Origin of the sequence: Nostoc sp. FACHB-888, assembly GCF_014696655.1 — a bacterium.
Taxonomy (GTDB): Bacteria; Cyanobacteriota; Cyanobacteriia; order Cyanobacteriales; family Nostocaceae; genus Nostoc.
On the sequence record NZ_JACJQM010000002.1, the window covers coordinates 1 to 57,671 of the forward strand.

General features: G+C 40.5%; 55 protein-coding genes and 1 rRNA gene (1 of these 56 running past the window's edge). 20 read left to right on the forward strand and 36 right to left on the reverse strand.

The window, feature by feature from the left end; all coding sequences use genetic code 11:
- Positions 1-100 (reverse strand): 16S ribosomal RNA (locus H6G26_RS01345); the annotation flags it as partial.
- A 308-nt stretch (positions 101-408) separates the two neighbouring features.
- On the opposite strand from H6G26_RS01345, the gene nadC reads away from it, so the two are divergent.
- Positions 409-1,278, forward strand: coding sequence for a carboxylating nicotinate-nucleotide diphosphorylase (nadC, locus tag H6G26_RS01350; RefSeq protein WP_190727559.1), 870 nt, complete (start codon positions 409-411; stop codon positions 1,276-1,278).
- 114 nt (positions 1,279-1,392) lie between these two features.
- Here the strand turns inward: nadC and H6G26_RS01355 are convergent, their stop codons facing one another.
- A complete protein-coding gene (locus tag H6G26_RS01355) occupies positions 1,393-4,086 on the reverse strand; it encodes a PAS domain S-box protein (protein ID WP_190727560.1) in 2,694 nt (897 codons plus the stop codon).
- A gap of 507 nt (positions 4,087-4,593) precedes the next feature.
- Entirely contained in the window at positions 4,594-5,769 is a 1,176-nt protein-coding gene (locus H6G26_RS01360) for a DNA double-strand break repair nuclease NurA (protein WP_190727561.1), read from the reverse strand.
- Positions 5,770-6,502: 733 nt separating this feature from the next.
- Here H6G26_RS01360 and H6G26_RS01365 point away from each other — a divergent pair.
- On the forward strand, positions 6,503-6,760 hold the full coding sequence (locus H6G26_RS01365; protein WP_190727562.1) for a hypothetical protein: 258 nt from the start codon (positions 6,503-6,505) through the stop codon (positions 6,758-6,760).
- 210 nt (positions 6,761-6,970) lie between these two features.
- Here the strand turns inward: H6G26_RS01365 and H6G26_RS01370 are convergent, their stop codons facing one another.
- Entirely contained in the window at positions 6,971-7,756 is a 786-nt protein-coding gene (locus H6G26_RS01370) for an HAD family hydrolase (protein WP_190727563.1), read from the reverse strand.
- Positions 7,757-8,159: 403 nt separating this feature from the next.
- Between H6G26_RS01370 and H6G26_RS01375 the strand changes: the two genes are divergently transcribed.
- Complete coding sequence (locus tag H6G26_RS01375; protein ID WP_190727564.1) at positions 8,160-9,854, forward strand: heme peroxidase family protein; 1,695 nt, start codon at positions 8,160-8,162, stop codon at positions 9,852-9,854.
- Between the two features lie 224 nt (positions 9,855-10,078).
- Here H6G26_RS01375 and H6G26_RS01380 read toward each other — a convergent pair whose 3' ends face one another.
- Together H6G26_RS01380 and H6G26_RS01385 are read right to left on the reverse strand one after the other, a co-directional pair.
- Positions 10,079-10,930: a metal ABC transporter permease gene (locus H6G26_RS01380; protein ID WP_190727565.1), complete on the reverse strand. Its 852-nt coding sequence runs from the start codon at positions 10,928-10,930 to the stop codon at positions 10,079-10,081.
- A gap of 25 nt (positions 10,931-10,955) precedes the next feature.
- Positions 10,956-11,783 carry a metal ABC transporter ATP-binding protein gene (locus H6G26_RS01385; protein ID WP_190727566.1) on the reverse strand — a complete coding sequence of 276 codons (828 nt, stop codon included), beginning with the start codon at positions 11,781-11,783 and terminating at the stop codon, positions 10,956-10,958.
- 149 nt (positions 11,784-11,932) lie between these two features.
- On the opposite strand from H6G26_RS01385, the gene H6G26_RS01390 reads away from it, so the two are divergent.
- From H6G26_RS01390 to H6G26_RS01405, 4 genes are all read left to right on the forward strand, one after another.
- Positions 11,933-12,889: a metal ABC transporter substrate-binding protein gene (locus H6G26_RS01390; protein ID WP_242053568.1), complete on the forward strand. Its 957-nt coding sequence runs from the start codon at positions 11,933-11,935 to the stop codon at positions 12,887-12,889.
- Positions 12,890-13,017: 128 nt separating this feature from the next.
- Positions 13,018-13,353 (forward strand): hypothetical protein, encoded by a 336-nt coding sequence (locus tag H6G26_RS01395; protein WP_190727568.1) that lies wholly within the window; start codon positions 13,018-13,020, stop codon positions 13,351-13,353.
- A gap of 435 nt (positions 13,354-13,788) precedes the next feature.
- Positions 13,789-15,135 carry a DUF697 domain-containing protein gene (locus H6G26_RS01400; RefSeq protein ID WP_190727569.1) on the forward strand — a complete coding sequence of 449 codons (1,347 nt, stop codon included), beginning with the start codon at positions 13,789-13,791 and terminating at the stop codon, positions 15,133-15,135.
- Between the two features lie 385 nt (positions 15,136-15,520).
- Positions 15,521-15,781, forward strand: coding sequence for a Calvin cycle protein CP12 (locus H6G26_RS01405; protein WP_190727570.1), 261 nt, complete (start codon positions 15,521-15,523; stop codon positions 15,779-15,781).
- On the opposite strand, the gene H6G26_RS01410 is transcribed toward H6G26_RS01405, so the two are convergent.
- Positions 15,778-16,596 carry a TlyA family RNA methyltransferase gene (locus H6G26_RS01410; protein WP_190727571.1) on the reverse strand — a complete coding sequence of 273 codons (819 nt, stop codon included), beginning with the start codon at positions 16,594-16,596 and terminating at the stop codon, positions 15,778-15,780. The genes H6G26_RS01405 and H6G26_RS01410 overlap by 4 nt on opposite strands.
- Before the next feature lie 426 nt (positions 16,597-17,022).
- Complete coding sequence (apcB, locus tag H6G26_RS01415; RefSeq protein WP_190727572.1) at positions 17,023-17,532, reverse strand: allophycocyanin subunit beta; 510 nt, start codon at positions 17,530-17,532, stop codon at positions 17,023-17,025.
- Between the two features lie 365 nt (positions 17,533-17,897).
- Here apcB and glnA point away from each other — a divergent pair, with 365 nt between their 5' ends.
- On the forward strand, positions 17,898-19,322 hold the full coding sequence (gene glnA, locus H6G26_RS01420) for a type I glutamate--ammonia ligase (RefSeq protein ID WP_190727573.1): 1,425 nt from the start codon (positions 17,898-17,900) through the stop codon (positions 19,320-19,322).
- Between the two features lie 115 nt (positions 19,323-19,437).
- Here the strand turns inward: glnA and H6G26_RS01425 are convergent, their stop codons facing one another.
- Positions 19,438-19,638: a hypothetical protein gene (locus H6G26_RS01425; protein WP_190727574.1), complete on the reverse strand. Its 201-nt coding sequence runs from the start codon at positions 19,636-19,638 to the stop codon at positions 19,438-19,440.
- Between the two features lie 287 nt (positions 19,639-19,925).
- On the opposite strand from H6G26_RS01425, the gene H6G26_RS01430 reads away from it, so the two are divergent.
- Positions 19,926-20,984, forward strand: coding sequence for a class I SAM-dependent methyltransferase (locus tag H6G26_RS01430; protein ID WP_190727575.1), 1,059 nt, complete (start codon positions 19,926-19,928; stop codon positions 20,982-20,984).
- A gap of 777 nt (positions 20,985-21,761) precedes the next feature.
- Here the strand turns inward: H6G26_RS01430 and H6G26_RS01435 are convergent.
- Together H6G26_RS01435 and H6G26_RS01440 are read right to left on the reverse strand one after the other, a co-directional pair.
- Positions 21,762-21,989 carry a hypothetical protein gene (locus H6G26_RS01435; RefSeq protein ID WP_190727576.1) on the reverse strand — a complete coding sequence of 76 codons (228 nt, stop codon included), beginning with the start codon at positions 21,987-21,989 and terminating at the stop codon, positions 21,762-21,764.
- Positions 21,990-22,096: 107 nt separating this feature from the next.
- On the reverse strand, positions 22,097-23,890 hold the full coding sequence (locus H6G26_RS01440) for an FAD-dependent oxidoreductase (protein WP_190727577.1): 1,794 nt from the start codon (positions 23,888-23,890) through the stop codon (positions 22,097-22,099).
- Between the two features lie 722 nt (positions 23,891-24,612).
- On the opposite strand from H6G26_RS01440, the gene H6G26_RS01445 reads away from it, so the two are divergent.
- Positions 24,613-25,554: a hypothetical protein gene (locus tag H6G26_RS01445; RefSeq protein ID WP_190727578.1), complete on the forward strand. Its 942-nt coding sequence runs from the start codon at positions 24,613-24,615 to the stop codon at positions 25,552-25,554.
- Between the two features lie 48 nt (positions 25,555-25,602).
- On the opposite strand, the gene H6G26_RS01450 is transcribed toward H6G26_RS01445, so the two are convergent.
- The 3 genes from H6G26_RS01450 to H6G26_RS01460 form a co-directional block, all read right to left on the reverse strand.
- Positions 25,603-27,273, reverse strand: a complete 1,671-nt coding sequence (locus H6G26_RS01450) for an ABC transporter ATP-binding protein (RefSeq protein WP_190727579.1) — start codon at positions 27,271-27,273, stop codon at positions 25,603-25,605.
- A 293-nt stretch (positions 27,274-27,566) separates the two neighbouring features.
- Positions 27,567-27,860: a hypothetical protein gene (locus H6G26_RS01455; protein ID WP_190727580.1), complete on the reverse strand. Its 294-nt coding sequence runs from the start codon at positions 27,858-27,860 to the stop codon at positions 27,567-27,569.
- Between the two features lie 973 nt (positions 27,861-28,833).
- Positions 28,834-29,043 (reverse strand): hypothetical protein, encoded by a 210-nt coding sequence (locus H6G26_RS01460; protein ID WP_190727581.1) that lies wholly within the window; start codon positions 29,041-29,043, stop codon positions 28,834-28,836.
- Between the two features lie 167 nt (positions 29,044-29,210).
- Between H6G26_RS01460 and H6G26_RS01465 the strand changes: the two genes are divergently transcribed.
- The gene (locus H6G26_RS01465) at positions 29,211-29,522 is read left to right on the forward strand and encodes a hypothetical protein (protein WP_190727582.1); all 312 of its coding nucleotides are present in this window, start codon (positions 29,211-29,213) and stop codon (positions 29,520-29,522) included.
- A gap of 215 nt (positions 29,523-29,737) precedes the next feature.
- Complete coding sequence (trxA, locus tag H6G26_RS01470) at positions 29,738-30,076, forward strand: thioredoxin (protein WP_190727583.1); 339 nt, start codon at positions 29,738-29,740, stop codon at positions 30,074-30,076.
- 126 nt (positions 30,077-30,202) lie between these two features.
- Here trxA and H6G26_RS01475 read toward each other — a convergent pair whose 3' ends face one another.
- From H6G26_RS01475 to H6G26_RS01490, 4 genes are all read right to left on the reverse strand, one after another.
- Positions 30,203-30,736, reverse strand: a complete 534-nt coding sequence (locus H6G26_RS01475; RefSeq protein WP_190727584.1) for a dihydrofolate reductase family protein — start codon at positions 30,734-30,736, stop codon at positions 30,203-30,205.
- A 35-nt stretch (positions 30,737-30,771) separates the two neighbouring features.
- Positions 30,772-31,026, reverse strand: coding sequence for a TIGR03643 family protein (locus H6G26_RS01480; protein ID WP_190727585.1), 255 nt, complete (start codon positions 31,024-31,026; stop codon positions 30,772-30,774).
- A 39-nt stretch (positions 31,027-31,065) separates the two neighbouring features.
- A complete protein-coding gene (locus H6G26_RS01485) occupies positions 31,066-32,868 on the reverse strand; it encodes an ABC transporter ATP-binding protein (RefSeq protein ID WP_190727586.1) in 1,803 nt (600 codons plus the stop codon).
- Positions 32,869-32,937: 69 nt separating this feature from the next.
- A complete protein-coding gene (locus H6G26_RS01490) occupies positions 32,938-34,734 on the reverse strand; it encodes an ABC transporter ATP-binding protein (protein WP_190727587.1) in 1,797 nt (598 codons plus the stop codon).
- 191 nt (positions 34,735-34,925) lie between these two features.
- On the opposite strand from H6G26_RS01490, the gene H6G26_RS01495 reads away from it, so the two are divergent.
- Positions 34,926-35,987, forward strand: a complete 1,062-nt coding sequence (locus H6G26_RS01495) for an L-histidine N(alpha)-methyltransferase (protein ID WP_190727772.1) — start codon at positions 34,926-34,928, stop codon at positions 35,985-35,987.
- A gap of 220 nt (positions 35,988-36,207) precedes the next feature.
- Here H6G26_RS01495 and H6G26_RS01500 read toward each other — a convergent pair whose 3' ends face one another.
- Together H6G26_RS01500 and H6G26_RS01505 are read right to left on the reverse strand one after the other, a co-directional pair.
- Positions 36,208-36,420 carry a type II toxin-antitoxin system HicB family antitoxin gene (locus tag H6G26_RS01500; RefSeq protein ID WP_190727588.1) on the reverse strand — a complete coding sequence of 71 codons (213 nt, stop codon included), beginning with the start codon at positions 36,418-36,420 and terminating at the stop codon, positions 36,208-36,210.
- Positions 36,404-36,670 carry a type II toxin-antitoxin system HicA family toxin gene (locus tag H6G26_RS01505; protein WP_190727589.1) on the reverse strand — a complete coding sequence of 89 codons (267 nt, stop codon included), beginning with the start codon at positions 36,668-36,670 and terminating at the stop codon, positions 36,404-36,406. The genes H6G26_RS01500 and H6G26_RS01505 overlap by 17 nt, the downstream gene beginning before the upstream one ends.
- A 194-nt stretch (positions 36,671-36,864) precedes the next feature.
- On the opposite strand from H6G26_RS01505, the gene H6G26_RS01510 reads away from it, so the two are divergent.
- Together H6G26_RS01510 and H6G26_RS01515 are read left to right on the forward strand one after the other, a co-directional pair.
- On the forward strand, positions 36,865-37,635 hold the full coding sequence (locus H6G26_RS01510) for a pentapeptide repeat-containing protein (protein ID WP_190727590.1): 771 nt from the start codon (positions 36,865-36,867) through the stop codon (positions 37,633-37,635).
- Positions 37,636-37,691: 56 nt separating this feature from the next.
- Positions 37,692-38,315 carry a TenA family protein gene (locus tag H6G26_RS01515; RefSeq protein WP_190727591.1) on the forward strand — a complete coding sequence of 208 codons (624 nt, stop codon included), beginning with the start codon at positions 37,692-37,694 and terminating at the stop codon, positions 38,313-38,315.
- Positions 38,316-38,684: 369 nt separating this feature from the next.
- Here the strand turns inward: H6G26_RS01515 and H6G26_RS01520 are convergent, their stop codons facing one another.
- The 12 genes from H6G26_RS01520 to H6G26_RS01575 form a co-directional block, all read right to left on the reverse strand.
- Entirely contained in the window at positions 38,685-39,515 is an 831-nt protein-coding gene (locus tag H6G26_RS01520; RefSeq protein WP_190727592.1) for a carbonic anhydrase, read from the reverse strand.
- A gap of 1,342 nt (positions 39,516-40,857) precedes the next feature.
- A complete protein-coding gene (locus H6G26_RS01525) occupies positions 40,858-41,439 on the reverse strand; it encodes a Uma2 family endonuclease (protein WP_190727593.1) in 582 nt (193 codons plus the stop codon).
- Between the two features lie 83 nt (positions 41,440-41,522).
- A complete protein-coding gene (locus H6G26_RS01530) occupies positions 41,523-41,861 on the reverse strand; it encodes a type II toxin-antitoxin system HicB family antitoxin (protein WP_190727594.1) in 339 nt (112 codons plus the stop codon).
- Complete coding sequence (locus tag H6G26_RS01535; RefSeq protein ID WP_347242423.1) at positions 41,858-42,091, reverse strand: type II toxin-antitoxin system HicA family toxin; 234 nt, start codon at positions 42,089-42,091, stop codon at positions 41,858-41,860. Before H6G26_RS01535 ends, H6G26_RS01530 begins: the two co-directional genes overlap by 4 nt.
- Positions 42,092-42,422: 331 nt before the next feature.
- Positions 42,423-42,755, reverse strand: coding sequence for a type II toxin-antitoxin system PemK/MazF family toxin (locus H6G26_RS01540; RefSeq protein ID WP_190727595.1), 333 nt, complete (start codon positions 42,753-42,755; stop codon positions 42,423-42,425).
- On the reverse strand, positions 42,739-42,957 hold the full coding sequence (locus H6G26_RS01545; RefSeq protein WP_229560572.1) for a hypothetical protein: 219 nt from the start codon (positions 42,955-42,957) through the stop codon (positions 42,739-42,741). The genes H6G26_RS01540 and H6G26_RS01545 overlap by 17 nt, the downstream gene beginning before the upstream one ends.
- A gap of 151 nt (positions 42,958-43,108) precedes the next feature.
- On the reverse strand, positions 43,109-43,450 hold the full coding sequence (locus H6G26_RS01550) for a XisI protein (RefSeq protein WP_190727596.1): 342 nt from the start codon (positions 43,448-43,450) through the stop codon (positions 43,109-43,111).
- 38 nt (positions 43,451-43,488) lie between these two features.
- Complete coding sequence (locus H6G26_RS01555) at positions 43,489-43,854, reverse strand: XisH family protein (protein WP_190727597.1); 366 nt, start codon at positions 43,852-43,854, stop codon at positions 43,489-43,491.
- A gap of 264 nt (positions 43,855-44,118) precedes the next feature.
- Entirely contained in the window at positions 44,119-44,415 is a 297-nt protein-coding gene (locus H6G26_RS01560) for a type II toxin-antitoxin system RelE/ParE family toxin (protein ID WP_190727598.1), read from the reverse strand.
- Positions 44,412-44,738 (reverse strand): addiction module protein, encoded by a 327-nt coding sequence (locus H6G26_RS01565; protein ID WP_242053551.1) that lies wholly within the window; start codon positions 44,736-44,738, stop codon positions 44,412-44,414. The genes H6G26_RS01560 and H6G26_RS01565 overlap by 4 nt, the downstream gene beginning before the upstream one ends.
- Before the next feature lie 217 nt (positions 44,739-44,955).
- Complete coding sequence (locus tag H6G26_RS01570) at positions 44,956-45,747, reverse strand: hypothetical protein (protein ID WP_190727599.1); 792 nt, start codon at positions 45,745-45,747, stop codon at positions 44,956-44,958.
- A 277-nt stretch (positions 45,748-46,024) separates the two neighbouring features.
- Positions 46,025-50,011, reverse strand: a complete 3,987-nt coding sequence (locus tag H6G26_RS01575; protein WP_190727600.1) for a magnesium chelatase subunit H — start codon at positions 50,009-50,011, stop codon at positions 46,025-46,027.
- A 955-nt stretch (positions 50,012-50,966) separates the two neighbouring features.
- Between H6G26_RS01575 and H6G26_RS01580 the strand changes: the two genes are divergently transcribed.
- Positions 50,967-51,164: a DUF2283 domain-containing protein gene (locus H6G26_RS01580; protein WP_190727601.1), complete on the forward strand. Its 198-nt coding sequence runs from the start codon at positions 50,967-50,969 to the stop codon at positions 51,162-51,164.
- 77 nt (positions 51,165-51,241) lie between these two features.
- Positions 51,242-52,519, forward strand: a complete 1,278-nt coding sequence (locus H6G26_RS01585) for a lipid-A-disaccharide synthase (RefSeq protein ID WP_190727602.1) — start codon at positions 51,242-51,244, stop codon at positions 52,517-52,519.
- Between the two features lie 54 nt (positions 52,520-52,573).
- Here the strand turns inward: H6G26_RS01585 and H6G26_RS01590 are convergent, their stop codons facing one another.
- On the reverse strand, positions 52,574-52,960 hold the full coding sequence (locus H6G26_RS01590; protein ID WP_190727603.1) for a hypothetical protein: 387 nt from the start codon (positions 52,958-52,960) through the stop codon (positions 52,574-52,576).
- Between the two features lie 484 nt (positions 52,961-53,444).
- On the opposite strand from H6G26_RS01590, the gene H6G26_RS01595 reads away from it, so the two are divergent.
- The 3 genes from H6G26_RS01595 to H6G26_RS01605 are packed head-to-tail and all read left to right on the forward strand — an operon-like array spanning position 53,445 to position 56,505.
- Positions 53,445-55,160, forward strand: coding sequence for a Mu transposase C-terminal domain-containing protein (locus H6G26_RS01595; protein ID WP_199326595.1), 1,716 nt, complete (start codon positions 53,445-53,447; stop codon positions 55,158-55,160).
- A gap of 2 nt (positions 55,161-55,162) precedes the next feature.
- Positions 55,163-55,999 carry a TniB family NTP-binding protein gene (locus tag H6G26_RS01600; protein WP_190727604.1) on the forward strand — a complete coding sequence of 279 codons (837 nt, stop codon included), beginning with the start codon at positions 55,163-55,165 and terminating at the stop codon, positions 55,997-55,999.
- Positions 55,999-56,505 carry a TniQ family protein gene (locus tag H6G26_RS01605; RefSeq protein ID WP_190727605.1) on the forward strand — a complete coding sequence of 169 codons (507 nt, stop codon included), beginning with the start codon at positions 55,999-56,001 and terminating at the stop codon, positions 56,503-56,505. Before H6G26_RS01600 ends, H6G26_RS01605 begins: the two co-directional genes overlap by 1 nt.
- Before the next feature lie 153 nt (positions 56,506-56,658).
- Here the strand turns inward: H6G26_RS01605 and H6G26_RS01610 are convergent, their stop codons facing one another.
- The 3 genes from H6G26_RS01610 to H6G26_RS01620 form a co-directional block, all read right to left on the reverse strand.
- Positions 56,659-56,856 (reverse strand): hypothetical protein, encoded by a 198-nt coding sequence (locus H6G26_RS01610; protein WP_118170740.1) that lies wholly within the window; start codon positions 56,854-56,856, stop codon positions 56,659-56,661.
- A gap of 155 nt (positions 56,857-57,011) precedes the next feature.
- Entirely contained in the window at positions 57,012-57,317 is a 306-nt protein-coding gene (locus H6G26_RS01615; protein WP_190727606.1) for a helix-turn-helix domain-containing protein, read from the reverse strand.
- Positions 57,310-57,671, reverse strand: the 3' portion of a protein-coding gene (locus H6G26_RS01620; protein ID WP_190727607.1) for a hypothetical protein. Its footprint extends 184 nt past the window's final position; the window shows 362 of its 546 coding nt (coding positions 185-546); its start codon lies off the right edge, out of view — the gene reads right to left on this strand; its stop codon occupies positions 57,310-57,312. Before H6G26_RS01620 ends, H6G26_RS01615 begins: the two co-directional genes overlap by 8 nt.

Genomic DNA, 57,671 nt, shown 5'->3' on the forward strand with positions numbered 1-57,671 from the left:
ACTCACCCGTCCGCCACTGTGTCCGAAGACACCGTTCGACTTGCATGTGTTAAGCATACCGCCAGCGTTCATCCTGAGCCAGGATCAAACTCTCCGTTTTGAAGCGTTTGTAAGCTCTATAGCTGCTCTTTTTTAACTTCAGCTTAGTTATTTTTATTTTCTTAGACGCAAACTACTTGCTGTCTTTTCGCTTTCAAACTATAATATTTTCAAGGTTCGGTTTACCTTTTGGCGTCGCTCTAAACGCGCTCCGCTTCAGGCACTTATTCAATATAACGAACCTAACTCTTTGTGTCAACTATTTTTCCAAAATTATTTTGGACTGCTTCTGATTCTCTATGAAAGCCTTAGAGAGTAAGGGTTATAGGCTATAGTATTCCTGGAAGTCACGAAGGAAGAAATGAAGTTGTGAAGAGTTCTGGTGTTTTGCCGCCCTGGTTGGTTTTAGATCCACTGTTGCGTGGCTGGTTGTTGGAGGATATTGGCCGGGGCGATCGCACTACAAATACGCTACTAGTAGAAGATGTGGCGCTAGGCTCGGCTAAATGGATAGCTAAAGCTCCAGGGATAATTGCTGGCTTACCAGTTGCTGCTAAAGTGTTCCAGATTTTGAACGAAAAAGTCAGTTTTGTGGGGATTGCGGCTGAAGGTGTATGGTGTGAGCCAGGACAGATTGTAGCTGAAATTCATGGTTCTTTGGATGCGCTACTCATGGGGGAACGAGTTGCTCTCAATTTAGCTATGCGCTTGAGTGGAATTGCTACGTTAACTAATATATATGTAGAGAAAATTGCCGATTTACCTGCTCAGTTGGTGGATACGCGTAAAACTACACCAGGGCTGAGACTGTTGGAAAAATATGCAACTGCTTTAGGCGGGGCAATTAATCACCGCATGGGGTTAGATGATGCGGTGATGATTAAGGATAATCACATTGCGGCTGCTGGAGGAATTGGAGAAGCAGTTACCCGTATTCGTTCTCAGATACCTTATCCCTTGACAATAGAGGTAGAGACTGAAAGTTTAGAGCAGGTGAAAGAAGCTTTGCAGCACAATGCTGACATTATCATGTTGGACAATATGCCTGTGGATATGATGGATAAGGCGGTGCAGTTGATTCGCCAGCAGGATAGCCGCGTGAAAATTGAGGCTTCAGGGAATGTGACTTTAGAGACGATTCGCGATATGGCAGAGACGGGTGTTGACTATATTTCTAGCAGTGCACCGATTACTCAGTCAAAGTGGTTGGATTTGAGTATGAGGATTGTACATAAATAAGCCGAATCACCCCACTGTAAAGTCGGTGTAATATTGCGTTTTTGGAGAATCTAAAGTCTAAAAAATGCAAGTTAAAGTTACTAGACTTTTTCTGATGGGCTGATTAAATCCTATTTAAATTGGAATTTCAATCCAGAATTCTGTGCCTTTTCCTGGTTCTGATAAGCAATTCAAAATTCCACCATGTTTTTCTACTACAATTTGGTAGCTAATTGACAGCCCTAGCCCTGTTCCCTTACCCACCTCTTTTGTTGTGAAGAAGGGATCAAATAACCGTTTTCTAACGTCTTCGTCCATTCCTAATCCGTTATCAGCAATTCGGATTACAACAGATTTATTATCTAAAATTTCAGTCCGAATTATAATTTGCGGTTTATCAGTTGTTTTTAAATTGCTTATTGACTCTTCTAAAGCATCGATTGCATTAGTCAAAACATTCATAAATACTTGATTAAGCTGCCCAGGATAGCAATCAACTAAGGGTAAAGTACCATATTCTTTAACAATAGATATATCTAATCCAATACCATTGTTTTTCCAGCGATGATGTAAAATTAATAGTGTATTTTCAATTCCTTCATGAATGTCAACTAGTTTTTTCTCTGCTTCATCGTGACGGGAAAAATTCCGCAATCCTAAAACAATTTCACGGATACGATTAGTACCCATATTCATTGAAGACAGGAGTTTAGAAAGGTCATCGGTAATAAATCCTAAATCAATTTTTTCAGCAAAATCGTGAATTTCTGCTTGGGGGTTGGGATAGTGCTGCTGATAAAGGTGCAATAGGGTTAACATCTCTTGAAAGTATTCGTTAGCATAGGTTAAGTTGCCGTGAATAAAGTTAACTGGATTGTTGATTTCATGGGCAACTCCAGCGACTAACTGTCCTAGGCTAGACATTTTTTCATTCTGGATCAGTTGAGATTGAGTTTGCTGTAATTTATGCAAGGTTTCGGTGAGTTTTGTGGCTTGAGTTTGAGCAGCTAAAGTAGCAGAACGACTTTGGGTATAAAGTTGTGCATGATCGATGGCGATCCCTAGTTGATCACAAACAGCTTCTAATAGGTTAATTTCACTGTTAGTCCAAATGCGATCGCCACTGCAATGACTACACACAATTGCCCCAATCTCTCCGGAATTACTTTTAACTGGTAGCAGTAGTTGAGATGTAATGCCAAACTCAGTTAAAAGTTTTTGCATATCATAATCAATATGTGAATTATTATTAATATTGTCGATACAAATTAGCTCTTGAGAGAGAAGTATTTTTGTTAAAAAAGTACTTTTTTGCAGTGGAATACTGCCTAACATTGTTGGTAAGTTAAGATTTCGTGCTTCATAGGTAATAGTCAGGCTTGGTTGGGATGGGTGCGGTAAGTAACAAAGAAAGTAGCAACGATCAATTTGTAATAAGCTGCGAATTTCATTAACAGCAGTTTCTAGGATCATATCTATGTTAAGAGAACTGCGGATTTGACTAGCTAGACGCAGTAATAAAGCTTCCCGACGGCTGAGGAGTTCTTCTCGTGCCAAGATGCGGTCAATAGCTACAGCAATATTATTGGCGATCCAATTTAATAGATTATGAGTTGGTTCGGTAAATAATTGCTTGCTGAATAAAGCTATTATGCCGATTAACTGCTGCTCTACTATCAGGGGATAAGCAGAAAAACGAACAATTGAAGATGTAGAATCAAAAAGGTTTTCTGAGTTATTAATTGATAGCTCCTCGTTAAAAATAGCTTGATGGTTTTGATTCATTAAGCCAATGATATTATTAGCTAAAACCATGTGATTTGGGAAATTTTGGGTATCACTCAAAGCACTACAAGCAACATCTGTACAATGAACACCAGCCTGCAACTGTAGCTGGTTTGTCTGTCCTTCAAATGTCCAGATACAAACAAAGGCGATATCAAGATATTGGGAAATAGTATTTGTACAGTTTTGTAGGATTTCTGGAAGTGTACCACTTTGAGATAAAGCTAAACTGACTTCTGCACTCAAAACTGACAAGCGCGATCGCTCCAATAAAGCTAATTCTGAAAGCTTACGCTGTGTAATATCTGTACGAATAGATACATATTGATAGGGTTGTCCATCTGGGTTCAACATTGGGGCGATCAAAGTATCTACCCAATAAAAACTGCCATCCTTGGCTTTATTTTTAATTTCTCCTTTCCATATTTTTCCTTGAACAATAGTTTTCCATAAATCTGCAAAAAATTCTTTTGTATGATGTCCAGAATTGATAATACGATGATCTTGCCCTAAAAGTTCTTCTTTAGAATATTTAGAAATTTCACAAAATTGGTTATTAACATAAGTTATTCTTCCAGTTTTATCAGTAATAGCTACCAGTGAATGGGCATTTAAGGCAAATTTAAAAGCTTCTAGCTCTCGGATAGACTTCTGTAACTCTATTTCATTCTGTTTATTAAGAGTAATGTCACGAGCTACTGCATAAATAAAGTTTTCTTCACTGAAGCCAGTCGCATTCCATGACAGCCATTTGTAAGAACCATCGCGACAAAGATACCGATTTTCAAAGCTGATTGCATCTACAGATTGTGTAATTTTTTGGGCTGCGATAATAGTGAATTCACGGTCTTCAGGGTGAACAAATTCGATAAAGGGTTTGCTAATGAGTTCTTCATCTGACCAACCTAATGTTTGTGTCCATTTTGGGTTTAAATACTTAAAATAACCGTCAAAGTTAGCAATACACAATAAATCTATAGAAAGTGAGAAAAATCGAGAGTATTTTTCTTCAAATTGTTTGTACCCAGATTCTACTAATTTCATCAGTTGTTCAGGTATAAATATTTTATGTTGTAGGTAAAATAAGTTAATACGTTTTTCGTAAATTTAATAACCATCTTAATAGGATGTTATCGAGCTAAAAACTGTCTAATCTCAGTTTCTTTGAAGACTGTTTAATTTGCGAGTAAATACGTAATTAACTAAATAGTAGAAGCAATAGTTGTTTACTAGTTTTTACTGAGAAAACTAGTTTTAACTTAATTCCCTACTAAATAAAGGTTTCCCAAAAAAGGTGTAAAGTAAACATTTATATTTTGAATTAAAGATAAGAAGTGTTACGTAAAGGTAGCACCAGTTGCTTAACAGTATCAATTCTTTAATCTGCTTAAGATTGTTTGGCAGGGTATTCTGTTTTGCTATCTCTAGCTCGGCTAGCGTGTCAGTGCTAGTAACAGGAATAAATGTAAACGCCATGAATTTGGATGGCTGCGATCGCCAATTTCAAGACCCATATATTCAAACGATAATCGTAGATAACTCTGGAAGTTTCTAAGCAATACTGCCCCGCTTTCTGGCTTCTTTGTAGGAAGTTCCCACATTTTTCAGACCAGCTTTAATCATTTGTTGTTCTAGAAGGGCAAAGAAACGCGTTCTATCGCCACCTTTTACCACTGCTTGATTATGGGCTTCTGCGATCGCTACAGGGTAGCCATATCCTTTTTGAACTTGTGCTAACATTAGCCCCAATGCTTGGTCTAGCATGGTTGTGTTATCCGCTACCCATGCCGGAACTTCGATTCGGGCGATTTCGGTGCCAACGTGGACGTAGCAAAAATAAATGCTTTGATCTCCGTAGAGTTCGAGAATGGGGGAATTACTGCGCCACAGGGTACTGCGTTGTCCTGGTTTGAGTCGGGTTGTCCAAACAGAAGTATCTCGCAACTGTTCAAAAATTTTACAAGCTACTTTTTCTAGTTGATTTGGGCAATAAGTTTTACAGTCTGGCACTGGATGAGGACAAGCTAACAATCGTAAAAAGTTCATTGTTTCGATGCTGCGAGAGGCGCTAAGATAGCCTATCAAGGGAATTTGAGCATCACGCATCTGCTGCCAAGCTTCTAAGATAGGGGGTAAAATGCGATCGCGTGCATCTATCGGCAATTGTTCTAAGAACCAGTAAATTAAGGAACCATCTACCATCGCTAATGCTGGTGCTTCCCCTTTCGCTGCACACGCAAGTTCTGCCAATACCGTTGTTTCTGAAGCAGTGCGGCGAAAACTCATCCATTCTTCGGTTCTAATTCCCCACTGCCGAGACATATATAAATCTTCCGGGCGATAAAATACCTCTGGCAAACTATCGAGTAACGGATGACGATTTTGCCCGTAGTGTAAGACGACTCTGCCGATATTCAGGAGATAGCAATAAGCAATTTCGTGATGGTTGGGGGCAATTTGCGAACCATCGGTAGCGATGACAGTATGAATTTTTGGTGGAACTGGGATATCAATGCAGGTTTCTAATGGCTCAATTGGGGTAGCATTAGCAAAGAGAATGCGATCGCGCCATTTTTCCTGGCGATCGATTAAATCTTGTTGACACTCGTAAGCATTTTTAAGATGTTGTTGCGCCAATTCTAAACGCTGGCGACTGGCAGCAGCTTCTAAAGTAAGATGCTGACTTAAACCCTGCATTTGTCGCGCCAGTTTTGTCAGGTCAAGCATAAAATAAGTGTTAAGTAAGGAGTGAATAGTTATGAGTTATTATTTCACGTAAATTGAAAAACGTAAGTTTCTGGTTTCTCATCTTTACTATATTCTAGAGCGACAAATTATTTGGACAAAACGGCAGATTCTTTGTCAACAATGCAAATTTTTTTTTACATCGATTGTTCATGCGATTTCTAGTGCTTCATATCATAAATGTTAAAAATCAGATTCCTCTGGAGCGAAGCTTACAAGCTTGAAGAACTTGACAGATTATTTGTTATTGCGGTCAAATAATCATCGCTTTACAATTTAGAACGTTCCAGACAGTCTAACGTGGCGTAGGCGTAGCCTGTCGTAGACATCGCTGATTCTCAGCCAGTCAAAACCACGAAAAAAGGGGAGGTTTACGGCTTTGATGGTGGTAAAGCTTGTCTTCCATTGCTTTCAGCCTTTCTTAGTGCTGTTCGGCTAAGGGCATTGGTAATTTTCTCAGCCTCTAGATACTAAAGTAATCATCCAGCAAGAGGATAGCAAGTTGACTCACTGAGAATTAAAGTTATAAAAATACAAAAAAACAATGTGCTTTTCAAATTCCGCTAAAAGATTTATCCTTAGCGGTTTTTTTATCCAAGTAAGAGAAACTTTTCTATTTGCCGATCGGATTGATGAACACGTCAGGTAATCTAGATATAATTTTAAAAACAACCTGAAAAAATCAAGTTTCAATTTTCGCTAAGAAGGTTTTTATATGGATGATTACGATCAGATAACTAAAAACAATTTCCTCTACGAACGCTATCAATATCTTGGTAAGTTTACGCCTCAAAATTTTCTATTCAATGCGAATCTTCAAGAATTTTCTCAACGTGTCTGTTATCTGTGCAATCTGCAGACTTTGGGAAAAGTTTCTTCACAGGAGTGCTATGAGGAAATTGAGTCACTATTGCAGAAGTTAGCACAAAGCTTTAAGGCGCTACAAACAGATGATAAAAACCTAACTGAATAATTCTAGCTGGGAGCGGCAGTGTTCTCGAAGCTGTTGCCTGTGGGTGAAAATGCCGATTTCTAGAGGTTAAACGACATTTTCCCCTACTCGTGACAACATCGCTTTGGTGGACGCTGCCCCAAAAGGCATTGAGTTCTTTAACTGTTTAACTACTACATCCGCTAATTATTTTTCTTGTATCCTTCCACCCATTGCAACATATTTAATATATTAAAGCCAAGCAGAGAAATCTTTGGCAAATTGAGACAGTGATAACAACTTAATTCGCGGATCATTTTGAGCAGTTTCCCTTTCGCCTTGGGTATTATAACCCCAGTCTGCAAGGAAGAGTTTCACATCTTCAAGGTCTATTTGCTGTTGAACTAACTGCAATGTTTTGAGTCTATCTTCTACAAACCAGAGACTAACTGGTTTGTTTTCTGCTCCCTGCTTTAGTTCTCGCAAAATTTCATATTTAGGACGCTTGACTTCCTTGCCAAAAATTGATGCTGCTGGTAAATTAACTCCTTCTTGTTGCAACAACTGCTGTACAAAACGTCCTTCTTTAGTTGTCACAATATATAGCTTAACTCCACCGTCAAGAGTTAATTTGATTTTTTCTACTACACCCGGATAAAATCTATGCAGACTTAACCAACCGCCTAAATCGGTGGTAATCCATTCATCTCGTTTATTATCTAGTTTCGCAGCAATTTCTTTTGCTTGTAGCTTGTCATTTAACAAAAGTTTTGGAGCGATGCTCGCCCATTCGTGAAGAATTTTCTCATCAAGAATTCCATCTACCAAGGCTTTGATTAAAACAGGCATTTCCCAACCCGTTTCAATTACAGGTCGCAGGCGATAGAATCTTAAAGCTAAATCATCTGGTGGTGTGTCGTTAGCAGTAGACCAAATTTCACAGTAGGTATGCCATGCTACCTCAAAATATTCAATTAGTCCGTCGCATATGACTCCATCAAAGTCTAGGGCTAAAATTGTGGGACTACTTGCTGTCATTGTTTTGAGGATGAAACTGCTGTTGCCAGCTTAACTGAACTAGCAATGATTTGTTGTATCACAACTGTAGGCAAGAAAAATAGTTTCGATGATTGTAGGCGATCGCTTTACGACTCCCAAGGGAGTAACCCTTCATCGCATTCATAATTCCAAACCGCCTCGACCTTTTGCTTGCCAATAGTACCCCCAGGGGTACTGTTACGTTAAATCCCAAATGTCATTATTTGAGTATGAATTGCTCGCGGTGTAACTCCACTGATATATCAAAGGGGTTTACCGGACTCCAAAGAAAGCAGGGGAAATGCTTTCTTTGATGCTTAACGATCGCCTGCTATGTAGCTGACTTAAGGTCGTACCATATCCAAAAATCTTTGCAACACATGAATCAACTGTAGAGGAAAAAATGATGCAAAAGCTCCCTTTTGAATTTAGTCACGGTGGATATATCAAGGAACAGACCGGGCAACAGAGAACTGCCTTACGTGCATTAACGACTGAGGCAATTGATGTAGAAACAGATTTCGATTATCTCTTCCCAGATAGTGCCAGAGATCCAAACAGTCTGCTTCCGGCAGAGAACAACAAAGATATTATTCAGAAACTCAAAGATTTAGGTGAGGCAATAATTGACAGACAAGACCCTGAGTCTGAAGATACTAACTCAATAATACCTCCGGTTTATACTTACTGGGGACAGTTTATTGATCATGATATTACTGCCAACACTGATCGGGCGGTCACAGACCTTCAAACTGATATTACCAAAGACGATTTTACGCCTCTGTCACCTGACTTTGTAACCGATAAACTCAAGAATCTGCGTCGTCCCATTTTCGATCTTGATAGTGTTTATGGTGACGGACCAACTCTAGATCCTGAAAACCCCACGCAAGCAAAAGACTTTTATCAGGAAGACGACCCAGTAAAACTGAAAGTTGGGCAAAACGCTGAACAAGATGCTAATGGCGCCCCGACTCCTGGAGCCAAAATTCCGCCAGAAAACGATTTATTGCGCGACCTGCCACGTAATAACAGAATAGCTGCGATCGCCGACAGTCGCAACGACGAAAATCTGATCGTGGCACAGTTCCACACTGCCTTCCTACGTTTCCACAACGCAGTAGTGGATTGGGTGCGGCAGAACGAACCGCAGAATGCCCAAGACAATAAAACATTATTTGTTCGGGCGCAAACTCTGGTTCGTTGGCACTACCAATGGCTTGTCGTCAATGATTTCCTTAAAACTGTGACTGCAAACGGGACAGTCGACAGCATTCTCAGTGACGGGCTGAAATTCTACCATCCCCGGAATGGAAATCTTTTCATGCCTCTAGAATTCTCCGTTGCAGCTTACCGTTTTGGACACAGTATGGTGCGGGCTGCTTATGACTACAACCGTAATTTTACAGATCAACCGGGAGCGCTGACGGATGCAACGTTTCTTTTACTTTTTATCTTTACGGGAAAACGTGATCTAGGCGGAGGAAAAGATGGTCCTGGTCCGAATGACACTCTTCCTTTTAACTGGATTATTGAGTGGGATCGCTTTGTTAGCAAAGAAAGCGCTGCCAAAAGGCAGAGAAATTCTGCACGAAAAATCGACACGCATCTTGCATTTCCTTTGTCAAACCTAATTAATGAAGGCAACGGTGAAGAAGGTTCTGAAGATCCTATTCAACTACTTCTGAAGCACCTTGCTAAACGGAACCTACTGCGTGGATATTTCCTCAGCATTCCTACCGGACAGAGCCTAGCTGACCAATTAGGTATCGAAAAACTGACAGTGGAAGAGCTTAAACAAGACAATTCACCAGAATTGAATCAAGCCCTTGAACCTTTCTTAGAAAAGACTCCAGCGTGGTATTACATCCTTAAGGAATCTGAAGTTCGTGCTAATGGCGACTCTTTGGGCGAAGTTGGTAGCCGCATTGTTGCTGAAACTATCATTGGCTTAATGCAGAATGACCCATCCTCATACCTCAACGAGCGCGATTACCATGATGTTTGGAACCCCTCCAAAGGTGTTAAGCTGCCAAATGGTGGCGAAATTCGCTCGATTGGTGATTTTTTGAAGTTTGCCGGAGTGCTGCCAGAATAGTCTATTAAGTAATAGTAGTTATACCAATTCAAATAATGTTTGCGACACATCAATTATTTGTAAGGGCACAACAATGTTGTGCCCCTACCCATCTGTCGCATTCTTTTTTCAAATTGGTATTACTACTAAACAACCAACGGCTTAATACGGTTAGCAAACGCGTGTAGAGACTTTACATACAATACAAAGTCTCTACACGCCAGAAAATTAATGTAATTCAAAGATTATGGTGTGAGCTTTTTGCTGCTCAAGGTAAAAATACCGTATCTTGGACTGAATAATAACGCCAAAATAAAAAATCCCGATACTACTAATACGATCGCAGGGCCAGAGGGCAAGTTATAAAAGTAGCTGAGGTACATCCCGCTAATACTAGAAACTACACCAATTACCGCACCCAAAATCATTACATGATTGAGGCGTTTAACTAATAAATAGGCGGTGGCTCCTGGTGTAATTAAAAGTGCTAATACTAAAATTACACCAACAGCTTTCATGCTAGCGACAATTGTTAAAGCTATTAGCACCATAAGCCCAAAGTTCAGCCGATGGATGGGCAAACCTGCGGCTTGAGCGCCTAAAGGATCAAAGGTGTAAAATAAAAGTTCTTTATATAATAAAACAACTACTATTAAAACAATAGTGGCAATAATAGCAGTGTCCCGCACTTCATCAATAGTAACGCCGAGAATATTACCGAAAAGAAAGTGATTTAAATCGATTTTGTTATCTTTTTGAATAGTAGTAATTAGGGTGATACCAAAGGCAAAAAATGCTGAAAAAACTATGCCCATTGCCGCATCTTCTTTGATTGGCGATCGCACTCTAATCCAAGCGATCGCCATTGTACTCAAAACTCCGGCAATAAATGCTCCAACATATATATTTGCTCCGATCATAAAAGCAATCGCTAGTCCAGGCAAAACTGAGTGACTGATGGCATCACCCAGCAATGCTAGCCGTTGCACCATCAAATAGCTGCCTACAACTGCACACAACATTCCAACTAAAATGGCAATCACAAGCGATCGCTGCATAAAGCCGTATTGCAACGGCTCAATTAATGCTTCTAACATAAAACTGTCTTTAATTACGAAGTATTTAGGCAGCGTCTGAAAAGTACATTACTTGACCACCATACGCACGATGTAGATTCTCTTGTGTAAGTACTTGTTGCCGTGAACCTGTGGCAATTAATTCACGATTTAGTAATATTAAATCATCAAAGTGGGTGATTGATTCCCCTAAGTCGTGGTTAACTACTAGCACGATTTTATTATCGGCGGCGAGTTCATGGAAGACTTCAAAAATCACTGACTGGGTTTTTTGATCGATGCCTACTAAAGGTTCATCAAAGCAGAAAATCTCTGCTTGCTGTGTTAAAGCACGAGCTAAAAATACCCGTTGCTGTTGTCCTCCTGATAATTGTCCAATGGGGCGATCGCAATATTCGCTCATTCCAACTCTTTCTATGGCATTTTTTGCTACTTGGCGACTAACTGCCGAGAAGCTACGCAACCAGCCTGTTTTCTTTACCCGTCCCATCATGACTACATCCCAGACTGTGGCCGGGTAAGTCCAGTCAATTTGGCTACGTTGTGGTACATAGGCAACTTTCTCTAGTTGCTGCATCAAGGGTTTGCCTTCACATAGCGCCGTACCATTACTGACAGGAACCAAGCCTAATATTGCTTTCATCAGCGTACTTTTGCCAGCACCGTTGGGGCCAAAAATACCCGTCAGTTTTCCCGGTTTGATAATACAGTTAACGTCCCTTAAGGCTTCTTGTGTCCGGTAATATACCCCTAGATGAGCAATGCTAATTGCTGCTGTGGAACACATATCAAAAGCTTTAATAGTTTTTGCAGGCATTTCCTCGATTTTTGTCTGTGATAGCCAGAATTTGGCAGGAAAAGAGACGTTTTTCATAATTTAGTTTAAATATTTATTTCTTGAGCTTACTATAAAAATGAGAGAAATATGAAAAAATCTATAATTAGATGTAATATCTAAGATAAATGAAACTAATACTAGAGACAGACGGCAGTAATCCTTACGGCGAAGGAATAATCAGCAGGATGAAAGGAAAAATTCTTTTCCAGTTTTGTTTGGGAATGCTTGTGTCTTTGGCTTTACTCAGTTGTACACAGAAAGACTCTAACTCCAACACTGCTAAGGGAGATAAGCCGCGAGTGGTTGCAACTAGTACCATCATTGCTGATTTGACACAAGAGGTTGCAGGAGACGAAATTCAACTAAGTGGAATTCTGAAACCGGGTACTGATCCCCATGTTTACGAACCAGTACCAACAGACAGCAGGGTTTTGGAAGAAGCTGATTTGATTTTGTATAACGGCTACAACCTGGAACCGGGACTGATTAAATTAATGAATGCTTCTGGTGGTAAGGCACAAAAGTTAGCTGTGGGGGAAGCTGTCAAATCTTTGCAACTTGAAAAAGGCAAAGCAGAAGTTGTGCCAGATCCGCACGTTTGGGGTAGTGCAGAAAATGCGATCACAATGACGAATGTAATACGAGATGCTTTGATTGAGCAATCACCTGAAGATAGAGAAAAATTTACTCAAAATGCATTGCAACTTAGTAATGAATTAAAACAATTGCATAGCTGGATTAATCAACAGATTCAAACTATCCCCGCACCTGGGCGTAAACTAGTGACAACCCATGATGCATTCCAATATTATGGACGTGCTTATGGAATTGCGATCGCAGGTACTTTAATTGGTATTAGTACCGAAGAACAACCAAGCGCTCAAACAGTCCAGCGATTGGTAGAGTCAATTAAAAAAATCGGCGTTTCTGCGATTTTTGCTGAGACTACAATTAACCCGGCTTTAATTAAAACTGTTGCTCAAGAAGCAGGGGTAAAATTAGCACCAAATCAACTCTATTCTGATTCAATTGGCGCTAAGGGAAGTCCAGGAGATTCTTACATCAAAATGATGGAAGCCAATACTCGTACAATTGTAGAAGCATTAGGGGGAAAATATACCCCGTTTCAACTAAAGAAGTAAATTCATCATCAGAAATATCTAACCTAAGAGGTGTTCTTCTGAAAGTCTCTCTAGAGAAAGAACCCTTTGTATCGTCGATTTTTTAGAGTGTTATTAGTAAAGCTAGATTTTTCAATACCTGAAAAGCCATGACTGATAAGAATCAAGAAAATCAAATTAATCAACCAGTAAGTGAAGATACACATTTACGGGAAGAACCTAATGTCAATGAAAGAAACTTAACAGCGAATCCTGGAGATAGAATTGCTGATGAGTCCCAATCGGTTGAAGAAAAGGCTAAACAGGTAGCTGTGGATGATGTACCAGACATTACAGGTGATAAAATCACAGTCCCAACTTATTTTGTTGTAGATGAACCCGACGGCGAAAAGAAAGCACTCCACCACGTTAAAGATGCTGAAGAAATTTCTGACATGATTCGGGAAGCACGAGTTGACGAAAATGGGAATCGAATTTGGTGGTAGCCCTTCATTGAAGAGACACGGGGACACAGAAACACAGAGAGTTATTTCTTTGCGTCCCCGTATCTGTTTTCTTTGATGGACTTAGTTTATTAATGATACAATCAAAATCTAGAAATTGTCCCAGGGTAGACGGTAATAGCAAATATCACAACTACGAAAGAGTTGGCATATTGAAGTATTCTAGAAATTAAAAATCAAACAAATTTTAGAACTTGTCAAGGGTCATAATGTAGAACCGTTGAAAGCCAAAGTAGAATTTTATAAAAATGAATTAGCATCATATTTTGCAGAGTTGAGCCGCCGTAACCCCTTTGGCAAAGTTGCAGATTAAAAGTTATGCCAATTATCAGTGGCAAAACAGGCTAACAGCCTTGGAATTAGATCAAAATAGATATGTAGCCTGTTGTTTGTCCAACCTTGAATCAACCTAACTTCGTGCGAAATCTGCAAGAAACTCATTTGAATCGTGCCCGTGCCAGTCTCAGACAAGCACTGTCTTGGTATGCATATCTTCGCAAGTCAGGACAGTTTTCATCCAACCCGGAATTGGCAGGTTTGTTGAAACCAGAATTGGAAGCTTTGAACTCCACACTCAACAAGCTGGATTCTAACGTCATTAGAATTGCCGCTTTTGGTTTGGTGAGTCGTGGTAAGTCAGCAGTTTTAAATGCCTTGCTGGGAGAGAAGATTTTGCAAACTGGGCCCCTAAACGGTGTCACTCAATGGCCCCGTTCCATCCGTTGGCAGCCAGGGGGTAAGGTAGTAGTAGAGTTAATTGATACCCCTGGATTAGATGAAATTGAGGGTGAGTCACGGGCGGACATGGCGCGAGGAGTTGTACATCAGGCTGATTTGATTTTGTTTATCGTGTCTGGTGATATCACACGCACTGAGTATCAAGCACTACTCGAATTGCGGCGATCGCAAAAACCCCTAATTTTAGTATTTAACAAAATAGACCTTTATCCAGATACAGACCAAGAAACGATTTACCAAAACTTACAACAACTAGGTGCAGGGCATCCTCAAGCGAAACCTCTACTACCGGATGAAATTGTCATGGTGGCGGCGGAACCAGCACCAATGGAGGTGCGGGTTGAGTGGCCTGATGGGCGTGTCAGTTATGAATGGGAGACACCACCACCACAAGTAGACGAATTAAAGGAGACAATTCTAAATATTCTCAATCGAGAAGGGCGATCGCTTCTGGCTTTAAATGCACTCATTCAAGCACGGGATGCAGAAGCCGCGATCGCTCAAAAAACCATCGACTTACGCGAACAAGAAGCTGAAAATATCATTTGGCAATTTACCAAATACAAAGCTTTGGCAGTAATGCTCAATCCCATCGCCTTTTTAGATATCCTTGGCGGCACTGTTGCTGATTTGGCTTTAATTCGCGCCCTAGCTAGATTGTATGGTTTGCCGATGACTAGCTATGAAGCCGGGAAAATTTTAAAAACGATTTTATTTAGTTCTGGTGGCTTGCTACTGGGGGAATTAGGTAGCAGTTTGCTTTTGGGTTTGGGTAAAACTACTGCTGCAATAACCAGTGGTGACAATCCCAGCAATATTACTGCCTTTGCTGGCAGTGCGATCGCTCAAGCTGGTATCGCTGGTTATGGTGCATACTCCGTTGGCAAAGCTGCTCAGGTGTATCTCGAAAAAGGCTGCACTTGGGGGCAGTTGGGCGCTAGCAGTGTCATTCAAGAAATTCTCTCTCAAGTTGACCAAAATACAATTCTGTATCGCTTGCGACAAGAGTTGGGCATAAAGTATTGAGAATAAATAAAAATTGTTTCTCTTTTGTGATCGTTTATAAGTGTTTATCAACTTCTATCAAACTCTTCTGACAATTGACTGACATTCCGAATTTGGGATGCAAAACTGAGAACATGACCATCTCTGCTAGTGACTTTAACTAGTGGAATTCCCCTTGCTTTTTGAAGCAAAGATGATAAGAGGGTAATTCCCACTCAAATTTGCTCAAAAGATGGCGGTGTTTACCACCAGCTCTTTTGGGAAGCCTATCTAAACTGGAAATGTGAGCCAGCCCGGTGTTGTTGCTCCAACAAAGAAGGACTGGCAAAACCGCATAGTGAGCTTCCTGGGGTCATTGAAAGCTCATAGTTAATATCTATCTCTGTAACTTAAAGGTAAAAAGATCATGACAACTACCCTAAATTCATTTGAAACTGCTGGGGCGGCAAATCTTGAAGAAGTTATTATTGAAGCCATTACTGAAGCGCGTACAACTTGTGAGCTAAATGGCAGTGATTCTGCTGGTTGTGCCGTAGCTTGGGATATTGTGGAAGAATTACAAGCTGAGAAAGCAGATCAACAGCAAGCAAAATCAAAGAAAACTTCTTTGGATAATTATTGCGATCGCCATCCTGAATCCGTAGAATGTCTAATCTACGACCTTTAATTCTTCCGTAAATTAGTTGTTGCTGATTGCGTTATTTGCTTAATTGCCTCTAAATCAAGTGGTGGTATTTCACTTTCCATTCCCAACCACAAAAGATATTCGATATTCCCAGCAGGACCAGTGATCGGCGACCAAGTTAAGCCTTTATATTTCCATCCTAATTCGTGCGCTGCTTGCAACACTTGGAAAATGGCATCAGCTTGGTCGTTTGGATCTCGCACAACACCTTTTTTACCTACACGGGATCTGCCGACTTCAAACTGTGGCTTGACTAACAATACAGCTTCTCGGTTAGCTTGAGTTAGTTCCCACAAAGCAGGCAGAATTTTTGTTAGAGAAATAAACGATACATCGACCACCGCCAAATCAGGAATCGGGTCATCCTCGCCATATAACTCATCTGGCTGTAATTGTCGTAAATTGGTGCGTTCTCGTAAAATCACCCGCGAATCATTTCGCAACCGCCAATCAACTTGCCCGTAACCAACATCAATCCCGTAAACTTGTTTTGCTCCAGCTTGTAAAAGACAATCAGTAAAACCACCAGTAGAAATCCCACCATCTAAACAAATACGTTCTGCTACCGGAATGGCAAATACTGACAAAGCTCTGGAGAGTTTTTCACCGCCTCTAGAAACAAAAGGCGATCGCTCCTTAATATTTATTTGAGCAGCAATATCAACTTCTGTACCAGGCTTATCAACTAACTGCTGATTAACAGTAACTTCTCCCGCCTGAATTAACCGCTGTGCTAAGGCGCGAGAAGAACATAAATTAAGTTCTACTAATAGTGTGTCGAGTCGCTGTTTAGCCAATTAACTAGACTCTCCTGGTAAAATTAAAACCAAAACACGATTGATAATTCATAATTAGCGCCTCAAATATCAACAACTTCTATTGTGGCTTATAGCGCAATACGGTTGAGTTAAGCATTTCTTTCTTCTCTTTGCCTCCTTGGCGTCCTTCTCTAACGAAACGCTGCGCGTTGGGGGAAGCCTCTCGTAGAGATGGCGGTTCGTTAAAAAATTGACTTTGGCAAAAAGTTTTAGGCTTAACTGAACTGTATTGGCATTAGTCGAAGATAGCTCCAAAACTACAGCTTTAATCTAGTAAAATTATTTTTTGGCGATGAACACTTGGATAAAAAAGCGATCGCTCTTTTCTAACACAGACAACAAAAGTGCGATCGCTACTTATCTAGTTATATTTACGTCAGGGCAGACACCTTGCCCACCTACAATCTAGATATCCTGCTCGCTCAACTCGCGTGTGATGTGATCAAATGGTTCATCTACAAAAGCAGTATTACCCACACCTGCTGCTGCTACTTGCTCCTTGATCAGATCCTTAAGAATCTGGATACCGCGAACTGTAGGTCCAATAGGTACTCCTAGAGAATTGTAAGTTTCCCGTAGCCCTTGTAGCACTCGCTCATCCAACACATTGGTATTTCCAGCAACCAGCGCATAGGTGGCATAGCGCAGATAGTAGTCCATATCCCGCAGACAAGCTGCATAACGACGAGTTGTATAAGCATTTCCACCAGGGCGAATCAATTCTGGCAGTTCTTCAAATAACCTCAAACCAGCTTGCTTGACAAGTGCAGCCGCATTAGTATTTATTGCCGCCGCCGCTTGTACTCGTGCTGTACCACTGTCAAAGTAAGACTTCAGGCTATCGATCGCATTCCGGTCAAAATACCGACCAGCTAAGTCATAATTCTTAATTAAACTTGTTACTGCATCGCGCATTCTTTTTTCTCCCAATCCTTGCTATTTATGGTTTGATATTTATTTGGCTGCACTTATGCACCAGTAAATTTTTGTGCTATTTAAAATAGATTCGGCACAAAAACAATCTATCCACTATTTAAGGATTCTATGCCAAAGTTGACCCCTATATGATGAACTTTCCAGTTTTGTACAGATGATCCCTGAAAGGTTAATATAACCTGATAATCCAGATATCTGTAACACAAACTACAAAATCGGCTAATGTCTAGTATTTAAGATATTTCTGGTGTGTCACGGCCTGATTGAGATTTGCAGGGTTAGGATGCAATGTAAGATTCTAAGATTCTGGTTTACTTTAGGAAATTGGTAGAGAAGGAGTAACAATGACGACACCACAAGAAGTCTTGAAGAAAATTCAAGATGAAAAAATTCAGCTGATTGATCTCAAATTCATCGATACAGTAGGGACTTGGCAGCACCTTACACTGTACCAAAACCAAATCGATGAGACTGCATTCACTGATGGCGTAGCTTTTGACGGTTCCAGCATTCGAGGTTGGAAAGCGATTAACGAATCGGACATGATGATGGTACTCGACCCCAACACTGCTTGGATCGACCCATTTATGGAAGTCCCAACGCTAAGTATAATTTGTAGTATTAAAGACCCCCGCACGGGTGAACCCTACAACCGTTGCCCACGCGTTATTGCCCAAAAAGCAATAGATTACTTGATTTCCACTGGTCTTGGTGATACAGCCTTCTTTGGCCCTGAAGCTGAGTTCTTTATCTTTGACAGTGCTAGATTTGCCCAAACCGCTAACGAAGGCTACTACTTCTTAGACTCCGATGAAGGTGCTTGGAATTCTGGTAAAGCCGGTACAGAGAACAAACCCAACTTGGGGTACAAACCACGCTTCAAAGAAGGTTACTTCCCAGTTTCACCAACGGATTCTTTCCAAGATATCCGTACAGAGATGCTGTTGACAATGGCAGAATTAGGTGTACCTATTGAAAAGCATCACCATGAAGTTGCTACTGGTGGTCAGTGCGAACTAGGTTTCCGCTTTGGTAAGTTGATCCAAGCGGCTGACTGGTTGATGATTTACAAATATGTCATCAAGAACGTTGCTAAGAAATACGGCAAAACCGTTACCTTCATGCCAAAACCAATTTTTGGCGATAACGGTTCTGGAATGCACTGTCACCAATCCATCTGGAAAGATGGACAACCGTTGTTTGCAGGTGATAAGTATGCTGGCTTGAGTGAAATGGCGTTGTACTACATTGGTGGTCTTCTCAAACACGCACCAGCACTGTTAGCAATTACCAACCCCAGCACCAACTCATACAAGCGCCTAGTACCTGGTTATGAAGCGCCAGTGAATTTAGCTTACTCTGAAGGGAACCGTTCTGCTTCTATCCGTATTCCTCTATCTGGTAAGAACCCCAAAGCTAAACGTTTAGAATTCCGTTGTCCAGATGCTACATCTAACCCCTACTTGGCATTTGCTGCAATGCTTTGTGCTGGTATCGATGGCATCAAGAACAAAATCCATCCTGGTGAACCCTTAGATAAGAATATCTATGAACTCTCTCCAGAAGAACTAGCAAAGGTTCCTTCAACTCCCAGTTCTTTAGAATTGGCGTTGCAAGCACTGGAAGAAGATCACGCCTTCTTGACGGAGTCAGGCGTTTTCACGGAAGACTTTATCGAAAATTGGATTGACTACAAGCTAGGTAACGAAGTCAAGCAGTTGCAACTGCGTCCTCATCCCTACGAGTTTTACCTCTACTACGATGCTTAATTAAGTACCGTACCTAACTAAATGTATAAGTTTTGCCACCCTAGAGGGTGGCTTTTTTTCTAGAGTTGTCAGTTGAAACATTCACTTAAAAAATCAACTTTAAAACTCTTCAAACTTAGCTCATGGAAGCATGGCTGGGCCCATAAATCATCCGAGTGCTAGCGTCTACCTTCCCTTGAATCGGATTCCAGTAGTGAGATGCTTCTTCTGGAAGACCAAGTTCTTGTGCAGCCCGCATCAACATCGATTGTTGGCGATTCTTGACTTGTTGATGTTCACGCACCATTAACGCACGAGATTTATCTGCAATAGACATAACCATAGTCCTCTCTATTTGTGAATATATAATTTTTGGTTTCTCTATAAACTACTATAGCGAAAATTCTGTAACATAAGCTACTTTTTATAAAAGTTTATATTTACCTTTGCTGACAATATCAGGTATTTTCCCCCAAAGCTCGAAAAATCCTTCCTAATCTACCTTTGATGGCTAAAATCATCTGGCTTCGATTTGTCTCACCTGAGAGCCTTTACCTTTCTAACAGTCAATAATTTTTTCGTTACAATTATTTACATAGAAGTATCAAAACTTTAGCTATTTTTATGCCTGAGAGTTTAACTAAGCTGACTTATCAAACCTTTCAACAGAGCAAAAATTACTTTGGTCTGGCTCACAAAATATTAAGTTCACGGTTGAGAAACCTGGTGTATCCTACGCTTGAACAAAAGAGCAAGCCCATCCCGAATGAGCTTTTACTCAAACTTCAACAGAGACTGAATCAGTTGCTGGAAGCAGACTGGCAAGATACCCAAAAAGGTGTATACCCGGAAAGTTTATTGTTTGACAACCCTTGGGATGACTTTTTCCGCTACTATCCCTTGGTATGTCTAGATTTACCTCAAACCTGGGAGCGGGTTCAACAACAGAATTACCAAAATTTTTCGCCCGAAATTGACACAGATGGTTATCCTAGCTACTACGTGCAGAACTTCCATCACCAAAGCAATGGCTACTTGAGTGACTTGTCAGCCAATTTATATGACTTACAAGTAGAAATTCTTTTTGGTGGGGCAGCTGATCCAATGCGGCGGCGGATTCTCGCTCCTCTCAAGCAAGGGCTAAAAGCTTTTGAGTCAGTTGCACCAAGGCAAGCCCGTATTTTGGATGTAGCTTGTGGAACTGGGCGGACTCTGAAGTTGATTCGGGCAGCTTTGCCTCAAGCATCTTTGTTTGGTACGGATTTGTCACCAGCTTATTTGCGTAAAGCAAATGAACTACTATCCCAAATTCCGGGAGAACTGCCGCAACTTTTACAAGCCAATGCTGAAGAGTTACCCTATTTAGATAACTATTTTCATGCTGTAACTTCTGTTTTTCTCTTCCATGAGTTACCAGCAACTGTACGTCAGACAGTCATTGAGCAATGCTTCCGGGTAACAAAACCAGGAGGAGTCTTTATTATCTGTGACTCAATTCAGTTGAGTGATTCGCCTGAGTTGGAATATATGATGGACTCTTTCCCCGAAACTTTCCATGAACCCTATTACAAGCATTACACTACTGATAACTTGCTAGAACGTTTACAGAGAGTAGGCTTTGAGAATATTGAGACGCAAGTCCATTTTATGAGCAAGTATTTCATTGCTCATAAGCCAGCTTGAGATAAAACCTTCTCATTTCCTTTTCTTTAAACAAACTTTACCTAAAAAGGGCAAATGCAAAATTTTGCATCTGCCCTTGGGTGTAGAATAATTAAAAGGACTAAGAGGGGCTAGCAGATCCTTCTTAATATTTATTTCATCGGGAGCCATCTGCGAGGAGAAGGAACCAGGGTGCAAGAGTAGGTCAAAAATAGTAAGATTCGCCGCCAAGTGCAATAAACCTATACTACTTATGCGAATCTATGCCCTAGATAAGCTCAGATGCAACGAAAAAGATTTTATGCTTCGGCAAAGGACGTTAAACAAACGCCGGAGTGAAGATCAATTATTTCCTGATGTAGATAGTCAGATACTCAATATATGAGAAACCTGTTTGGGAATAAAGTGAATTTACCTTAAGACTGTTTCCTCAACAAGCAAATTGTCTGAATTAGATGTGCTTTAGATTAACTGAGAGCCTAAGTAACATCTATTTCTATAACGCTTGAGGATTGAGACGCAAAGCTTCCCACCGAATATGAGCAACAGTTGTGTGCCTTTTGAGAAGTTGGTGATGCTGTGGATCAAGGCACTTAATTTAATTTGCGTTTTGATTGCCAGGATTGATGCCAACTATATATACAAAGCTTGCAGTTGAAATACTAAGCGATCGCTGAAGATTTTCGTGTGTCAACTGTATATATATCTGCCGAAAATGCTGTGTAACCGATGTTAGCACAACATTGTGTTTTCTGGTACTTTGTTTCTTTTTGAAAAAAAAGCATTACCTTAGGGAAGTTAAACCACAACATAGGTATTTCCGGGTTTTTGTGTCACTTCTCTGCGCCCACTACCGCGATGACGTGGCGCATCATCTGAAGCTTGTTCAGATGCCGCCGAGAGCCACTGTTCCGAAGCAGGCGTGGAAGACAACCCATAGGATAAGTGATTGACCATTACTTGGCAGTTAGAAGCTAAGGGGCCGAACACCAGACTCGATACTAAAAGTGAAATGGCTGCACGCATAGCAGATGTCTATTTTGGAACTCTCCACTTCACTGATACTTAGCTTTTTGATTAATATCCGGACAATTCACCAAAAAGTATTGTGTTTTACTGAAAATAAACTCTTCTTATCCTCCATTTAAATGTTCCACTAATAACCAATTACCAAAGTGGTTCTGATGACCCCACAATGTAACTAATTGTTCGTGAGGATAAGTGCGTAATTGCTTGTCGATATGCGATCGCAAAGTCACAAGCTGCCAGTTTTGCCCTTGATATGCTGCTGGTGCTGTGACAGTGAATTTATATTCCTGCTGATTTAAGCGATAAAAAATGCCTTTGAAACAGTTACTGTCCCGAATTAATGCCTTGCCAAAAGCAGAGTCAGGGGAATCATTCCACGATTGGCAAGGACAATCACCACTACCTGGATAGGCTTGTGGGTTATTTAAATAATACAGTTGCCAGTGGAGCCAATCCGAATGATTGGGTGGAAGATTAAATAAAGGAATAATTGCTGTTTTTGAGCGATTATCTTCTAATAAAGCCATTTGCAGCGCCTTAACAGATAAATCCCTTGGTTGGCAGTCTAACTCAACACACATCGCTGCTGCCATCCCCGCTGCTTGACCAATGCCCATAACTACAGGTTGTAATCTGGTGGCACCATTGGCAATGTGGGAGACAGAAATATTTTTTTCACAAACCAAGAAACCATCTGTTGTGGCTGGAATGAGAGAACTGTAGGGAATTGTAAAAGGAGTCCCAGTCCAGCGTCCCCCCCAAAAGATAGATTTTGGTTGCAGTGGGAATTGAACACCAGGATAATGATGGTCATTGGCGTAGTTACCAACTGCGATTGCTTCGCAAACGCCAGGGGCGAACGCATCATTAAATATGGATGCAACTCTCCCTCCAGCGATCGGTAAAATATCTTGTTCTCGGATAGTAGTTAGCCCCAGTAAGCGGCGGCTTTCCCGATAATAGGGATGCAGTGCAAAAGCTGTAGAGGCGTGAGGAAATACTTTTTCTGCTAAACCATAGCGACGACCAAGCTGATTTTGGATAAAATGAGCAAAATTTTGGCTGTGCCAGCGAGATTCTTGAATGAATTCATCTCTGGATACATCTGACTCTATCAATCGCCCTACTCCTTGGCCGTAGTCATTGCCACAGATTGGCCAATTAATCATGAATCGGCCGCCAGGCAAACGTCCATAATTCAAAAATGTCTCTGCTCCATAGCCATCCCAAGCACCTGTAAACTGAGATGGATTATAGTTAGGCGCAGCCAGAATTTCTGGGGCTATCGCTTCACCAAAATCTTGCATAATCACTACATAAGTGGGCGCTTGCACCGGATATCTCTCAGTTAAAGAGTTAAAAGAGACTGGGGCGCTGGGTTCTCCCCACTCAGATTGCAATTCCCAGCCCCAGCGATAAGGTATTTTACCTAAAGCCAACAAATCTCCTAATTCTGTGCCATCGAGAATAATCTTGGCTGTGACAGCAAAATCAGCAAAGCGCACACCCGTAATAGAATCACCTTGGCGAAACACATCTATTGGCACTTTTCCAGAAATCCAGTGCAAATTTGGCAATTCCTGCACCCAATCTGCAAAAATTTCTGCCCCAATTTGAGGATCGTAACTAAAAAAGCTTACCCAACTGTTATCTAATCCACCTGACTGTCGTTGTCGCAATTCTTGCAAAAAGGCACCCCATAACCCTGTTTGAAAGGCTTCTAATTCGTTGCCATCGGGTGCGGATACTCCAGCCGAAGTCAGCATTCCCCCCAACCAAGAAAATTCACTCACCAGAATCGTTTTGGCTCCCCGTCGCGCCGCTTGGATAGCAGCCGCAGTACCTCCGGTTCCCCCACCGACAACTAAGACATCAGCTGTGTATGTTTGATTAACCATTGCTTAACCTCACTGGAGTTTCGATATATTCTCCCCAGATAGCTTGGCATCAAACAAGATAAATTATTTTATTTTTTGGATACTAGGTGTTAAAAGTTCTCAGATGAAAGTGGTAGAAGTGCTAACAAAGAACAAATTATAATTCCTGATTCGTTTTTTTGTGCTATGTCCGCAGTTCTAAGATTTGAGAGGATTTCGTCTTGTTGACAAGTTAGATATACCCTTTTGATAGACAAGCGCCTATATCTCAGTTATCTCGGTAGATATAGAAATCCTATTTATATTTACATAGTTCGATTTTTTTACGCCGTCCTAATTAGATAAGTTTCTCATGCCACCAAAAAACAACTTTTTTATTTAAATCTCTATATACCGCTTTTGTAAAATTGAGATATTTTCAATTTTTGTACTCAGCTAACAGAAAGATTTTTGCGAAGTTTTTATTTTTATTTTATGCATCAGAGAATACAATATCGCATTCTTTAATAAATAGCGAAACTTACAAAGAATCTTATTCTGGCTGTAATATGCGTAGGCTTTAGGGTTACATCTAAGAATGGCTTGAATTGTTTAGCTAGGCTCATGAGAATTTATTTTAAATGAATATCAAAAAATACAACTTCTATATACAGCTAAAGATAGAGGTTGTGCTTAATGTATTGTCATTAAACTTAATATAAATATAAACCGATAGATTACTAATATTAATAAATCAGAATATTATGTTTACTAATTGCTTTAAAAATAATAATAAACTAAGCGTAAATAAAAATACTTATGTCTCAAATGTTGAAATAGCACTTTTTATAGATCAAATCAAAAGTAACATCTGGGCATTTGGTATTCCATCTTGGCTTTTCGGAATAACTGATAGAAGTATAGCTGCATTTGCTGATGGTTATTTATCTCCCATAGAGATATTTCAGCTATTAACTGCCTCTTTCTTTTTTCTGAGTTGGTTATATCTCAAGCCTGAAGAAAGCTTCAATAGCAATGATTTAGATCCCAGCCAATATCAAGAATATCTCGCTCGTACTCAAGCTAACAAGCTTCAAGTAAAAAAGCTCCACATGATTAGCCAGGAGTATATTTTACCGTTTCCTTATATTTGCCAAATTTATCATCTGTTGAGCTTAAAACATTTAGAAACAGTTCATAGTTTTAGCCTTAATAACCTGAAAATTTTTAAAATTAGCCACTTTCAGCCTACAAGCACTGGTGGAATAATCAAATTCCAAACAATATTAGATTCTCCAGCTAATCCTTTGAGAATTTGGCGGCAACCCATTGTAGAGGTAGATTTAATATTACATAGTCCCTACACTGTTGAACTGAGTATCCCAGTTTACAATAACAAAAGGATAATTGTTATATTTCATGCTTTCCCGTTAAATGACTCAGAACATCAGTTCTTTATAGATATTTATAGCAATCTAGAGTGGCCAAAGCCATTATTGCAAATAATATTGCATTTTGCTGCTTGTTTGACAATATTTGAAGATTTGCCGTATCTAAGAGCTTTAACTGATAAAAATGTAGGGCGTTTATTTAACTTGAGCAGAGCTTCAAATCACGAGACTGCGTTGCTGTTTAAAAGATTCGTTGAACTATATGGTTCGGGTGGAGAACCAACTAAATTACTTGAGGGAAGGGAAGAGAGTTAGGAGTTAGGAGTTGGGAGTTAGTAATTCATAACTCCTCACTTTGTTTGGTTATGCGCGTGCTAGTAAGGGAGCAGCAGCTAGTAAGGTTTTGGTATAAGGGTGCTGAGGATTAGCAAAAATAGTTTTTGTAAGACCGAGTTCGACAATTTTACCGCCATTCATTACGGCAATACGATCGCACAAAAATCGAGCTAACCAAAGATCATGAGTGATGAACAGATAAGTTAACTCAAATTCTTCCTTTAATTGCAACATCAAATCCAGCACTTGCGACTGCACGCTAGCATCTAACATACTTACGGGTTCATCGCAGATCAAAAGTTTAGGGTGAGTAATCAAAGCACGAGCGATCGCAACTCTTTGCTGTTGTCCCCCAGACAAATCTGATGGATAACGCTCATAATACACTTTTGGCGGTGTTAACCCAACTTTCTCTAGCATCCACAAAACCTGTTCTTTTGCCTTAATGGGATCGGCTAGATTGTGGATAAATAAAGGATCAGCGATACTTTGTCCCACTGTCATCGCCGGATTAAGACAAGCATGGGGATCTTGAAAAACCATTTGGATTTGTCGCCGTGAGGAGCGAATTTCCTGACGCGACAGTTTAGTTAAATCCTGTCCTAAAAACTCAACTTTGCCACTAGTGGGACGAATTAGTTGCAAGATTGTTCGTGATAGCGTACTTTTACCACAACCTGATTCCCCAACTAAGCCGAGAATTTCTCCGGGATAAATATCTAGGTTGATACCATCTACTGCTTTAATTGTCTGAGCTTGTGTTTTAAACAGTCGTTCAATAAAGTTAGGTTCTATGGTGTAGTGTTGCTTAAGTTCAGTGACACTCAAAATTGGGGATTTATCGTTAATAATCGGTAATTGCTTTTCTGAGTCATTGGCAATTATCAATTCTCCATTATCCTTTACTGCCTGAATGTGTAAAGCTGCTTTTAAGAGCGATCGCGTGTATTCATGTTGAGGGTGTCTAAATACGGTTTCTGTAGAACCCATTTCGACCATTTTGCCGTTGTACATAACGCCAATGCGATCGCAATACTCAGCCACCATTGCTAAATCGTGAGAAATCAGCAACAATCCCATGTTTTCTTCACCGCACAGCCGAGTTAATTCTTTTAATATCTGTGCGGAGACGGTGACATCTAAACTGGTGGTGGGTTCATCGGCAACGATTAACTTGGGGTTGAGGAGTAAAGCTAAAGCGATCGCTACCCGTTGCCGCATTCCACCGCTAAACTCATGAGGATATTGATTCCAGCGACTAGCTGGAATATTCACCTTTGCTAAGGTAGCAAGTGCTTTTTTTTTGGCTTCCCGGGTTGATAATTCTGGTGAGTGCGCCTGAAGGGTTTCGATACAATGCTTACCAATCGTCATCAACGGATCGAGGCGTGTCATGGGATCTTGAAAAATTAAGGCGATCGTTTCTCCCCGAAATTTCCGCAATTGGTTAGGCATCAAGTCAAACACCGACTGTCCTTGAAATGTTACCCTTCCCTCAATCCGACTAGAGGCTGGTAGTAAACGCATTACTGCCCGTCCTATAGTTGACTTACCACAACCCGATTCTCCCACCAATCCCATTCTTTCACCTGGTTGCAAGGTGAAAGATACATCATCAACCGCCCAGCTTGCTTCTTCTCCACTCCGCCTAGGATAGGCAACTCGCAGATTTTCGATACAGAATAAGGCTTCACTCATAATTAGTTATCAGCCCTGAGTTACCAGCTTTTATAATTTCAAATTTAAGATAGTTTATCAGAATAGTATTAGATTTCCGTTTTATTGTCTTAGTGTAGGCGTAGTCCGTCGTTGGCATCGCCTGTACAAGAAAAACGTTGAGGTTAGATTAACGTAATGTATCTATCGGCAATCAACCTAAACAGAGCGATGAGATCCGCTAATCTTCCATCCTACTGATTTATATATACTGCTTGTCTCAAGTTTTATCCATTCATGGAGGAGACAAGCAAGTGTTATTACTATTGAGCTAATTAATGTTCATGATCTTGATGATGATCAATGATGCCTTGCTCAGTTTCTAGTAACCGTGAAATAAGCACGTCTGCTTTTCTACTAATAACAGACCTAACTTTATCAATAGCAACTACTTCACTGATTTTTACAACCATTTCCCAGAGAGTATCCTCTTCTGTATCTTTGTTGTAAGTTCTATGTTTAAACCATAATAAATCATCCCAAACTCCAACAACTGTGGCAAAATACCACTTATCTCGTACTAATATCCAGATTTCTTGTTCTAAGTAAGTCTGTAACAGAGGTTTCACAATGGCTCAGATAATAGGAAATATTGTGCTACATATTAAGTAAGTATTAACAGGTAAGGCAACAGTTAAAATACTGAGATATTTTAGTGTAAATTATATTAAACTATTCTAAAACTTAGTAAGCACAAAGTCTATGCTAAGTAGTATGGTTAAGCCCATAGCCAAGTTGATAATTTTGTTAATTTGGTTAATGCTGCTTGTATAAAATACAATTTCATAATTTAGTATTGGCTGCTACAGACGGAAGTATCTAATACAGCAGTATCACTGAGTTCATCGACCTCATCTCCAAGTTGTAAGTTGGCACATTCGCAAGAGTGCTGTGCTATCCATAGCGCACCCGCCCAACCCAGCAGCGCTATTTCCTCCTTAGCACCTTAAATGAATTCGACCAGTTACACCTATTTACAAGGTACTTTAGCTGATTAATTCACCCATTTGTGGGAGGTAATTAGCAAGCTAATAAGTATACTTTGCTTATAATCAGATCAACACAAAATGGTTTGAAACTATTCACGAATAGATGTATTAATCATGTTAAACCTGATATTCACCGGATACATAAAAATAAAACCCTTAGTGGTTTCAACAGCTTTTTTCCTGGCTATACAAACTTCTGTCAATGCTGAACCACCCCTTCGTAGTTTGACTACAACACAAGCTCAAAATTTATCGCGTGACTTAGTTCCATATAACTCTCAAATTTTTTTCACGCAAGGAAAAAAGTTGATTGACAGAGAAATTAAAATTCTTAGGCTAAGGCAATTGCGCTCAATTGAACCTGTTCTTAAGATTGATTTAGTCCAGCACCTAAAAAGACCACATACCCAGCAAAAGCCTAATATCTTAACTAAGTAAGAATCATCATGCTTTTATGAGACCTTAGAACCTCCAGGCATCGCAATCAGTAGCCATGCTTTTTGGTAACAGATTTTTTGTTTTTTAATAAACTTTGCAATATAAATTTACAATCTTAATCATCTAGCAAACTCATCAACGCTTGAACTTCAACGTCTTGCGGCTCTGATAATTGACACTGTAACGTTAATAATTCGTTTTGTAATGCTTCTGCTACATGGAGCATATTAGATTCTTGTGCAATTTTTAGCTGATTTTCTTTAATCTTGATTTGTTTAAGCAAGTTATTTTTAACATGAATTGAATTGTAATGTTGAGCAATCATAGCTTTACCTTTTTTAGTAATTTATGAAATACAATTACATTTAACACTTATGTATTATTCCACATTTTTACCATTCTTTAAATATTTTGTGATTTAATCTACATTACTCGTGGTGTTTACGAGTATGGCAGGCTAAATACACCATAAACAATTCTTTAGTGAATAGTATGAACTTAAAGTTTATAAAAAAAGACATTTTCGCCTTTATAAAAATTATATCCATAGTGCTTATAACAAGCGCAATTGGATTGGAATTGTGGAATATTTATGCCGTAATAACTAATAGTAATCTACCAAGCAGCCTCAATCCAATTTTTTGGATTGAGCGTTTTGCCATGACTAGCCATTTTATCGAAAGCATTATAGCAGCTTTTTATGCACCGTCAAGACAAAAGATACCAATAAAATATGCTACTTATACTTTTTTCGTAGGCACAATTGGGTTGTTAGAACTATTTGCTCAAGAGAATGACTCTTGACGACTCTACGCCTTGAAGAAAAGGCAAGGGAGCAGGGAGCAAGGGGGATAGTTTAAGTTCCCTCTGCCTCTTCGTTAAATTTACGTTTTTAAGCAAAAGTCAGTTGCGGAGATTTACCAATGTAGACGGCTGGTGAATCTGACAGGCAGAAGGGAGTATAGTTTGTATAGTTAGCTTTTTGCTGAAATTTTAGTTTGATACTAAGGGATTAAAAAATGTCTACAGATACTGACATAGTTGCTTACGTTGAAGAAAGCGAATTTGATACTGTTTTAACTGGAAGTGAAGAGAAAGTCGTTGTTGTTGATTTTACTGCTACTTGGTGTGGCCCCTGTCGCCTCGTTAGTCCGTTAATGGAGCAACTTGCCGAGGAATACAAAGGTCGCGCCAAAGTTGTTAAGGTAGATGTTGACAACAACAAGCCAATTTTCAAAAAATTTGGTCTTCGCAGTATTCCAGCAGTTTTAATTTTTAAAGATGGTAATTTAGCAGAAACTATCGTAGGAGTTTCGCCTTACGAGCAGTTTAGCGAAGCTGTTAATAAGCTTCTTTAGTTAATTCGTAATTCGTAATTAAAAAGGCTTTGTACCCAATATCTAATAACGGCAGTGACGTTTCAAGTGGTGTTTAAATTTTCTGAACTTCTCACCACTTGAAGCATAATTATGAATTATGCATTTTTAAACCTTTTCTTTTCGCTTATAATGTGCTTGGAGTAAGCCAGTAGAATATTGTTTGGAGTTAATTAGTTCCAATTTTTCTTCAGGGCTAGGCGGTGGGAAAAGCTGTATACCACCACCTAAGATAATTGGAATAATTGAAATAATATATTCATCAATCAAGCTGTGTTGAAGAAACGAATTGATTAATGCTCCGCCACCAACTAACCAGATGTTTTTATAACCTTGAGCCTCTATATTTGCTAAGGCTGGCTCCACTGGATCAGAAACAAACACAACGTCTTCACGGTCAGATTGGAGATGGCGCTGGGTGAAAACGAAGGATTTCTTCTCCGGATAAGGCCATTCATCAAAACCAAGCCCTACTTCATAAGTATTGCTACCTAACACGATCGCATCAATCGATTCGTAGAAAGCAGTATAACCGTAGTCTTCACCTTCTATGTCAAGGGGCGATAGCCAATCAATTTCTCCATCGCTGCGAGCAATGTAGCCATCTAAACTAGCTGCAATGTAGAGTGTAACTTTCGTCATTGTGCTTCTGAATGTAGTGGTTTTCACCTAATTACTTACGTTTTTTGATTATGCGATTTAAACCGACCTGCAATAAATTCTCGCTTAGATAAATGCTTTGTAGTGCGTTTGGTGACTCGCTCTCGCCACATCTGGAAACTAGATTCTTTCATTTCGCGCCTCATTAGGGCAATTACCTGTTTTTCCAGCAGCCCAAACTGAGCCTCAATGGCATCAAAAGATGTTCTATCTTCCCATGCCATTTCAATAATGCGATCGATGGTTTGTGAATCGAGATCAGGTAACTTCATTTCTTTGCTGGCAATTGATAAATTAGAGCTATATATATTTTACTTTTCGTTTTGAAGAACTGTTGTGTCTGCTGCACCCAGTTGCAGGGCATAGAGGTTGGCATAGACACCTTGCTGATTGATGAGTTCGGCGTGAGTGCCCTGCTCTACAATTTGTCCCTGCTGAATTACTAATACCTGATCTGCCTGGGTAACTGTACTGAGACGGTGGGCAATTACAAAACTGGTACGACCTTGTAGCAAACGAGCGATCGCAGTTTGTACTAGCGCTTCTGTACGGGTATCAATACTGCTGGTGGCTTCATCAAGAATCAGAATTCGAGGGTTAATCAACACCGCACGGGCAATACTAATTAGCTGTCGCTGTCCCTGGCTCAAAGGCGCTCCCCGTTCACCCAATTGAGTTGTATAGCCTTGTGGTAGTGAGGTAATGAACTCATGCACATTTGCCAGTTGTGCAGCTTCTTCGATATCAGCTTGGGTAGCATGGGCAGAGCCAAAGGCTATGTTTTCGGCGACAGTGCCACTAAATAAAATATTGTCTTGCAGGACAATGCCAATTTGTCGCCGCAGACTTGCTTGAGTAACGCTACGCACATCAATATCATCAATTTTCACTGCACCGCCAGATACATCGTAAAAGCGCAAAATCAAGTTAATAATTGTACTTTTTCCTGAACCGGTCGGCCCTACTAACGCAACCATCTGTCCTGGATAGGCGTGCAAATTCACTCCTTTGAGAACTAATTGATCTGGGTTGTAGCCAAACTTGACATTCTCAAATGTCACTTCCCCGTGAATGGGCGGCATTTCTGTCGCATCGGGTGCGTCTTTGAGTTGGGACGGTTCATCGAGCAATAGAAAGATTCGCTCTAATCCGGCGAAGGCAGATTGAGCTTGAGTGTAAAACTGGCTGAGAATTTGGATTGGGCGGAAGAACTGCTGGACGTAAAGTAAAAATGATGTCACCACACCGACTGTTGCACCCCCTGTTACCGCAAGATAGCCACCATAAGCCAGCACACCTGCGGTTGCTAGTGTGTTGAGAAAATCGATGGAGGGCAAAAAGGCTGAAGTAATTGCTACAGCTTCGACATTAGCATCACGATTCGCGGCATTAAGAACGTCGAATTCTTCGATATTCATCTGTACACGATTAAATGCCTGTGCTTCTCGGACGCTGCCAATATCTTCTTCTAACTTGGCGGAAAGTTCCCCAATCGTCTGTCGAGTAACGCGAAACCTAGCTCTTGCCCAACGTCCAAACAAGCTTGTGGTAAAAATCATCAGTGGCACAACCAGGTTACTCAACAAGCCGAGTTGCAGGTTGATTGAGAGCATCGCAATGATTATACCGACCAAACTAAAAGTGTTGCCTAGCATTTGAGCGATCGTCAGTCCAAATGCCTGATTTACGGTATTAACATCATTCAGCAGGCGGCTCATTAAATCGCCCGCTTCACTGCGATCAAAGAAGCTGAGGGGCAGACTTTGGATTTTAATAAAAATATCTTGCCTCAGTTGAGCCAGCAATCGCTGCATAATCCAGCCGACTCGAATGATTTGACCCCGGATTGCTAATACGCCAAATCCGTAGTTCAGCGCTAGTAGTCCTAATAACAGTAGGAGTCCCTGCAAATTCCCTTGTGCAATAAGGTGATCAATCGACCAACCAATAAAAAACGGCCCAATTGTCTGGGTTACGGCACCAATAAATACTAATGTCAGGGCGATGGGAATATCTTTGCGATAAAGTAGCAGGTATTGCAAAAAGCGTTGTAGGGTGGAGAGTTGCTGACTCGCTTGATCTTCAGATGCAACAACGGGAACTGTGCCTCTCATAGCAATTTTGAATTTTAAATTAAGAGTCTTTGTCTTGATTACAAGGCTGTATAAAAATCTCAAGCAATACTATTTATTTAATTTGGTATCATTTTTCTCTTTCGCCTTTACTTGAGATTCCAAAATCACACCGTAGAGTGGGCTGGTTTGCATCAATTCCTCGTGTGTACCTTGTGCCACCAATCGTCCTTTATCCATTAGAAAAATGCGATCGGCATTTTTAACGGTGCTAATGCGTTGAGCAACTACAAAAGTTGTACAAGCTTTTTGGCGCATTAAGCCATCTAGTTCGGCTTGAATCTGGGCAGCAGTTTTGGCATCCACAGCTGAGGTGCTATCGTCCAAAATCAGAATGCTGTAATCGGTGAGTAAGGTACGAGCGATCGCAATTCTTTGTTTTTGTCCACCAGACAAGCCCACGCCCCGTTCACCTACAATCGTCTCGTAGCCATCGGGTAGGCTACTGATAAAATCGTGCATTTGGGCGGTTTTTGCAACCTCAATTACCTGCTCTAGGGTTGCATCGGGTTTTGCGTAGGCAATATTTTCGCGGATTGTGCCAGAGAAGAGGGTGGTTTCCTGAAATACAATGCCAATCTTCGATCTGAGGCTTTTGAGCGTGAAACATTTTACATCTCGTCCGTCAATGCGAACTGCTCCCCCTGTGACATCGTAAAAGCGGGGAATTAAGTTCATAATTGTGCTTTTCCCGGAACCAGTCATCCCTAAAACGGCAATTAGTTCGTTGGGCTTTGTTTCAAAGGAAACTTTTTTGAGAGTTCCAGTGCTAGCTCCTGGATAGCGAAAGGAAACATTTTCAAAGGTGATTCTACCGCCGCAGGTTTCAAATGGGACAGCGCCAGGGTGATCGCGAATTTCTACTTCTGCATCTACAACTTCGTAGACACGTTCGGCGGAAGCAGCTGATTGAGCGATCGCTGGTGCAGCAAATCCAATCAACAAAATTGGTTGGAGAATCAAAGCTAAGTAGGAGTTAAACGCCACCAGTTCGCCAATGGAGAATTTACCCCCAATTACTTGCGCTCCCCCGTAGGCGAAAACTGCCAATGTTACCAAATTACTCAGCAAAAAGATAAACGGGAAGGTATTGTGGATGGCGCTAATGGTCTTCATGTTTGCCTTCACTAGGGAATCATTCATGGTCGTGTAACGCGACCTTTCGGTGGATTCCCGCACAAACGCTTTTACTACCCGTATTCCTAGCAAGTTCTCTTGTAATACAGCATTGAGGTCGCTTAGTTGCTCTTGTACTTGCCGAAAAAGTTTGTTATTGCGAGTAACAAATTGTCCCATCAACCATGCATTAAGGGGGACTACCGTTAGCGTAATCAGCGCTAGTTCCCAGTTCATCAGCAGCAAAACCACCGAAATACTTACCAATGTTACAACTGAAGCAATGACCTGAATCAGGCTAGTGCCAACAAAGGTACGGATCTGCTCTATGTCACTGGTGACACGGGTTAACAGTTGAGAAGTCTGCGCCTGGTCATGATAACTGAAACTGAGATTTTGAATTTTGCTGAAAATTCTGTTTCGCAGGTCGTATGCCACACCTTGAGACGCTGCTTCTGCCAAATAGCTTTGTCCAAAGTTAAATACACCACGAGCGATCGCCGCAAGTACCAGCCAAGCGGCGCTATGTAGCACAATTTGGAGGTTTTTTTGCGTGATACCCTGATCAATTCCCCACCGAAATAGTTGTGGAGTAACTGCGTTTGCGATCGTCAACAGCAACAGACTCACCAATGCTCCTAGCGAAGTCCATCGGTAAGTGCTTAAACTCTTAAGCACGCGCTGCATTGACTGTATCGACGAATTTTCCTGGAGTTCTGGTTGCTGAACCACTGGAATTTACCCCTGTATCTTTGGAAAATTATCTCGTATTTTGATTGTAAAAAACCAATTGGTCAGTAGGGAATGTGGGATCTATATTGTGATGATAATTCTAAATTTTGGTACAACGATATGGGAAAATACCTCTTTGGCAAGCATTGCAGCTAATCTTAAATATCGAAGAAAACCAAAGAACAAGAATAATGGCTCAAAATTTTCATAGCAATTCCCAACTTCCCTCGGATATGTCAACTGCTATCAATCGTACAGCAAAGCCAAGTTCTGAATTCTACTCTATTTTTTCTGAAGAAGAAGTTTTAGGAATAATTAATGCATTGGAAGCCAGGCGAGAAATCCCTCTAAAGTATTCTTATAAAGGTAGAGGCGCAAAAATATGGGACGATTTTTATCTCAAATATGTTATTCCTACGTGGTATCGAACATCGAATGTAGAGATTGACCTTTTAAAAGACAATTTTAAATATTTGAATGACAATATTAAAGCTGGCGAAAAAGTAATTATTGTAGACGTTGGTGCAGGAAATTCATATCCAGTTAAAAATTTTATTCAAAGACTTAATAAATTGGGAAAGGTTAATAAATACATTGCTTTAGATATTAGTGAGGAATTACTTCATGTATCCAAAAATAATTTTACGAAATGGTTCCCTCTTGTCGAATTTATCAGTTACACAATTGATATAGAAAATAGTTGTGTGCCCAAAAGTTTATTCCAAAATAACGCTAGCCTGGAAATTGATGACACAGCAAAAATATTTTTCCACTTAGGCGTTACCATCGGAAACCATCAAAATAGAGATGAGGTACTAAAAAACTTTAGAGATAGTATGGGAAAAAATGATTTTTTGGTGTTCACTAATGAAATTGGCTCTAACTCTACATGGAATGGAAACGTGAGAGGTGGCTGCAAATATCATGTAGAAGAAATATATGGATGGGTTAAAAGCAAGATTGGGATTAAATCTGAAGATTGTGAATTGGTGAGAAAGTATGATTTAAAAACAGATAGTGTAGTTGCTAAGATGAAACTTCATCATAATTACACTATAGATTTCAGTAGAATGGAGATAGATAAGAGGATTGAAATATCTGAAGGTGAAGAAATTACTATTTGGCGACATCATAAATATGAAATGCCTAAACTTTTGCAAGAACTAGAACGTTCCGGACTGCAACTTCTTCACTATAATACCGACAAATATAAATCACATATTATGGTGATTTGTAAGGTTGCTAGTAACTAACCTTTTTAATGAAATTTTGTGCTGTCCAAATCCTCAACTTCTCAAAGAAATTGGCAGGGTGTTCTCATACAAGTAGAGAAAAAATAAAACCGGGTTTGAAAGCCTTCCGGCCTTTGGGGGTAAGGAATGGAAGTAGGGAAAAAAGCTATGCTAGAAAACGAGAAATCAAGATTTTTCTCTGATGATGCTAAAAAAGCAGTTGGCTTAGTTTGTGTATTAATTAAATGTACATCAAACGCGGTCTAGGCTGAGGAACTGGACGTCCTAAATCCTTAGCCGTTTCGCTCCATTCCTGCATAACTAATTCTACATTATGCAAGGCTTCTTGATAAGAATCACCGTCAGCAGCACAGCCTGGTAATTCTGGTACTTCAGCAATAAAGGCTTGATCTAACTCACTCCAGTAGAGAATAACTTCATACCGAAACATCATTTTTACTTCCTAGCTTATACTTTAGAATTACTGCACGAATTTGTTTAATTTGATAGCTTTTGGCTTTTCCTCTCTTATGTTGCAGATTCAATATTTCCTCAATATCGGCTTTGACAAAAATCCGATGATCGCCACGAATCCGTTCCTCAAAGCCTAGTGTATATAAGAGTTGCCACAGTTGGGCGAAAGGGATGTCTGTATCAGAAGTCCCAGAGAGGATCTTTTCTAAGAGTTTGTCTTGCTGACTCACGTTTTTATGGCTGTCTTAATACTTCTATAGTCTCATATTTATTTAAAATCAGGGTATACGTGAGTGTTTACTCAAATTTACAAGTCATATAGGTAACTACAGAGGTCAAATTGTTCAGATTGCTCATATCATAGGCGGAGGTATAAATCCGTCTCAGTCAACGTAGAATACTAAGTAATAAATATTACATTAATATGAAGAACCAAATTATAGCGATCGCTGCCTTTTTAACCACGATTAGTTTGACAACAACCGTACAGGCAGCAAATTCTGAACATATTAGACAGCTATTGGCAACCAAACAATGTCAAAACTGCGATTTGACAAATGCAGGTTTAGTGATGGCTGACTTATCTGGAGCCAATTTGAGCGGTGCTAATCTTGCAGGTGCTAACCTCAGCCGGGCAAACTTGAGTGGCGCAGATTTGCGGGGTGCAAACTTGAGTGGCGCTAGTTTATTTGGTGTTAACCTGAGCGAAGCTAAATTTAGTGGGGCAAATTTGGCGGGTGCTGATTTGAGAAATACTTATCTAGCAAATGTAGAACTGACTGGTGCTTACTTAAATGGGGCTAACTTCCAAGGTGCAGTTGGTATACCGTCACAAATTGCTTCACCAGAAGAATTTTATGCTTTGGGTGTAGCAGAAGCACAAAAAGGCAACCAACAGCAAGCAATCAGTTATTTTAATCAAGCGATCGCTATTAAACCAGAATATGCGGGTGCTTATTTAGCTCGTGGTGTTGCCCGTTACCAAATATTAGATAGACAAGGTGCATTCCAAGATGCCCAAATTGCGGAAAAAATGTTTACATCCCAAAACAACGGCCCTGGAATGCTAACAGCCCAAGCTTTTATTCAAGAACTGCAAACACCCGTCAATGAAAAAGTAAGTGCTGGTAAGCCCAGTTTCGTTGACTTTTTAGGAAGTTTAGGCTCAGTTTTGCTCCAGTTCTTGCCTTTTTGAGGAGGAAAGTTGAAATAACAGAGGGATAATAAAAGATGACAAGTGACAAATAACAAATGACTTTATCTAACGAGTTATGGGCAGCAAATCAAGACCTAGCCCAAACTTGCCTAGAGCATCCTTTCGTTCAAAGCATTGGCGATGGTACTCTTGAGCAGGTTAAATTTGCTTACTACTTAGGGCAAGATGCTTTTTTCTTAGAAGCTTTTGCCCGTGCGTACAGTATTGCCGCAGCGAAAGCACCAGACTGGTTAGGTTTCACCACATTTCATAACTTAGCTAGTGGAGTTTTAGAAGAACTGCGATTGCATAGTGGCTATGCTTCCCCGTGGGGAGTAAATTTGCATTCTGTGGAACCAGGAACTGCTACTCGCCGCTATACTGACTTTTTGTTAGCAACTGCTTGGGGTGGAGATGTGGGTTTAACTGCTGCGGCGATGTCTCCCTGTATGCGTTTGTATTACTTTCTGGGAGAAAAGTTAGCCTGTAACGGCATTCCTAATCATCAATATGCAGACTGGATTCGTACTTACAGTAGCGCAGACTTTCAACCACTAACACAACAATTAGAAAGTTTAGTTAACAATTATGCCATTAGCAATTCTGTTGTGCATTCAACCTACCGTTATGCTATGTTTTGCGAACGCGACTTTTTTCAGGCTGCGTGGATTTTGGAGTAGTTTGCCTAATTAAGTCGGAGAGAGAAATTCAACAACCTATCACAGCAGATACGCGTATATTTTAAGTAATCCATATCAGATTAACTTTGTCCTCCTTCATCCCCATATGTACTATAAATTCATGTCCATCATCAGCGAAACTCAACTTCCATAAATAGGTCTGAGTTTCTCCTTGTTTGAGATGACCGAAGTAAGTAACTGTATAACCCTCAGACATACGTGGAATTAGCGGGGAGCTACTATGCTTTCACCTAAAAACTAAATTTTTTTGCAAAAAGTCAAAATTCTTACAAAACTTTGCATTCTTCGTTTTCAAACTACTGCCTGCTTTCTCTAGCCACAATTCACAGTTGGATTAATAGAATTTTATCATTGGGGTAGATTCTTTGTTCCCGAGCCTCGATAAATTCGCTCCATTTGTTCGGGAGAAAGCACTGTCATTGGAAACCATTCACGTGCGGAAATAGGGAGTTCCTCGGACGATTGAGACGCCTGTTGTTGAGTTTTAGTGAAATGTATTTCCACATTGCTAGTTAAAGGTGGGCTAATTAATGTCTCATCTATCTTTGATGGGGAAAGCTGATTTTGGAGCAAAACATAGGCGTGTTTTTGTGGTTCGTATGACAAAATTTCTCCTGTCTCAATTTGATAAATCCAAGCATAAATACTGAGTTTTCCTTGGTGAAGCTTAGAACGAATCACCGGATAAGTCCGTAAATTTTCGATTTGCGTGAGTACATTCTCAGCAATAATTATTTCTAATAGTTCTTCCCCTTCATAGTGGCTATAATTATCTTTCACCAGTCGTCGGGTTGCCTCTGTATACTTAAGCCAGTCATGTACAAGCGGCATTTCTACGCGCAAGCTGTCTAACTTCATTAACCCTTTCATCGCACCACAATGCGAGTGACCACAGACAATAATTTGTTGAATATCTAATGCTTGAATAGCATATTCAATTGTTGCCCCTTCACCACCATTAGTCGCACCAAATGGTGGAATAATGTTGCCTGCATTGCGGATTACAAACAATTCACCTAACCCGGCTTGCGTAATCAGGTTTGGGTCAATACGCGAATCTGAACAAGTAATAAATAGTACTCTGGGCTTTTGACCATGAGAAAGTTGTTCAAACAGTTCTTCATTTGCAGAAAAATAACTACTTTGGAATTCGCGCAAACCTTTAATCAGTTTTTTCATAAAAGTACCGTAAGTGAATAAGTAAAATTTTAAATTGATTTATGAAAAATTTAATTCTCCAATTAAATAACCATGTACCAGCAAAAACAACAGTTGGTTTATTTTATACTATCGAATATTGTTTTTAACAAAGGTAAATCGCAGCAAAGTAGATGACCCATTTAAGTAATTAAGTACTTGCTGCCAAATAAAACCAAGATTTAAAACTTGGCAAAACCCTGCAAACCCAAACTTCAAGCTGTTAGATACAATTAACTAAACTTTATTTATGAAATGGATAATAATTTCTATAAATATATTGACTCAATTATCGCCTTTTGCCATTATACCATCGGCTTAGTTAAAGGGTGAAATTTGTTACTGCATTATTTAAGCTGTCTTGCAAAAAAACTACCCTCTCTGGTGGGAGTTTTAATATGAATCAATCTGCAATTGGTAATAATTCTGGTATTTTCTCCTTCCACTCATCCAATTTCTCATTTTTTATCTGCATAAGCAATCCTCTACTGCGGAAATTTTGCCAACAGCTTTTTAATGACTATCTGCTCTCGTCGGTTGATTATTCTAGCACGTGAGCAAGTACTAAAAGCTTGGGTTTTGTCTTAAAATCTCAGCCATCTAAAGTATTTCCAGCTTACAGTCTGCAATTCAGACCTAACTCGCTCTAAAATCGATGGTGTTTACCTCGTGTTCACGAGAGCTAAAACCCTAACTTTTACGTTGATTTCCAAAAGTTTGAGATTTACTGATTAATATTTCTCATAATAACCAAAACTTTATTTTACTATTATTCACTACCTTTCCGACTTGACAAGAGGTTAAAACTGATAAAAACAAGAGGCATACGGCCCAAAAAGGTGAGAATAGTGAAAAATCTTGGTCAATAAAATTGACTCAGGTTTGTGAAACAGTTTTTTTGATAAAAGTACTTGGTAAAAGTGCATTTGTCTAGATTAGTTAGTACCAGTAAAAAAACTGTCATAGTCGGAATCAGGTAAGCAATCACCTAAGAAATATATTAAAAAGGGTGATCTAAAATTTTTTAAGCTCAAGTATTAAATGTTACTTGTGATATCAATGCTTTTCTGTCATAAGCAACGACAAAAAGCGGGAGTTATACTTTTAATGCGTTTGCCCTAGTAGTCAATTATGGTTAAATTTATTAGGTTTTATGTTTAAAATACCGACATTTATTTTTGTAGTGTTATCTATGTTTTATATTCTAATCTTAAAGGATGCTGAAACATTTATGGTTTATATGCTTGGTGCAATAGTTTGTACACTATTATTAATAAACAATAAACTGTCACCTCGGAATTAGTTTTTTAAAATAAATATTTAATTAATATGTGTAGATATCTTCAAAATGAAGCACAAATCCGGGTAGCACATCTTCTCCTGATAAGCTAGCAGGGTATTTCAGTACTTCAACATCTCTACCAGAGCGGTAAATTTCTACTTGCCGAGTCTCTAAATCAATTAACCAACCTAATCTAGTACCGTTGTCTCGATACTCTTGCATTTTATTTTGTAGTCTTTTTAAACAATCAGTATCAGAACGCAATTCCACGACAAAATCAGGACATACAGGCGGAAATCTCTCTTTTTGCTCCTGTGTGAGACAATCCCATCTATCACGTTTTAACCAAGATGCGTCAGGCGAACGAACTGCCCCATTTGGTAAAATAAACCCAACGGAAGAACCAAAAGCTATACCTAGTGACTCATCACGATTCCACACTCCAAGTTGAGCAGTTAAGTTAGCATTGCGGTTGCTGGTTAAACCTCCGACTAAAGGCATTAGTAGCAATGTGCCATCAGCATTACGCTCAAATCTGATTAATTCATTTATCTGACATAACTGGAAGAATTGCTCATCTGTTATTTGAAGAACAGGAGCAAAGTTGATAGTTAACGCATCCATATAAAAATTTAAATTTGAATATTCCCATAAAAATGCCAAAAGCGAATGCACTTTAGCGAAAAAAATATTTAGAATGAGTGACTTTAAGTATTGATTACTTTATCCGCAGCACCAGTTAAGATTTCATCCATCCAAGCATTTATGCTTTTGCCAGCCTTTTTAGCAGCAATAAATATTTTGCGGTGGTGTTCTGGAGTTGTGCGAAATGGAAGTTTACCAGAGAATGGTTTATCAGGCTCCTCTCTTAATTCTTCACAGAAAGCAAGATAATCATCAACAGAAATTTGAAATTCTTGACGCGCTTCCTCTACAGTTTTTGCTTTAAAGGTAATCACGTCATTAATATCTAGGACTTGACCAAAAAGTATTTCCGCTTCTACATCTACTTCTATACTAGCTGTGTATCCTTTATAAGTGATCATATTTCAATTCCTGCCTTAATTAAAAATTCTCTAACAGATTTGACTGCTCCTTTAACTGTCTCATTTTGAGGATGCGGTTCGTGAAAAACAGCTTTCACATCATTTAATTTCACACGAACCCGTGAACCTCTACCTTGGGTAATATCAGCACCTAAAGCTATGAATAAACTTTCAAGATCTTTCCAAAGAACATTCGATGATACAGGATTTGTAAAAATTAACTCTAAAATCTAACGTTGTTTGTTATTGATATCCATTTAATCAATACAATTACAGCCATCTTACAGTTAACTTGAGTATAGTCATCAATTCAGCGATATCATATTATGATATCATTGAAAATATAGAAGCGATCGCTGTTTATATGATGGCATTCTAGGCGATCGCCTGTTGTCCAAGAGTGAGCGATCGCCTTGTAGAAAACTTCAAAAATTAAGCGTAGAGGCGTAGCGGCCTGTCGTTAGACATCGCCTGTTGTGGAAGAGTGAGTGCAATGTCTACGATGGGCTATTTGGCGTCGCTTTGTTTAGGCATTCAATTCTCAATTTTGCCAAGTTAATACTATGACAACCCCAACCAACACCGCAAAGATTGCTCTAAAAGTTCAGCATCATCATCAGCTAACTTGCCGATCGCTTTTACAACTAAGCTTTTATGCACTGTGTATAAACCTCTCTTGACTGCTGTAGCCACGTTTAGCCCTGCTGCTGCCCATTCAGACAAGACAAACTCACCTTCTAGCAATGCTCCAGTTTTGCTCGTCAAGGGCGTGATTAAAATGTCTTGAGAAACGTGTGGCGCACTTACAACAACAGCAGGTCTAACTTTTGAACTGGACAAATCTGAAAAGGGATACTGAACCAAAATGATGTCATTTTTAGAGTAGTTCGGCATAGACATCATCCTCAGCGTTATCCCAAACTGATGAGAGTGATGTTTGACTGGTTTGAAGCCAAAATTCAGTTTCATCATCAGGAAGCAGCGTCACTAACACTCTTGTCCCTTCCGGTAATTCCTCTGACTCCAGCAATTCGATTTTTCCTTCCCGAACAGTAGCCCAAAACGTTTTTAGCATATCTGTTTTATGAATAGTCATGCTTTAATTTTATGCTTCGATAGTTGATGAGGAGCGATCGCTTTGCAGAAAACCTCAAAAACTAAGCGATCGCTCTTGTGGAAACGTGAGTGCGATCGCTTTGCAGAAAACCTCAAATACAAGGCGATTGCCCCGATAGAATAAAAACAAATTAAGCTGTTGCAAATTCTGTAAATTTTCTCACATCTGGAGGCTGAAAAGCTAACACAATATCGCTGGTATTTACACCTAATTTCATTAATTCAGTCGCTATTCCCTCTTCCGTCCAATCTTCTTCTATGAAAATTTTTTCATTCTTAATACGAATATGAACATGAGTATATTTAAGTCTTTTGCTACCTTGCCAATCTACAGTTAACCAGAGATAATGATCGTGATTTTCATCAAATACTAAACAATTTTCAGCAATTTTATCAGGTGATTGACGAGATAAATTATCATATTCAGTTAGCACCTGTTTAATTAACTCTCGATATTGTGTTAATTTATCCATAAGGTAATTTCCTCCCTTTCATTGTTAAAAACAATAAATTAAATTTGCTGAAGTTTAACCACTGCTTGAATAGATTTTCTTTGAAAGAAAGTATCAAATACTGTATCTCTGATTGCTAGATAAATTTTATAATTTTTACTGGCTAGTCGTAAAATATCGCGGTAAAGAATATATTGACCTAAAGCATTTTCAAAATCTCTCATGGGAGAAGGACTGATAAAACTCTTGATTTCTACAACTATTTTCCGTCCTTCTTGTTCTGCTAATAAGGCTTTTTCTACAAATAAATCAGCATAAAGTTCTGCATCTTCATACTGCAAAAAATAAGGGTCAGCTATAATTGTCCAGCCATCTTTTATTAAGGCATTTTTAACAGCATCATGGTAAATGTCTTTTGCTGGCATTTCCTTTGTGGTAATATTGGCTAGATACTAAGTCCAGTTATTATGCTTATACTCACTGGACAAGAAGTTCAATATCTCATCCCCTTAAAATTACACTCCCAAAGAGCGATCGCCTTACAGAAAACCTCAAAAATAAAGCGATCGCCTGTTGTGGAAGAGTGAGTGCGTTAGCGTAGCTTACCGTAGTATTGCCTGACAGAAAACCTCAAAAATAAAGCGTATCGCATAGCGGCTTGTCGCTAGACATCGCCCGTAATTATAGTGTTAGGTTCGCGTCTGCCACGATTTTGGATCTCTGCGACCATGAAAAACTGCCGTCACTATTACTCGGCTCGACACAATCCGATAGTACACAGCATAGGGAAATCGTCGCACTACTGCTCGTCGAATATCACCGTAGACAATTAGATAGGATTCTGGCATCTGAGAAATTCGATTAACCGTTTCGTCTACACAGTCTAAAAACTCGTCACCCAGACCGGGTTTTTGACTCTCGTACCAACTGTGTGCATCATTGAGTTCTTCTCGAACCTCTGGGCGAAACACCAGGACATAATTCATTGCTGCCCCTTAATTGATGCTTTGATTTGCTCCCAAGTCAGCACATTATCTGGATTGGAATCATAGTCAGCAGTTCGACGATCAAGCTCTCGCTTTTGTGCCTCGGTTAAATCAGGGTAAACTTGCTCCGCAGCGATGGTATCCCAAATTGCTTGTACAATACGGATTCTATCTTCAACACTGAGAGTTGCGATTTCGTTCAAAGTAGCTGTGATATCCATACTGATTAACTTGGAGTGAGGAAGCAACTGGTACACCTTAAATATAGCGGACAAGATTTTGTCGATCAAATCAAACGCTGCATCTGTTTTGATGCCTAACATAGCGATCGCTTTGCAGAAAACCTCAGAAATAAAGCGATCACTGATTGTATGATGGCATTGTAGGCGATCGCCTTGCAGAAAACCTCAAAAACTAAAACTAAGCGATCGCCTGTTGTGGAAGAGTGAGTGCGATCACCTTGCAGAAAACCTCAAAAATAATGCGTAGACGCACAGAGACTTTCACTTCTCCTCTCCAACAATATGTTTGACAACGCTGCTACATCCCAGTATTTGATTGCTGTGTTTGCTCTGCAAGTTGCTCTCGATAAGCCTGAACAGCAAGACATTGCTGCACGAATCTGTTGGGAACAATCATGCATTTGGGCGATGAATTCTCATTAAAAGTATTTATCGTAAGAGCAGGATTCAGTAGTCCACTCATGCCTTGCTTTTCAAGAAATCGCTTTTTCTCAATACACCACTCATTAAGTTTAATAACAGTATTAAGTGCCTCTGTAGTGGTTCCCCAATACGATGCAAGATTATGAGTGCGTGGCAAACCTTCTTGCTGGTCAGACTGTTTAATTGCTTTGATAAGTTGCATTCCAGTATCAGGATGTAAAAGTCCAGAACCAGATATAAGTTGATGAACAAGAGCGTATACCTGTGGCTCAATAATTCCCGTATGTCTTTCAAGAATACGTTCCGCTCTGGTGCGAAACTCCTGTTCTTGTTCAGGCAACCATTCCCACCAAGTACGTGGTGGAGCTACGCTTGGCTGACTATCTAAATCAAGATACGTTTTTATTGCATCGATTGTTTCGAGCGAAAGAAGTTGATTAACTGTTAAAGGTACTGACTGTGAAACAGGCTTTTTATAGACATTCTCCCAGAATTGGATTATTTCTGATGGTGCTGGACGAGGAACAGTTTGTGCGAAAGCAGATTCCCAAAATTGAATTATTCTTGTTGTCAACATCCGAACATCTTCGTATGCAGCAGCTTGAAGAGGAAGAGTTCTTCGTAATTCCTGCTGTCGAATTAACTGATCGACAAAAACAACTGTCAAGATAATGCCAAGTATTTCAGTAAATGCATTTAAGCCAAAATCAGCCAGCCCTGGAATGTTCTTCTTCCAGAAGAAAAGTCAGACAAGAGCTAGGATTGCAAGTGGAATTGTCAGATTACGAGTTTCAGCAATTGGCACTAAAAAAGGGTTTAGCCAGCCCTCAATTTTCAGATAACAGCGTTTCAAGAACTTGCTGCTCATGTTTAGAATTAATACTTAATAAATGCGGAAGGCACGGTGATCCCGTGCCTCCTAATATTGTAGGGTATGTATAAACCTACTCTATCCCTTCAATCCGGTCTTCAACTTCTTGGTACAACTCGCGGAGACGATCTAAATTATCCTCGCTAGTCTCCCAATAACCGCGTCCATTCACTTCCAACAAAGTTGATACAATCTTGCGGAAAGAATGGGGATTAAGGTTTAGCAACCGTTTCTGCATTTCTTCATCTTTGATGAAGGTTTCGTTAGTATCCTCATAAATCCAGTTATCCACTGCGCCGGCTGTCGCACTCCAACCTGTTGTATTCACCAACCGCTTGGAGAGTTCGCGCACACCTTCGTAACCGTGAGACAGCATTCCCTCGTACCATTTGGGATTCAATAATTTGGTACGCGCATCCAAACGCACGGTTTCTGATAATGTCCGCACTTGGGCATTAGCTGTGGTTGTATCTGCAATATAAGATGCTGGTTTTTTACCATCACCCCGCAGACTTGCCACAAGCTTAGTGGGATCTGAATCGAAGTAGTGGGAAACGTCCGTTAAGCTAATCTCGGAAGAATCCAAATTTTGGAAAGTTGCATCAGCAGTTTTTAAAGTGCTTTCAAAAATCTGCCGCGATTCGTCCATGATTCCGGGGTTATCGGAATTGAAGGAGAAGGATTTCCGGTTGAGATACATTTCTTGCAACTCGGCTTCGCTATCCCAAGTGCTGTTTTCTACCGCCAAGTTGATATTTGACGAGTAGGAACCAGAAGCATTGGAGAAAACGCGCGTCGCCGCTTGACGCAGATTAATGCCCATATCTTGAGCTTGTTGCAAAGCGTGTTTGCGAACAAAGTTCATTTCTAAGGGTTCATCCGCCTCGGCTGCCATCTTCACCCCTTGATCTAGCAGGTTCATTTGGTTGATGAACAAGTCGCGGAATACGCCAGAACAGTTGATTACTACATCTATTCTGGGTCGTCCCAACTCTTCTAGAGATATCAATTCCAACTTGTTCACCCGTCCCAAGGCATCGGGAACTGGACGCACGCCCACCATCCACATAATTTGCGCTAGGGATTCACCATAAGTTTTGATGTTATCGGTTCCCCAAAGAACACAGGCGATGGTTTCTGGCCATTTTCCATCGTTTTCGGCTTTGTTACGTGCCAAAAGCCTGTCTACAACGATTTTGGCTGATTGTACTGCTGCTGTTGTTGGGATGGATTGCGGATCTAAAGCATGAATATTCTTACCTGTGGGCAATACATCCGGGTTGCGGATGGGATCGCCACCTGGGCCAGGTAGAACGTACTCACCTTCTAACCCTTTGAGTAATGCTCCGAGTTCGTTGTCGGCACAAACTTGCTGGAGGCAGAATTCCAAATACTCAAATAATGGTTTTAGGGCTGCGGTATCAACTTTGGGATAACCTGCTTTATGCAATGATTCTACCCAAGGTTCTTTTTTACCCATGTTGAAGAAATTCAACCGGGAAACTAGAGAAACTCGCCCTTCTGCGTCGGTTTGCTCTTGGACAAGGGCGGTTACTGCTGCACGGGTTGCTAAGGTGATATCTTGCAATAACTGGACATCTTGTAAAATGCCCCGGTCATTATTTTGATAAATATCGTCAATATTACGCCCAATGCTATTGGCGATAATTCCCGGTAAGCCTTGAAGTCCTTCTTCTTGACGATCTAGACTAGCAATGTTGACGAGAGTTGCGATCGCTTCTTCTGCACTTGGCGGTTTCCCAATAACGTGCAAACCACAAGGCAACAACCGAGACTCGATTTCCATCAACTTGCGGTAGACGTTGCCAACAATATTATCGCGATCGTCGGTACTCATGTCTCTGGCATCGGTTTCTGGCAGGTTAATATCCTTATCCAGATTCACGATCCGGCATTTATCCATGATGCTGTTGACAATCGAAACACCGCGTCCACTATCTTTCAAGGTTTGGTAGGAAGCAATTAACTCGCTGAGTTCCTTCAAACCTTTATACAAACCAGCATTTTCTGCCGGCGGTGTCAAGTAAGAAATTGTTTCGGCATAACTGCGACGTTTGGCTATTGTCGCCTCACTCGGATTATTGGCTGCATAGTAATACAAGTTGGGAATTGAGCCAATCAAGTTATCTGGATAACAGTCTCCAGACATCCCCATCTGTTTACCGGGCATGAATTCCAAGGAACCGTGTGTACCAAAGTGCAGTACAGCATCAGCTTTCCAAACTTGCTCTAGGTAAGTGTAGTAAGCAGCAAAACCGTGGTGAGGACTTGCTGAACGGGAGAACAACAACCGCATCGGGTCACCTTCGTAACCAAATGTAGGTTGTACACCGATGAAGACGTTACCGAATTGCTTACCATAAATCAGCAAGTTTTGCCCATCGCTGTTGAGATGTCCGGGAGGTGGCCCCCAGTTTTCCTCTAGGCGGTGAGAGTAAGGGGTCAGCGCCTCATACTCAGGAACCGACATTTTGTAAGCAACGTTGAGTTCTGGGCTGTTGTACTGCGCCTGTGCATCGTGGATGACTTCTTGCATCAACGCTTCGGCTGATTCTGGCAATTCTGGTAAGTCGTAGCCGTTATTTTTTAGTGCTTTCATCACCTCGTAGATGGAACCGAATACATCCAAGTAGGCGGCGGTTCCGACGTTGCCTTTATCTGGCGGGAAACTGAAAACGGTGATAGCGACTTTTTTATCAAGCTTCGGTTTGCGGCGGAGGTTAGCCCATTTTAAGGCGCGTTCGGCTACCGCTTCAACCCGATCGCGCAGTGCGATCGCTTTCCCTGTAGTCCCATCTCTACCCGATAATATAATCGGCTCAATTGCCCCATCCAATTCAGGAATCGCAATTTGCAAAGCTACTTGAATTGGATGTAACCCTAAATCGCTATCCATCCACTCTTCTGTGGTTTGGAATACTAAGGGTAACGCCACCATATAAGGACGGTTTAAGCGTTTGAGTGCCTCAATTGCCTTGGGATGATCTTGTCTGGCTGGGCCACCTACTAAAGCAAAACCAGTCAGTGATATTACTGCATCTACCAACTGTGTGTTGGTATTTGGTTCATAGAAGTAGGCCTCAACAGGCTTCGAGAAATCCAAACCACCAGCAAATACAGGTAGTACCCGTGCGCCTAGTGCTTCTAACTCCTGCACCATTGCTACATAATGGGCATCATCGCCTGTAACTAGGTGAGTACGTTGCAATACTAACCCGACACAAGGAGCTAAGGGATCTTTGAGATCGTTAGAAATATCCTTACGAGCTGTGTACCAATTGAGGTACTCTCTAACATCTTCAAACATACTAGGAGCCAAAGGATGCCAGATCCCTAAATCGGGATAAACCACCGGCTGTTCGTAGGTAGAAGGTGCAAAATTTTGTTTGTCTAAACCTTTAAATACATATTTATCAGCTAGCATCAGCAAGAAGTTTTCCAGGTTTTCTGGAGAACCACCTAACCAATACTGAAAACTGAGCATGAAATTTCGGGCATCCTGTGCCTTATCCATTGGTAAAAACTTCAGCACTTGCGGCAGGGTTCGCAAAAGCTTCAGCATTCCATCTTGGAATCCTGCACCGGATTTTTCTTTGCGTTTCCGCATGAATTGGGCGATCGCACTTTTTGACTGACCCAACTGTGCTAGAGAAAAGCTGCCCATTTTACTCAGGCGCATTACTTCTGGCATGGAGGGAAAGACAACAGAAACGTCCAGATGATCGCGGTGTGGTTCTACTGCTGCTACTACTTTCTGTGCTAAGTCTTCGATGAAAATGAGGGAAGCGATGAAGATATTCGCACTCTCAATTTCTCGTTTGAACTCCTCATAGTTCTCTGGGTCGCGGAGTTCCTCAATCAAGTACCCACTGATTTCAATCGCCAAGTTGGGATTGTTCGCGTTAATCGTGCGAACCGCTTGCGACAAAGCACTCTGGTACTGGGACTCAAGCACGACATAGACCACCTTGATTAAATTACGTCCGCGTAAGTTATCAGGCGCAATGTGTCTAATGGTGGACTTGACGTGTGTGAACATGCTTCTTCGGCTCCTTTGATGCGTGTTCTCTGAAGGAAGTTACTAGCGGCATCATCAGCCACAGGTAACTTTGTGATTTTTAGGCAATATGTGTTTTTTATCAGAAAACGCTTGCCCAGTGGGCATTTTATCGTGTATCTGACACAAATCGATATAAAAAACGAAATATTTCTTTGTAATTGTTGACTATGTTTAAAAGTATCCGCTCACTTATTTGTAAATTTTTTGTAATACTTGTTTTTAATAGTTAAATAGCTATTTAGCGATTTTAAGTCATTTAAAAAATTAAAGTCTGATGAAAAGTTAGAAAATTGGCGAAATATTTATGAATGGCTCGATGATGCGGGGTATAAAAATCAGTCGATAAAGGTTTCAGGCTTAGATTTATCGCCTGATAAAGCAGTTGTTAATATAACTAAGGCATCATGTAAAAATAAGTTGTACAAAATTTATTTGGAATAGCTTGCTAAATCTAGCTTTCGCACAAAAATTGTTCAGGTTATTTTTACACAAATCCTAATATAAATATTTAAAATAATCAGTTAGTATTTTTGATTAGTATGAAAATTCCAACTTCTCAATATTTAGATTTTTTGGAAGATGAATTAAATAATTTAAAATTTAGATAATTAAAAAAGCAATTAGTATTAATTTTCTGCCTCAGTCAGACCGTGCTTGATAAGCAAACAGGGTAAAAATTAACTATAAAATTTATCGCCATGCACAGATAGAGATGGAGCGAAGAAATATACCTCAAGCTTTGGTTGAATCTGTCCTTAATGCTCCTTAGCAAGTAGTCTCAGAAAAGGAAAGCAGAAAAGTCTACCAGTCAAAAATTGACTTTAGGTAGTGGGAAAACATTCTTACTGCGCGTTATCGTAGCAGATGATATTGACCCGGCAGTTGTAACAACCGTATATAAAACTAGTAAGATTGAAAAATACTGGAGAGAAATATGAAAATTAACTATGACCCAGAAGTAGATATATTAAGAATTATATTGAGTGATGTACCCATAGAAGATAGTGACGAAGAAAAGCTAGGGGTAATTTTAGATTACGATGAAGACGGAAATATTATCGGGCTAGAAATATTAGATGCTTCCCAAAGAATCGATAATCCACGTTCCCTAGAGTATTCGATTTCTCCATAATTGATATGTATTGTATTAGATTACAGCTTTTCTTGCCCTTTAAGCGCTCGCGAACTTGCTGAATGTACGATTAACTAATGACTCAAGTAGATATTCTCATCCTTTCAAATGGTCCAGGTGAAGTAACAACCTGGGTGCGTCCAGTAGTAAAGGCGCTGCGGCAAGAATTAGGGGATGACCCTTCTGTAGTAAGGATTTCTGTGGTATTATCGCCTTGCTCAAATGCTAGTGGAAAAGAAGCTGCGATCGCACTTTCTTACCCAGAAGTAGATAGAGTACAAGGAGCAGAGCATTTTTGGCAATTTTTGCTTTGGGGTAAAACCTTTGAAAATTGGGACTGGAGAAGTCACGGTGTAGTTGTTTTTCTCGGTGGCGATCAAATTTTCCCCTTAGTTATAGGCAAAAAGCTGGGATATCGCACAGTGGTTTACGCCGAATGGGAAGCCCGTTGGCATCAGTGGATTGATCGCTTTGGAGTGATGAAACCTGAAGTTGCTGCGGGTGTGCCCCAGAAATATGCTCATAAATTTACCGTTGTCGGTGATTTGATGGTAGAAGCAGGGGAAAGCCTAGATTCAAATTTCCCTCTGTCTATCACTCCATCACTCAAAACTGAATTGATTGGTTTACTCCCTGGATCAAAAGCGGCAAAATTAGCCCAAGGAGTGCCATTAAGTCTAAGCATTGCCGAATACGTTCATGCAAAAAGACCTCAAACTAAATTTGTGATTCCTCTAGCCCCAACTTTGGATTTACAAACTTTAGCTAGTTTTGCCGATCCCCAAAAGAACCCTATTGCTGAAACATTTGGCTTTGACGGCGCTTCTTTAGTTGTCCCAGAGGACTCTAACAGCAAGGCATTGCTCAAAACAACAACGGGCTTAACTGTGGAACTGTGGCAAGAAAACCCTGCATATAACTTATTATCCCAGTGCTGCATCTGCTTAACTACGGTGGGGGCAAACACTGCCGAACTCGGTGCTTTAGGAGTGCCAATGATTGTTTTGCTGCCAACACAGCAACTTGATGCCATGCGTGCTTGGGATGGTTTACCTGGGTTGTTGGCAAATCTGCCGGGAGTAGGTACACCCTTTACGAAGGTGATTAATTGGTTATTCCTAAGATTTGTGAGACGCAAAGGTTTATTAGCATGGCCAAATATCTGGGCACAGGAAGAGATAGTGCCAGAGCTTATGGGTAAACTTCAACCGCAAGAAATTGGAGAAATGGTTATAGACTTATTAGCCCATCCAGAAAAATTGGACGATATTCGCGCTAAACTCCGTAAAATTCGTGGTGAAAGCGGTGCAGCCCATAAGATAGCACAGATTGTTGGTGAGGAAATTGGAAAGTAAAGGAAGTGGGAAACAATTCAAAATTCAAAATTATTCCTTCACTTTCTTCTCTACTTAATCGGAAGATTCTCCATCCCTGCGCCCAAGTTCATAAATGCCAGCGCCCATACAAGCTAATATACCCGTACTAATTCCCCAACTCTCACCTAAACTAATTTCCATAACCCAGTTACATAAAGCACCAATTACCAAAAAAGGCACAATGCTAAATAATGAAGCGTAGAAAGAGTTTTGGGATTCTCTGGCTTTACGAGTCTTTTCAAATTCTGTCTGGCTGGTATAAAGCGATCGCTCGGCAAAATTAAACCAGCGATTGAGTTGCTCGATTACCCATTCATTAACTTGCGAAAAACCTAGATATAGCGCCAATGACCACAAACTCGCTCCGGCGATCGCGATCGTGTCTAACTCAAAGCGGAAAGGCAAAATTTCAGTCAGCATTGCTTATGGGAGTCCTGCAAAGGGTTGACTTTAGCTTTTAGTAGATGCTAAATAAACCTCTTGTGCAATTTTAAGCATAAAGGTTAACCACATTTCAACTACTTAGCAAATTTCCTACTCTTTTAAGCTAGTAGTCTGCCAAGACAAGATTGAGAAACTTAGCCATTTTCTAATGACTCATCGTCTAATTCCACACCTGCAATTAGTTCTGTACATTAACTAATTATTTGTCAATTTAACAATTTTTTGTCGCAGTATTGTAAATGCGTAAAGCCCTTACATAGCAAGGATTCTGCCAGGGTTTTTCTTATTAAAGACGATTGTACCCATCCAAGTCGGTATTCACAAATTAGATGTCAAATACCAGATGTTTCACAATTTAATTGTCACTTTCCAGAAACCTGAAAATAGTGGTTTTGCATAAATTAACAAATTATTTGTCATCGAGATAGTATAATACAACTATGTTTTAATAAAACATAGTATGCAGAATACAGAATCTTCTACAACCTCTACAACTTGGGCAAGCTCCGCAGATGTGAATAACGATCTTGCTGAAGCAAACATTATTGTTTCTAAACTTTCGGATGAAGCTTTGCTGAAAATGGAGGTGATTCAAAATCTTTTAGACAATAGCGATCGCACTACATATACTCAGAAGCTCAAGGAAGCGGCAGAAAAACTTGGTAAGTCAGTACGTACAGTACGACGGCTAGTAGAGAAATGGGAACAGGAGGGTTTGGCTGGACTGGCGCAAAATCAACGGCTGGATGAAGGGAAGCACCGAGTTGATGGGAATTGGCAAGAGTTTATTTTGAATACCTATAAAGAGGGTAATAAGGAAAGTAAAAGGATGACTCGCCAGCAGGTATTTATCAAAGCTAAGGCAGAGGCTGAAGAACTGGGAGTTAAGCCTCCTTCCCACATGACGGTTTACCGAATTTTACAACCGTTAATAGATAAAATTGAGCAAGCTAAAAGTATTCGCAGTCCGGGTTGGCGTGGTTCGCGCTTATCAGTTAAAACCCGTGATGGAAAAGATTTACAGATAGAACATAGTAACCAAGTTTGGCAATGCGACCATACCCGTGTTGATGTTTTATTAGTAGATCAGCATGGCAAAATTCTTAGTCGTCCTTGGTTAACAACGGTTATTGATAGTTATTCGCGCTGCATTATGGGGATTAACTTGGGCTACGATGCACCAAGTTCTCAGGTTGTTGCTTTGGCGCTACGTCATGCAATTTTGCCCAAGCAATATGGTTCAGAATACGGATTTCACGAAGAATGGGGTACTTCTGGTTTGCCGCAACACTTCTATACAGATGGGGGTAAGGATTTTCGTTCCAACCATTTACAGCAAATAGGAGTGGAGTTAGGGTTTGTTTGTCATTTGCGCGATCGCCCTAGTGAAGGTGGTAGTGTCGAACGTCCATTTAAAACTCTAAACACAGAATTATTCTCAACTCTACAAGGATACACAGGTTCAAACGTTCAAGAGCGACCAGAGGAAGCCGAGAAAGAAGCTTGCTTAACGTTGCGGCAATTAGAGAAAATGTTAGTGCGTTACATCGTTGATAACTATAACCAGCGACTTGATGCTCGTATGGGCGATCAGACAAGATTTCAACGCTGGGAATCTGGTTTAATTGCTTCCCCTGATTTACTTTCCGAGAGGGATTTGGATATTTGCTTAATGAAGCAAACACGGCGACAAATTCAACGCGGGGGATATCTGCAATTTGAAAACTTGATGTATCGAGGTGAACTCTTAGCTGGTTACGCGGGGGAAAGTGTTGTGTTGCGATATGACCCCAGAGATATCACAAGGATTTTGGTTTACCGCACAGAAGGGGATAAAGAAGTGTTTCTTGCCCGTGCGTATGCTCAAGATTTGGAGACAGAGGAACTATCTCTAGATGAGGCAAAAGCTAGCAGTCGTAAGGTCAGAGAAGCGGGTAAGGCTGTAAGCAATCGCTCAATTTTGGCTGAAGTTAGAGAACGCGAAACATTCCAAACTCAAAAGAAAACTAAAAAAGAGCGTCAGAAAGTAGAACAGGCTGAGGTCAAAAAAGCTAAACAACTTATACCTGTTGAGCCAGAGTCATCAGGAGAGGCAGTATCTCTTGACAGCGAACCTGAGCAAGAGATGCCAGAAGTTTTTGATTACGAACAAATGCGTGAAGATTACGGGTGGTAAAAATGACTTTACAAGAAGCTCAAGCAGTTGCTCAACAATTGGGTGATATTCCCGTTAATAGCGACAAATTACAGGCGGAGATTCAACGATTAAATCGTAAAGGTTTTGTCCCACTCGAACAAGTGCAAATTCTCCATAATTGGTTGGAAGGAAAACGCCAATCAAGGCAATCTGGTCGTGTGGTAGGTGAATCGAGGACGGGTAAAACTATGGGTTGTGATGCCTATAGGCTTAGGAATAAACCCTCTCAAGTTGCAGGAAAGCCCCCAATTGTACCTGTGGCTTATATCCAAATTCCCCAAGAGTGCGGTGCTAAGGAATTATTTGGGGTAATTATGGAGCATTTGAAATATCAGGTAACTAAAGGAACGGTAGCAGAAATTCGAGATAGAACGCTGCGGGTTCTTAAAGGTTGCGGGGTGGAGATGTTGATTATTGATGAAGCTGACCGCTTTAAGCCGAAAACTTTTGCCGAAGTGCGTGATATTTTTGACAGGTTGGAAATAGCAGTTATTTTGGTAGGAACTGACCGCTTAGATGCAGTGATTAAGCGCGATGAACAGGTTTACAACCGTTTTCGGTCTTGTCACCGTTTTGGAAAGATGTCAGGGGAAGACTTTAAACGAACTGTAGATATTTGGGAGAAGCAAATACTCCGATTGCCAGTTGCTTCCAACCTTTCGAGTAAGACGATGTTGAAGACGTTGGGGGACGCAACTGGAGGTTATATCGGTTTGATGGATATGATTCTGCGAGAGACTGCAATCCGGGCTTTAAAAAAGGGACTGCAAAAAATTGACTTGGGAACTTTGAAGGAAGTAGCTGCTGAATACAAGTGATGGAAGCGGAAAATATTAAGCCTTGGCTGTTTAGAGTTCAACCATATCAAGGAGAAAGCCTGAGTTATTTTTTGGGTCGCTTTCGACGGGCAAATGATTTAACCCCTACTGGATTAGGTAAAGCAGCAGAAGTTGGGGGTGCGATCGCCCGATGGGAAAAGTTTCGGTTTAATCCCCCACCATCTCGCCAGCAGTTAGAGGCGTTGGCTAAGGTTGTGAGGCTTGATGCCGACAGGTTAGCGCAGATGTTACCGCCTGCTGGGGTGGGAATGAAGCTTGAGCCGATTCGGTTATGTGCTGCTTGTTATGTTGAGTCACCTTGTCACAAGATTGAATGGCAGTTGAAGATAACACAAGAGTGCGATCGCCACAAATTAAGTTTGCTTTCAGAATGTCCAAACTGTGGGGCAAGATTTAAGATTCCAGCAGCGTGGGTGGATGGTTGGTGTCAACGGTGTTTTCTGAGTTTTGCCGATATGGTAAAGTATCAAAAGTCTTATCGATGACGGAGTTTGTGCAAACATAGTAGTACTTTTCAAATATTAGCTACAAATCATCCCCCATTGCTTTCATGGAAAAAAAGGAGCAAGGGGGATATCGTATGTTTCAACAAAGAAGAGAATTCGCTACAAGTTAAGTTGACTTCCAGAACGACAAAATCATGGGGTAATTTGCTCTGGTTGCTCGACTGCTGGATTGAAAATGATTGTGAAAGTTGCACTTGGTATCAGTCGATGTAGAGCTTGTGAATGAGCCTCTGCGTCACTGCGGCGACGAAAACGAGCAACTATTTGATGTTGCATACTAGGAAAATGGCGGACTATACACCAAGGATTTAGCTTTTCAATGTAGGTCATAAAAACCTCCTGATCATACTTATGATTAGCTAGTAAATTGCAGTCGAATAAGACAAAAGTGACTTAAACATTCTCAAAACTAAAGCCACCCTACTGTGAGAGTGGCTGGTAAAAAAATGTCAGGATGACATTGCAATTGGTTGACTTTTCGATTCCTACTTATGCCCTGTGAGAGAACAGAGTATATTCAGACATTCTTCGGGAATTTCCTCAAAGTGTTCTAGCAGGAAGTCCATCAGAGCAAGATGGCGTAAATCACTGGGCATGGGACTGCGGTAATTGCGACCCTTGGAAAACCAACGCCGGACAGTTGAGAGTGAACGAGAGCAAATACGAGCGATCGCTTCATGATTGACATCCCATTTGGCATAAAATTTATTGGGTGTCATTCCTAGTTGACAATGGCTGTAAAGGTCAATCAGGTTTTGCTCACGTTCTTGTAGAGGGCGGGGATTAGTCATATACTGGCTCTCCTTCCAGTGCTTCTAAATCCTCCTCCCAAGCAATATCGGCAGATGTCCAAGCTGCATTGAGGCTGTCTTTGCTTAACCAAATTAGGTAGCACCAACTCCAGCAGCAAAGATGGGGAGCAAAGCTATAAAATCTGCCGATCGCAGTTCCCCAATCAGTGTCAGAACCAATCCAACGCAATTTGTCGCCATATAAGAAGCGGGGTGTCTTTGCTGTAGTAGGAAAGTCATCGGGTAAATCAACAGAACTAGCAGAAAATTTCTGGTTGATTATTCTTGGGAATAAATCCTGGCGATTGAGCGCGATGCCTTCGGCAAGGCTAGGAGCCAACGCACTCAAATAAC

Bases quoted from the DNA above. Each gene is read 5' to 3' on its own strand.
- H6G26_RS01355 (WP_190727560.1), bottom strand. From the start codon at position 4,086: ATGAAATTAGTAGAATCTGGGTACAAACAATTTGAAGAAAAATACTCT.
- H6G26_RS01360 (WP_190727561.1), bottom strand. From the start codon at position 5,769: ATGCTTGACCTGACAAAACTGGCGCGACAAATGCAGGGTTTAAGTCAG.
- H6G26_RS01365 (WP_190727562.1), top strand. From the start codon at position 6,503: ATGGATGATTACGATCAGATAACTAAAAACAATTTCCTCTACGAACGC.
- H6G26_RS01370 (WP_190727563.1), bottom strand. From the start codon at position 7,756: ATGACAGCAAGTAGTCCCACAATTTTAGCCCTAGACTTTGATGGAGTC.
- H6G26_RS01375 (WP_190727564.1), top strand. From the start codon at position 8,160: ATGATGCAAAAGCTCCCTTTTGAATTTAGTCACGGTGGATATATCAAG.
- H6G26_RS01380 (WP_190727565.1), bottom strand. From the start codon at position 10,930: ATGTTAGAAGCATTAATTGAGCCGTTGCAATACGGCTTTATGCAGCGA.
- H6G26_RS01385 (WP_190727566.1), bottom strand. From the start codon at position 11,783: ATGAAAAACGTCTCTTTTCCTGCCAAATTCTGGCTATCACAGACAAAA.
- H6G26_RS01390 (WP_242053568.1), top strand. From the start codon at position 11,933: ATGAAAGGAAAAATTCTTTTCCAGTTTTGTTTGGGAATGCTTGTGTCT.
- H6G26_RS01395 (WP_190727568.1), top strand. From the start codon at position 13,018: ATGACTGATAAGAATCAAGAAAATCAAATTAATCAACCAGTAAGTGAA.
- H6G26_RS01405 (WP_190727570.1), top strand. From the start codon at position 15,521: ATGACAACTACCCTAAATTCATTTGAAACTGCTGGGGCGGCAAATCTT.
- apcB (WP_190727572.1), bottom strand. From the start codon at position 17,532: ATGCGCGATGCAGTAACAAGTTTAATTAAGAATTATGACTTAGCTGGT.
- glnA (WP_190727573.1), top strand. From the start codon at position 17,898: ATGACGACACCACAAGAAGTCTTGAAGAAAATTCAAGATGAAAAAATT.
- H6G26_RS01425 (WP_190727574.1), bottom strand. From the start codon at position 19,638: ATGTCTATTGCAGATAAATCTCGTGCGTTAATGGTGCGTGAACATCAA.
- H6G26_RS01430 (WP_190727575.1), top strand. From the start codon at position 19,926: ATGCCTGAGAGTTTAACTAAGCTGACTTATCAAACCTTTCAACAGAGC.
- H6G26_RS01435 (WP_190727576.1), bottom strand. From the start codon at position 21,989: ATGCGTGCAGCCATTTCACTTTTAGTATCGAGTCTGGTGTTCGGCCCC.
- H6G26_RS01440 (WP_190727577.1), bottom strand. From the start codon at position 23,890: ATGGTTAATCAAACATACACAGCTGATGTCTTAGTTGTCGGTGGGGGA.
- H6G26_RS01445 (WP_190727578.1), top strand. From the start codon at position 24,613: ATGTTTACTAATTGCTTTAAAAATAATAATAAACTAAGCGTAAATAAA.
- H6G26_RS01450 (WP_190727579.1), bottom strand. From the start codon at position 27,273: ATGAGTGAAGCCTTATTCTGTATCGAAAATCTGCGAGTTGCCTATCCT.
- H6G26_RS01460 (WP_190727581.1), bottom strand. From the start codon at position 29,043: ATGATTGCTCAACATTACAATTCAATTCATGTTAAAAATAACTTGCTT.
- H6G26_RS01465 (WP_190727582.1), top strand. From the start codon at position 29,211: ATGAACTTAAAGTTTATAAAAAAAGACATTTTCGCCTTTATAAAAATT.
- trxA (WP_190727583.1), top strand. From the start codon at position 29,738: ATGTCTACAGATACTGACATAGTTGCTTACGTTGAAGAAAGCGAATTT.
- H6G26_RS01475 (WP_190727584.1), bottom strand. From the start codon at position 30,736: ATGACGAAAGTTACACTCTACATTGCAGCTAGTTTAGATGGCTACATT.
- H6G26_RS01480 (WP_190727585.1), bottom strand. From the start codon at position 31,026: ATGAAGTTACCTGATCTCGATTCACAAACCATCGATCGCATTATTGAA.
- H6G26_RS01485 (WP_190727586.1), bottom strand. From the start codon at position 32,868: ATGAGAGGCACAGTTCCCGTTGTTGCATCTGAAGATCAAGCGAGTCAG.
- H6G26_RS01495 (WP_190727772.1), top strand. From the start codon at position 34,926: ATGGCTCAAAATTTTCATAGCAATTCCCAACTTCCCTCGGATATGTCA.
- H6G26_RS01500 (WP_190727588.1), bottom strand. From the start codon at position 36,420: ATGATGTTTCGGTATGAAGTTATTCTCTACTGGAGTGAGTTAGATCAA.
- H6G26_RS01510 (WP_190727590.1), top strand. From the start codon at position 36,865: ATGAAGAACCAAATTATAGCGATCGCTGCCTTTTTAACCACGATTAGT.
- H6G26_RS01515 (WP_190727591.1), top strand. From the start codon at position 37,692: ATGACTTTATCTAACGAGTTATGGGCAGCAAATCAAGACCTAGCCCAA.
- H6G26_RS01520 (WP_190727592.1), bottom strand. From the start codon at position 39,515: ATGAAAAAACTGATTAAAGGTTTGCGCGAATTCCAAAGTAGTTATTTT.
- H6G26_RS01525 (WP_190727593.1), bottom strand. From the start codon at position 41,439: ATGGATGCGTTAACTATCAACTTTGCTCCTGTTCTTCAAATAACAGAT.
- H6G26_RS01530 (WP_190727594.1), bottom strand. From the start codon at position 41,861: ATGATCACTTATAAAGGATACACAGCTAGTATAGAAGTAGATGTAGAA.
- H6G26_RS01540 (WP_190727595.1), bottom strand. From the start codon at position 42,755: ATGCCGAACTACTCTAAAAATGACATCATTTTGGTTCAGTATCCCTTT.
- H6G26_RS01545 (WP_229560572.1), bottom strand. From the start codon at position 42,957: ATGACTATTCATAAAACAGATATGCTAAAAACGTTTTGGGCTACTGTT.
- H6G26_RS01550 (WP_190727596.1), bottom strand. From the start codon at position 43,450: ATGGATAAATTAACACAATATCGAGAGTTAATTAAACAGGTGCTAACT.
- H6G26_RS01555 (WP_190727597.1), bottom strand. From the start codon at position 43,854: ATGCCAGCAAAAGACATTTACCATGATGCTGTTAAAAATGCCTTAATA.
- H6G26_RS01560 (WP_190727598.1), bottom strand. From the start codon at position 44,415: ATGAATTATGTCCTGGTGTTTCGCCCAGAGGTTCGAGAAGAACTCAAT.
- H6G26_RS01565 (WP_242053551.1), bottom strand. From the start codon at position 44,738: ATGTTAGGCATCAAAACAGATGCAGCGTTTGATTTGATCGACAAAATC.
- H6G26_RS01575 (WP_190727600.1), bottom strand. From the start codon at position 50,011: ATGTTCACACACGTCAAGTCCACCATTAGACACATTGCGCCTGATAAC.
- H6G26_RS01580 (WP_190727601.1), top strand. From the start codon at position 50,967: ATGAAAATTAACTATGACCCAGAAGTAGATATATTAAGAATTATATTG.
- H6G26_RS01585 (WP_190727602.1), top strand. From the start codon at position 51,242: ATGACTCAAGTAGATATTCTCATCCTTTCAAATGGTCCAGGTGAAGTA.
- H6G26_RS01590 (WP_190727603.1), bottom strand. From the start codon at position 52,960: ATGCTGACTGAAATTTTGCCTTTCCGCTTTGAGTTAGACACGATCGCG.
- H6G26_RS01595 (WP_199326595.1), top strand. From the start codon at position 53,445: ATGCAGAATACAGAATCTTCTACAACCTCTACAACTTGGGCAAGCTCC.
- H6G26_RS01600 (WP_190727604.1), top strand. From the start codon at position 55,163: ATGACTTTACAAGAAGCTCAAGCAGTTGCTCAACAATTGGGTGATATT.
- H6G26_RS01605 (WP_190727605.1), top strand. From the start codon at position 55,999: ATGGAAGCGGAAAATATTAAGCCTTGGCTGTTTAGAGTTCAACCATAT.
- H6G26_RS01610 (WP_118170740.1), bottom strand. From the start codon at position 56,856: ATGACCTACATTGAAAAGCTAAATCCTTGGTGTATAGTCCGCCATTTT.
- H6G26_RS01615 (WP_190727606.1), bottom strand. From the start codon at position 57,317: ATGACTAATCCCCGCCCTCTACAAGAACGTGAGCAAAACCTGATTGAC.